This window comes from Streptococcus sp. 68 (assembly GCF_013277415.1).
In the GTDB taxonomy this organism is placed as follows: Bacteria; Bacillota; Bacilli; order Lactobacillales; family Streptococcaceae; genus Streptococcus.
Window position 1 is genome coordinate 1 of the sequence record NZ_VMMX01000020.1, and the last position, 57,671, is coordinate 57,671.

The window sequence follows — 57,671 nt, forward strand, 5'->3', positions numbered from 1 at the left end:
ACTGTTAAGTACGAAGACGAAACAGGAACAGCAATTTCAACACCAAATGAATTGAAAAAAGGTGTCGAAACAGGAACAGCTTACGATACAACCCCTGCAGAGATTAAGAAAGACCGTATCCAAACAGCCGATGGCAAAGTGTACAAGCTGAAAGGTCTCAAAGCAGATTCCGCTCCAGAAACTGGTAAAGTAAGTGATAGCCCAGCGATCATCACCTATGTGTATACCTTACAAAATGGTGATGTGACTGTTAAGTACGAAGACGAAGCAGGAACAGCAATTTCAACACCAAATGAATTGAAAAAAGGTGTCGAAACAGGAACAGCTTACGATACAACGCCAGAAGATGTTAAGAAACCAAGAATTCAAACAGCAGACGGCAAAGTATATAAACTGAAAGAGACCAAAGCAGATTCCGCTCCAGAAACCGGTAAAGTCAGTGATAGTCCAGCGGTCATCACCTATGTGTATACCTTACAAAATGGTGATGTGACTGTTAAGTACGAAAATGAAGCTGGTGAATCAATCAAATCTGATAACCACTTGAAATCTCAAGTTCCAACAGGAGATGACTATAACACTACAACTGTTAAAGACTTAACGATTACGAAAGATGGAAAACTTTATAAACTTGTAGAGAAAAATGGTGGGGTGAAAGAAGGCTCTTCAAAAGAGAATGGTAAAGTAACTGAAACTCCAACTGTTGTAACCTATGTTTACACTGAAGTAAAAGGTGAAATTATTCAAAAATTTGTTAATGAATCTGGAAAAGAAATCAAAGATCCAACAAATACTGGTAAGAAATCACTAAACGAAAAAGTAAACTTAGAACATCCAAATCGCATTACAGATAAAGATGGTAAGGTTTATGAATTTGTAAAAGTAGATAAAATTCCAACTAATTTCACTGAACAACCTCAAACAGCTACTTACACTTATAGAGCAGTTAAAGGTCAAGGAGTAACAGTATCTTATGAAACAACTACTGGAGTTACATTAAAAGAAACTCAAACAGTACAACCAAAAGATACTGTAGTGGGAACAGATTACGATACTTCAACATCAGACTTTAAACCTGAACGTATCGAAAAAGATGGTAAAGTATACATTCTTACTGCAACAACTAAACCAGGTTCAGCTGAGGAAAAAGGTAAGGTAAGTGAACAACCACAAAATGTTACTTATGTTTATGAAGAAGTACCAGAACATGAAACAAAACAAAAATATGGTAATGTAATTGTTACTTATATTGATAAAGCTGGTCGTCCATTATCAGGAACTACTGAAACTGGTGTTAAAGTTGATAAATCAGTAATCGATACTCCAGCGTCGCTAGTGAAAACACCATATGACACAACAGACAATAAACCAGAAACTATTAAAACAGCTGATGGAAAAGTTTACAAATTTATAAAAGTAACGCAATATTCAGATGCAGAAAAATCAGATGTAAAAGGTAGAACATCGGTTGTCACTTATGTATATGAATTACAAAATGCTACAGAAGAATTACCAGAAGCTCATATTGGATTTGTAGTTGTTAACTATGTAGATGAGAATGGATTATCAATTTCAGGTACATCTGAAGGTAAAGAAATTCCTACAACAGTGATGGATGTTAATGGTGATTTAGTTGGAACTCAGTACGATACAACTGATCACAAACCAACAACAATTACAACTGCTGACGGAGATGTTTATGAATTCGTGAAGAAATCTGAAACATCTGATCCTGAGTCAGGAGAATTAAAAGAAGGAGTTGCAACTGTTGAGTATGTCTACCGTAAGGTTGTTACAACTTATGTAGATGAAGAAGGCAAAGAAATCAACCCTTCAGATAAAGGAACGAAGGATAAGAAAGACATTCCAGAGTACATTTACAAAGAAAGTAAGAAAGACGAAAAAGGAAATACAAGGCATGTATACCGTCAAGTCGTAACAAGTTATGTAGATGAAGAAGGCAAAGAAATCAATCCTTCAGACAAAGGGACGAAGGATAAGAAAGACATTCCAGAGTATATTTACAAAGAAACTAAGAAAGATAAAGATGGAAATACAATTCATGTGTATACTAAGAAATCTTCTTCAACACCATATTCACCAACACCTTCAACTCCAAGTAATGAAGAAAGTAAATCAACAGTTTGGAAAGATACTGAAGGTAATATTCTAAAACCTCAAGAAGATGGTACAAAAGATAAGGGAACATTTACTGGCTATGAATATGTCAAGACTATTTTAGTTGGAAATGTAACAACCCATATCTTTAAGAAAGTGATTACTCCAAGTCATGATGGAACTCCTTCTCATCCAGAAGTGCCTAGACAATCGGATAAGCCAAATCATCCAGATGTTCCTGGACAATCAGATACCCCAGATCATTCAGATGTAACAGTGACATCAGATAAATCAACTCAAATAGCGAGTTCAAATGAATCAACATTTGTAGATGGTAAACGGGAACTTCCGAATACAGGTACTCAATCATCAACTTCATCTCTCCTTCTTGGAGCTTTAGCAGCAATGACTGGCTTAGGTTTAGTTTCAAGACGTCGTAAAGATGATAAGGAGTAAGAAATGGTATAAAGCGTAATAAGTCGCTTATCTATCATTCTGAAGTTTATGATAATCAAGAAAAAAGCCTTTCCTCTACTCCTAGAGGAAGGGCTTTTTTAAGTGTAACCGCCTAATAACGAAGTATATTGAAAAATCTCCAGACTAGAGAACTCACGGATAGTTCCTAATCTGGAGATTATTTTTTAATCTTCTTTCAACTTCGCCAATTCTTGGGCAAGGAGTTTAAGGGCGACTTGTGGGTTGGCTTGGCCTTTGGTTGCTTTCATAAGGAATCCTGTAAAGGCCTTATCTGCGTTGCGTTTGCCTGACTTGAAGTCGGCAACAGCAGCTTCGTTATCCGCAAAGACTTGGTGGATAATTGGAATCAAGACAGCTGGATCTGAGATTTGAACCATACCTGCTTTCTCAACGTATTCACGCGCTCCACCACCATTTTTAGCTAGGTGGACAAAGACTTTCTTGGCAATCTTAGATGAGATAGTCCCGTCTTCGATGATGGCAATCATTTCAACCAAGTTTTCTGGTGTCAATTCGATTTGTTCCAGTGTTTTGCCTTCAGCATTCAAGAACTGAGCAACCTCACCTTGAAGCCAGTTAGAGACTTGTTTGGCATCACCACCGAGGGCAACAGCTTTCTCAAAGAAGTCAGAAGTGACTTTATTTGCAGTCAACTGGCTAGCATCGTAGTCTGACAAGCCAAGGTCAGCCACGTAACGCGCACGACGTTCTTTTGGAAACTCTGGCAACTCTGTACGCATTTCCTCAATCCACTCATCTGAAATTTCAAAGAGAGGTAGGTCTGGCTCTGGGAAGTAGCGATAGTCTGCAGCCCCTTCCTTGACACGCATGAGGATGGTTGCTTTGTTAGCTTCATCGTAACGGCGTGTTTCTTGGCGGATTTGACCACCTGAGCGAAGGATTTCGGCTTGACGTTGGACTTCGTATTCAAGACCTTTGCGAACATTTGAGAAGGAGTTGAGGTTCTTCAACTCAGTCTTGGTACCGAATTTCTCTTGACCATAAGGACGAAGAGAGATGTTGGCATCCACACGCATAGAACCTTCTTCCATCTTAACGTCAGAAATACCAGCATACTGGATAACTTCCTTGAGGGCTATTAGATAAGCATAGGCTTCTTCAGGAGAACGCATGTCTGCTTCAGATACAATCTCAATCAATGGCACCCCTTGGCGGTTGAGGTCAACGTAAGAGTAGCCGTCTGTACTGTGGGTGTTTTTACCAGCATCTTCTTCTAGGTGAGCGCGCTCGATACCGATTTTCTTGGTCGTACCGTCTTCTAGCTCGACTTCAATCCAACCGTTATAACCGATTGGCTCATCAAACTGAGAAATTTGGTAGGCTTTGGGATTATCAGGATAGAAGTAGTTCTTGCGGTCAAAGTGCATCTTTTTATGGATGTCCATGTTGAGAGCAAGAGCAGCCTTGATACCGGCATCGACAACACCTTTATTGAGAACTGGCAGAACTCCTGGGAAAGACCAGTCAATCACGTTAGTGTTGGCATTTTGGTCATTTCCGAAGTGGGCAGAAGTAGGTGAGAAGATTTTTGAATTGGTGTTGAGCTCTACGTGGACTTCAAGTCCGATGACTGTTTCAAAGTTCATTAGTTGTCACCTCCAAAAATCACGGGTTGTTGTTTGTGGTAGTTTGTTGTTGATTCAAAAGCAGCAGCAGCTTGGTAAATAGTTTCCTCAGAGTACTTAGGACCAATCAATTGCAGTCCGACAGGTAGACCTTGAGAGAATCCAGCAGGAATAGAAATTCCTGGGAGACCAGCTAAGTTGACTGGGATGGTCAAGAGGTCAGCTAAGTACATAGCAACTGGATCGTGGTTGAGAGAATCCAAGTCATAGGCAACACTTGGAGCAGTTGGACCCAAAATCAAATCGTAATCCGCAAAGACTTTTTCGAAATCTTGGATGATGAGGGTACGGACTTGACCAGCCTTCTTGTAGTAAGCATCGTAATAGCCTGATGAAAGGCTGAAAGTTCCAAGCATGATACGGCGTTTCACCTCTTCACCGAAACCTTGGCTTCGGCTGTTTACATAGATTTCATCAAGATTAGTCGCATCCTCTGCGCGGTAGCCGTAACGGATACCGTCAAAGCGTTGCAAGTTTGATGAAGCTTCAGATGAAGCGATGATGTAGTATACGGCAACCCCGTATTTAGAGTGAGGAAGGCTGACTTCTTCAACGATAGCACCAAGTTTCTCAAAGTGCTTAGCGGCATTCAGGATGGTTTCTTTAACTTCTGGGTCAATTCCTTCACCGAGATATTCCTTAGGCAAAGCGATCTTCATGCCCTTGATGTCTTGACCGATTTTTGAAGTAAAGTCGGCAATGCGGACAGGAGCAGAAGTAGAGTCTTTTGCATCTTCGTTGGCAATAGCGTTGAGCAAGAGGGCGTTTTCCTTAACAGTTGGTGCGAAAGGTCCGATTTGATCTAATGAGCTACCGAAGGCAATGAGACCGAAACGAGAAACTGTTCCGTAGGTTGGTTTGAGACCAACAATCCCGTTGAAGGCAGCAGGTTGGCGGATAGAACCACCCGTATCAGAACCAAGTGACAAGCGGACTTGTCCTGAGGCTACAGCTGCAGCAGAACCACTTGATGATCCACCAGGAACCTTGCTGTGGTCCCAAGCATTTTTAGTGGCACCGTAGTGAGAAGTTTCACCTGACCCCCCCATGGCAAATTCGTCCATGTTGGTTTTCCCTACGACAATCATACACTTGGCTTTTGCATTGGCAACGGCTGTCGCATCAAAAATTGGCTCATAGTTGTAGAGCATTTTTGAGGCAGCAGTTGTGAGAATGCCGTCTGTAGAGATATTATCCTTAACAGCAAGTGGAATTCCTGAAAGGACATTGTCAGCGTCAATTCCAGCTTCATCAATAGCTTTGGCTTGAGCAAGAGCTTGTTCCTCAGCGATGGTGACAAAAGCGTTGATAGCTGTCTCGCGAGACTTGATATCTTCAAACGTTGCTTGGGTCAATTCTGTTGCAGAAATTTCCTTAGAGACAAGGAGATTGTGCAAGTCTTCAATGGTTTTATTGTTAAAAGTCATTAGGCATCTCCTCCATCGTCTAGGATAGCTGGTACCTTGATATAGTAGTTGTCTTTTTCAGGTACGTTTTTAAACAAGCGGTCGCGGTCTGTTCCTTCTTCGGCCACATCAGGGCGGAGTACAGTCTTGCGGTCAGCCATGGTCGTAGTAGGTGCGACACCAGTAGTGTCGACTTCGCCCAGCAATTCAACCATGTCAACAATCTTAGACAAGGTAGTCGCAAAGGCAGCAGTTTCTTCTTCAGAGAATCTTAATTTTGAAAGATTGGCAACGTGTGTTACCTCTTCTTGCGTAATTTTCATCTTGCATCCTTTCGTGAAATGATGATTTTTAGTCTGTTCTATTTTACCATATTTTCCTATAAATAAGGGAGGGAAAGATGAAAAAAGACAGGTATAGGATGGAGAACGGATTTTGATGATGATTTATTTGAAAAGCGGATTTCAAAGGGGAAAATATATGGTACAATAGTTTAACAGAGAAGTGAAGACGGTGGTTACGAAATCGAAAGGATGGTGATGCTTATGTGCAGAACCTGTAAAATCTTAGTAGAAAGGAGTAACCAGATTTGTCCCCTTTTGAGGCTTTGACACTCATGTTTGTAGCTGGTAACTTTGTTATCACACTCCTAAAGTTCATCCTTGAATTGGTAAAAGAGACAAAAAAATAGCCGTCCTAACTTTGGCGAGTTAACGAGCTATTTTTTAGTTATGTAATTACAGCCACCGTCTTAAACGGCTCTGTGGGGTGTTGTTGTCGCAACACCTTTTTCTATATTTATTGTAACATTTATTTGAAAAATTGCAAGGGGGAGTAGGATGGTTAATACCTAAGTGGGGCAATAGTTGAATAGTAGGCATTAAAATTGCTAGATAGTTTTTGTTTATTGTTGATTAGCAAACTAAGATTCTTTGATTTTAATATGCACTTTTTTGGTATTCATTCCATAAAGCCTGAAGTTCATCTGCATTTTCTAAAACATATTGCCTGATTATTTTTAGGTCTTTTGCCTTTAATTTACCATCTCTCAGTTCACCGTTCAGAAACATTGAGCCGACCTCTTCTCCGTGGATATAAATGTGAATATGTGCTTTTTGACCTTTATGGTTATGTTCGTTAGGACGAATTTCAATACCATACTTTAAGAAAGAATATTTAGGCATGTAGTAGTCCCACGTAGTCCTTCCATGTTTCAAGGTAGTTATCGCGATTTAACTCAATTTGCTTTTGAGCAAAACGAATATCATAGTCTGCCAAGTCCAAATTTTCCAATACTTCTCCAGTTAGAATACTAAAGGTTCCAATTAATTCATCGTCATCATACATGCGCAAAATAGGGTTATTTGGATTCTTGTAAATATCATCTTTTGTCACTTCTAAATTAGTTACACCAAATTCTTTGAACATGATTATATCTCCTTTTTCTTTTATTATATCATTTTTGCTAGAATTGTCACTGTTTTCTATCTATTTGACTACAAGGGAAAGCTTTTATTCAATATAAAATAGAAATTGAAAAAAATGCTAAAATCCGATATAATGGAGTGTTGAAAGGAATGGTAAAATCCAATGTAAAAATCATTCTTAGCTATTGAAACAAGAAAAATAGAAAATCAAAGAAAGAGAACTTATGAATATTCAAGAAGAAATTAAGAAACGTCGTACCTTTGCCATCATCTCCCACCCAGACGCGGGGAAAACTACTATTACTGAGCAGTTGCTCTACTTTGGAGGCGAGATTCGTGAGGCTGGTACCGTAAAAGGAAAGAAAACAGGGACTTTTGCCAAGTCTGACTGGATGGATATCGAGAAGCAACGTGGGATTTCGGTGACTTCATCTGTTATGCAATTTGACTACGACGGAAAACGCGTGAATATCCTCGATACGCCAGGGCACGAGGACTTCTCAGAAGATACCTATCGTACCTTGATGGCGGTGGATGCTGCGGTCATGGTTGTGGACTCTGCCAAGGGTATCGAGGCGCAAACCAAGAAATTGTTTGAAGTTGTCAAACACCGTGGCATTCCCGTCTTTACCTTTATGAATAAGCTGGACCGTGACGGTCGTGAGCCACTGGACCTCTTGCAAGAATTGGAAGAAGTCTTGGGTATTGCGAGCTATCCGATGAACTGGCCTATCGGGATGGGGAAAGCCTTTGAGGGCTTGTATGACCTTTATAATCAACGCTTGGAGCTCTATAAAGGGGATGAGCGTTTTGCTAGTTTAGAAGATGGGGATAAGCTTTTTGGTAGCAATCCTTTCTACGAGCAAGTCAAGGATGATATTGAACTTTTAAATGAAGCTGGGAATGAGTTTTCAGAGGAAGCTATTCTGGCTGGAGAATTGACACCTGTCTTCTTCGGTTCAGCCCTTACTAACTTTGGTGTGCAGACCTTCCTTGAAACCTTCCTCAAGTTTGCTCCAGAACCACATGGTCACAAGAAAACAGATGGCGAAATTGTGGATCCTCATGATAAGGATTTCTCAGGATTTGTCTTTAAAATCCAAGCCAACATGGATCCTCGTCACCGTGACCGCATCGCCTTTGTCCGTATCGTATCAGGTGAATTTGAGCGTGGCATGAGTGTCAACCTTCCTCGTACTGGTAAGGGCGCCAAGCTGTCTAATGTTACTCAGTTTATGGCTGAAAGTCGTGAGAATGTGACCAATGCCGTGGCAGGTGATATCATCGGGGTTTACGATACCGGTACTTATCAGGTTGGTGACACTTTGACAGTTGGAAAAAACAAGTTTGAGTTTGAACCGCTTCCAACCTTTACTCCTGAAATTTTCATGAAAGTTTCTGCTAAGAATGTCATGAAGCAAAAAACCTTCCACAAGGGGATTGAGCAATTGGTGCAAGAAGGTGCCATTCAGCTTTATAAGAATTACCAAACAGGCGAGTACATGCTGGGCGCTGTTGGTCAACTTCAGTTTGAAGTCTTTAAGCACCGTATGGAAGGCGAGTACAATGCGGAAGTGGTCATGAGCCCAATGGGTAAAAAGACTGTTCGTTGGATTAAGCCTGAGGACCTAGATGAACGGATGTCATCAAGTCGCAATATCTTGGCCAAAGACCGTTTTGACCAACCAGTCTTCCTCTTTGAAAATGACTTTGCCCTCCGCTGGTTTGCGGACAAGTATCCAGATGTAGAGTTGGAGGAGAAGATGTAAATCGTTACAAATGACTAGCAACATAAAGTTGCTGTCATTTGACGGTAAGCGCTATGGCGGCTTACCTAAACGCTTCACTAGGCAAAGTCCACGAATGGTATCGATTCGTAAAACTTTCCGTCGTAACGGGTAGTGAGTGGCCTAGCTAACTGCTTTACTAACTACGTTTGGCAATAGAATCGATTTGCCAAACTCCGTGTCGTGGTGTAAAAAATAGCCTTACCTAAACGCTTCACTAGTAAAAGTCCGCGAATGATATTGATTCGTGGATTTTTCCGTTGTAGCAGAAAGTAGGTAGCCTAGCTAACTGCCTTACTAACTACGTTTGGCAAATAAAATCGATTCGTAAAACTCAGTGTCGTAATGTGAAAATCGTAAACCGTAATGGGACTTCAACTAAAATCTCCACCGGTATGGTTTTACGAACGAATGGGCGAAAATAATGGTTACGTAGAAACATATGATGGGAATAAAAAAGAAATGAGACAAAGAATGAAAGAAGAGAAAAAAGCGATTGTCTTAGGAGCAAGTAATGCTCAGTATGAATAAAGTTGAAACAACAATAAAATCCCTGTGTGTTCATTATGATAATCGGAAGTTTTATATTTTTAATGATGATCTTCCGATTGACAGTAGTATTCTGAAAGATTATCGTTTGCCCTTTGAGGGACTTTCTTACGCTACCTTCTTTAGGTATTTTATTCCTAAGTATGTAAGTGAGGTTCGTGTACTGTATTTAGACTCGGATATTATCGTAAGAAAACCGATAGATGAGCTGTGGTACTTAGACGTTACAGGCATCTCCTTAGTAGCAGTTAGAGATGATTTTTATACACCTATTTTCAATGCTGGTTTTTTGTTAATCAACAATGACATGTGAAGAGCAGAAAATGTCACGTAAAATCTGATTTAAGACACAAATAAAAAATCTTCCAATTCTCTGTTTCCGTGTTTGAAGGCTTCTTTTCCTTTCTGTTGATAGGCTAGTAGCAGACGATTGATTTGTCTTTCAGAAAGATTAAGTTCGACACAGGCTAGTTTCTTTGTTTTTTCTTTGGTCTATAGCTTTTATCACAAAATATTTTTTCGTTTCATTCATATTCAGTTGGATCCTTTTCATATGATTATTCTACCAAATGGGACATTTTCACGTTCGATTTACTAAAGACATTATCACATTCGAATCACAAATAAATAAAAAAATCTTCCAATTCCCTTGCAAAAATGAAGAAAGTGTGATAACATAGTACGGTATGTGGTGCTAGCACATCCGCTATATTAGATCTAATAGGAGGAAAACACAAATGGCTAAAGTATGTTACTTTACAGGTCGTAAGACTGTATCAGGAAACAACCGTTCACACGCGATGAACCAAACAAAACGTGCCGTAAAACCAAACCTTCAAAAAGTTACTGTTCTTATCGATGGTAAACCTAAAAAAGTTTGGGCTTCAGCTCGTGCTTTGAAATCAGGTAAAGTTGAACGCGTTTAATAATAAAAGCAAGGAGACCTCAGGGTCTTTTTCTTTTGTCATAGCGAAAAAATCATTTTAAAAGCAGAGTAAATATCCGCTGATACAGTATTCTGCTTTTACACTTGGGCTGAAATATGATAAAATAGAGTATCAACTAGTTGAGGTAAAAAGGATGACTGTAAAAATCAATACAAAAGATGGTCAAATCGAACTAACAGATGAAGTAATTGCAACTGTCGTAGGCGGTGCAACAACTGAGATTTTTGGTGTGGTCGGTATGGCTAGTAAAAATGCCCTCAAAGATAATTTTCAAGCTCTGCTAGGTAAGGAAAATTATTCTAAAGGTGTCGTCGTAAAGGCAGCCGAAGATGGCAGCATTGCAGTTGATGTGTATACCGTGTTGAGCTACGGAACAAAGATTAGTGAAGTGTCAAAAAACATTCAAGAGCGTGTTCGTTTTAGTTTGGAAAACCAGCTTGGCATTACTGCTCAGACTGTAAATGTCTACATTCAAAATATCAAAGTTGTAGGAGAATAACCGTGTCAAAAATTACTACTAGCTTATTTCAAGAAATGGTGCAGGCTGCGTCAACTCGCTTGAATAAGCAAGCTGAATATGTCAATTCATTAAACGTCTTCCCCGTTCCAGATGGAGATACTGGAACAAACATGGGAATGACCATTGAAAATGGTGCTAAAGAAGTTGCAGATAAGCCAGCTTCTACAGTTGGCGAGGTAGCGAGCATTCTTGCAAAAGGTCTTTTGATGGGCGCGCGTGGGAACTCAGGAGTTATTACGTCTCAGCTTTTCCGTGGATTTTCACAAGCTATCAAGGATAAAGACGAGTTAACAGGTCAAGACTTGGCCCTTGCTTTCCAATCAGGTGTGGAAGTTGCTTATAAGGCAGTTATGAAACCAGTTGAAGGAACGATTTTGACAGTTTCTCGTGGGGCTGCTATCGGTGCTAAGAAAAAAGCTGAGCAAACAGATGACGCTGTTGAAGTCATGCGTGCAGCCTTGGAAGGTGCTAAAACAGCTCTAGCTAAAACGCCAGACATGCTTCCAGTCTTGAAGGAAGTTGGCGTTGTGGACTCAGGTGGTCAAGGATTGGTCTTCATCTACGAAGGTTTCCTTTCAGCTCTTACTGGCGAATATATTGCATCTGAGGACTTTGTAGCGACTCCTGCCAACATGAGTGAGATGATCAATGCAGAGCATCATAAGTCTGTGGCTGGTCATGTAGCGACTGAGGACATTACCTTTGGTTATTGTACTGAAATCATGGTAGCTCTTAAGCAAGGTCCAACCTATGCTAAAGATTTTGACTACGAAGAATTCCGTAACTACTTGAATGAGCTTGGGGATTCTCTCCTCGTTGTTAATGATGATGAAATTGTCAAAGTTCATGTCCATACAGAAGATCCAGGACTTGTTATGCAAGAAGGTCTCAAATATGGTAGCTTGGTCAAGGTAAAAGTTGACAATATGCGTAACCAACACGAAGCACAGGTTGAAAAAGAAGCTGCTCAAGTTAGCAAGCCTGCTGAAGAAAAAGAGTATGCTTTGATTGCTGTAGTGGCTGGTAAAGGTCTAGCAGATATCTTCCGTTCTCAAGGTGTTGATTATGTTATCGAAGGCGGTCAAACTATGAACCCTTCAACAGAAGACTTTATCAAGGCTGTTGAACAGGTCAATGCTCGTAACATCATCTTCCTGCCAAACAACAAAAATATCTTCATGGCAGCTCAATCTGCAGCAGAAGTTTTGGAGCAACCAGCAGTAGTGGTGGAAGCTCGTACTCTTCCTCAAGGTTTGACAAGTCTTCTTGCCTTTGATCCAAGCAAGTCCATTGAAGAAAACCAAGAGCGTATGACAGCTGCTCTTAGCGATGTCGTTAGCGGAAGCGTTACAACAGCTGTTCGTGATACAACCATTGATGGTTTAGAAATCCATGAAAACGATAATCTAGGTATGGTGGATGGGAAAATTCTTGTGTCAAACCCTGACATGCACCAAACCTTGACAGAAACCTTGAAACATATGTTGGATGAAGATAGTGAGATCGTAACCTTCTATGTCGGTGAAGACGGAAGCGAAGAACTTGCCAATGAAATTGCTCAAGAAATCGCAGAAGAATTCGAAGATGTTGAAGTCGAGATTCACCAAGGTCAACAACCTGTTTATCCATACCTATTTAGTGTGGAATAAGATTAATGAAGGACTGAGAAATCGGTTCTTTTTTCTTTTTTAGTAAATGAAATCGGTATCTTTTTTAATAAAAACAAAAATAACATTCATAAATAAACATTAAAATAGAAAATTCAGAAAATTTCTTCTTTTCTCTTGAAAAATCTTGAAAAAATGGTATGATAGTAACAAGTTATTTTTAAGAGGAAAGAAAGGGGAACAATGGAGAAAATCAGTTTAGAATCTCCTAAGACGGGGTCGGATCTAGTTTTGGAAACACTTCGTGATTTAGGAATTGATACCATCTTTGGTTATCCTGGTGGTGCAGTCTTGCCTTTTTATGATGCGATATATAATTTTAAAGGCATTCGCCACATTCTAGGACGTCATGAGCAAGGTTGTTTGCATGAAGCTGAAGGTTATGCCAAATCAACTGGAAAGTTGGGTGTTGCCGTCGTCACTAGCGGACCTGGAGCAACAAATGCCATTACAGGGATTGCGGATGCCATGAGCGATAGTGTTCCTCTTTTGGTCTTTACAGGTCAGGTGGCGCGAGCAGGGATTGGGAAGGATGCCTTTCAGGAGGCAGACATTGTGGGAATTACCATGCCAATCACTAAGTACAATTACCAAGTTCGTGAGACAGCTGATATCCCTCGAATCATTACGGAAGCTGTCCATATCGCAACGACAGGTCGACCAGGGCCAGTTGTTATTGACCTACCTAAAGACGTATCTGCTTTGGAAACAGATTTCATTTATTCACCAGAAGTAAACCTACCAAGCTATCAGCCGACTCTTGAGCCAAATGATATGCAAATCAAGAAAATCTTGAAGCAATTATCCAAGGCTAAAAAGCCAGTCTTGCTAGCTGGTGGTGGAATTAGTTATGCTGAAGCAGCTGCAGAATTAAATGAATTTGCAGAACGCTATCAAATTCCAGTCGTAACAACGCTCTTAGGTCAAGGAACGATTGCAACAAGTCATCCACTCTTCCTTGGAATGGGAGGCATGCACGGATCATTCGCAGCGAATATTGCCATGACAGAGACGGACTTTATGATTAGTATTGGCTCTCGTTTTGATGACCGTTTGACGGGAAATCCTAAGACTTTCGCTAAGAATGCTAAGGTTGCCCACATTGATATTGACCCAGCCGAGATTGGTAAGATTATCAGTGCAGATATTCCTGTGGTTGGAGATGCTAAGAAAGCCTTGCAAATGTTGCTGGCGGAACCAACCGTTCATAACAATACTGAGAAATGGATTGAGAAAGTCACGAAAGACAAGAACCGTGTTCGTTCTTATGACAAGAAAGAGCGTGTGGTTCAGCCACAAGCTGTTATTGAACGAATTGGTGAATTGACAAATGGAGATGCCATCGTGGTAACAGACGTTGGTCAACACCAAATGTGGACAGCCCAGTATTATCCCTACCAAAATGAACGTCAGTTAGTGACTTCAGGTGGTTTAGGAACCATGGGATTTGGAATTCCAGCAGCAATTGGTGCCAAAATTGCCAACCCAGATAAGGAAGTAGTCTTGTTTGTTGGGGATGGCGGTTTCCAAATGACTAACCAGGAATTGGCGATTTTGAACATTTACAAGGTGCCAATCAAGGTGGTTATGTTGAACAACCACTCGCTTGGAATGGTCCGCCAGTGGCAGGAATCCTTCTATGAAGGTAGAACATCAGAGTCAGTCTTCGATACTCTTCCTGATTTTCAACTGATGGCACAAGCTTACGGTATTAAAAACTATAAGTTTGACAATCCTGAGACCTTGGCTCAAGACCTTGAAGTCATTACTGAGAATGTTCCTATGCTAATCGAGGTAGATATTTCTCGTAAGGAACAGGTGTTGCCAATGGTGCCAGCTGGTAAGAGTAATCATGAGATGTTGGGGGTGAAGTTCCATGCGTAGAATGTTAACAGCAAAACTACAAAATCGTTCAGGAGTTCTCAATCGCTTTACCGGCGTTCTGTCTCGTCGTCAGGTTAATATCGAAAGCATCTCTGTTGGAGCAACAGAAGATTCGAATGTATCGCGTATTACCATTATTATTGATGTAGCTTCACATGATGAAGTGGAGCAAATCATCAAGCAACTCAATCGTCAGATTGATGTGATTCGCATTCGAGATATTACAGACAAGCCTCATTTGGAGCGCGAGGTGATTTTGGTTAAGATGTCAGCGCCAGCTGAGAAGCGAGCTGAGATTCTAGCCATTATTCAACCTTTCCGTGCAACAGTGGTAGACGTAGCGCCAAGCTCGATTACCATTCAAATGACAGGAAATGCCGAAAAGAGTGAAGCTCTATTGCGAGTCATTCGACCATACGGTATTCGCAATATCGCTCGTACGGGTGCAACTGGATTTACCCGCGATTAATACTCTTCGAAAATCAAATTCAAATCACGTCAGCTTTGCCTTGCCGTACTCAAGTACAGCCTGTGGCTAGCTTCCTAATTTGCTCTTTGATTTTCATTGAGTATAAAAATATTTTAAATTTGTTAAACCAGCCTAAAAGGCAATAAATAATAGAAAAGAGAGAAAAACTATGGCAGTTCAAATGGAATACGAAAAAGATGTTAAAGTAGCAGCACTTGACGGTAAAAAAATCGCCGTTATCGGTTATGGTTCACAAGGACATGCGCATGCTCAAAACTTGCGTGATTCAGGTCGCGATGTCATCATCGGTGTACGTCCAGGTAAATCTTTTGACAAAGCAAAAGAAGACGGATTTGACACTTATACAGTAGCAGAAGCTACTAAATTGGCTGATGTTATCATGATTTTGGCACCAGACGAAATCCAACAAGAACTTTACGAAGCAGAAATCGCTCCAAACTTGGAAGCTGGAAATGCAGTTGGATTTGCTCATGGTTTCAACATTCACTTCGAATTTATCAAAGTTCCTGCAGATGTAGATGTCTTTATGTGTGCACCTAAAGGACCAGGACACTTGGTACGTCGTACTTATGAAGAAGGATTTGGTGTTCCAGCTCTTTACGCAGTATACCAAGATGCAACAGGAAATGCTAAAAACATTGCTATGGACTGGTGTAAAGGTGTTGGGGCAGCTCGTGTAGGTCTTCTTGAAACAACTTATAAAGAAGAAACTGAAGAAGATTTGTTTGGTGAACAAGCTGTACTTTGTGGTGGTTTGACTGCCCTTATCGAAGCAGGTTTTGAAGTCTTGACAGAAGCAGGTTACGCTCCAGAATTGGCTTACTTTGAAGTTCTTCACGAAATGAAATTGATCGTTGACTTGATCTACGAAGGTGGATTCAAGAAAATGCGTCAATCTATTTCAAACACTGCAGAATACGGTGACTATGTATCAGGTCCACGTGTAATCACTGAACAAGTTAAAGAAAATATGAAAGCTGTCTTGGCAGACATCCAAAATGGTAAATTTGCAAATGACTTTGTCAATGACTACAAAGCTGGACGTCCAAAATTGACTGCTTACCGTGAACAAGCAGCTAACCTTGAAATTGAAAAAGTTGGTGCAGAATTGCGTAAAGCAATGCCTTTCGTTGGTAAAAACGACGATGATGCATTCAAAATCTATAACTAATTGATAGAAATTAAGGTGAAGGCGAGTTGGGGGACTAACTCGCTTTTATAATCAATTCATCTCACTTTTAAGGGGATGGATTGCGATAAGTATGAAATAGTCTAGGAGAAAAAGATGTTAAGTTCAAAAGATATTATCAAGGCTCACAAGGTCTTGAACGGTGTGGTTGTGAATACCCCACTGGATTACGACCATTATTTATCGGAGAAGTATGGTGCTAAGATTTATTTGAAAAAGGAAAATGCCCAGCGTGTTCGCTCTTTTAAAATTCGTGGTGCCTATTATGCTATTTCTCAGCTCAGCAAGGAAGAGCGTGAGCGTGGGGTAGTTTGCGCTTCTGCGGGAAATCATGCGCAGGGAGTAGCCTATACCTGTAATGAAATGAAAATTCCTGCTACTATTTTTATGCCCATTACTACTCCGCAACAAAAGATTGGTCAAGTTCGCTTTTTTGGTGGGGATTTTGTAACTATTAAACTAGTTGGAGATACCTTTGATGCCTCAGCTAAAGCAGCTCAAGAATTTACAGTTTCTGAAAACCGTACCTTTATTGATCCCTTTGATGATGCTCATGTCCAAGCAGGTCAAGGGACTGTTGCTTATGAGATTTTAGAAGAAGCTCGAAAAGAATCGATTGATTTTGATGCTGTCTTAGTTCCTGTTGGAGGTGGTGGTCTCATTGCTGGGGTTTCTACTTATATTAAGGAAACAAGTCCAGAGATTGAAGTCATTGGGGTAGAGGCTAATGGAGCGCGTTCTATGAAGGCTGCTTTTGAAGCTGGTGGTCCAGTCAAACTCAAAGAAATTGACAAATTTGCGGATGGGATTGCTGTGCAAAAGGTAGGACAGTTGACCTATGAGGCAACTCGTCAACATGTTCAAACTTTGGTAGGTGTCGATGAGGGATTGATTTCTGAAACATTGATTGACCTTTACTCTAAGCAAGGGATTGTCGCAGAACCTGCTGGAGCGGCTAGTATCGCCTCTTTAGAGGTTTTAGCTGAATATATTAAGGGGAAAACCATTTGTTGTATCATTTCTGGAGGAAATAATGATATCAACCGTATGCCAGAAATGGAAGAGCGTGCCTTGATTTATGATGGGATCAAGCATTACTTTGTGGTCAATTTTCCACAGCGTCCAGGAGCTTTGCGTGAGTTTGTAAATGATATCTTGGGGCCAAATGATGATATCACACGTTTTGAGTATATCAAACGAGCTAGCAAAGGAACAGGCCCAGTATTAATTGGGATCGCTTTAGCAGATAAGCATGATTATGCAGGATTGATTCGTCGCATGGAAGGTTTTGATCCAGCTTATATTAACTTAAATGGGAATGAAACGCTTTATAATATGCTTGTCTGAGGACTAATAAAAAAATATCATATTATTTGCACAACTGATGTATAGGTGCTATAATGAAGATGAAGAAAGGGGGCGATTCCTATGGTTTTAGGAAACTTATCGTGCAATTCTTACTTCTGTTCATTATAGCACTTATGATGTTTGGCTCAGATTTCCATCCTTCATTTTGATTTCCCATCTATTTTGAAAAGTAAACTCACACGGTCTTTAAGATGTGATTTGATTTCTTTTTATTGACAAACATACCATATTAAAAGGATATATAAGTAATTGACTGAGCTTATCCATCTTGTCATCTTTATTAAGGATGGTTTAGAGAATCGGGTGTTTGGTTTTAGGTTAGCACTTCAATATCCAAATGAGTGATGAATTTGAAGAATATAAGGAATAACTATCTCTCAGATGATTTCTTGAGGAAGAAAGATAGGAGTTTTGAGCTAGTGAATGCTTGGATTTCTAAAGGTTAGGACTGTCATCTTCAGTTCTTAAATTGAAGAAATAAGCTATCTTACGGGAATAGAGAAGCATTTTTTTAAGAGCTTGAATAATTTTGCACCTCAAGAGGGTAATAATACAATATTTTTATTAGCAAATATTTATGGTGTAGAGGCTAGTAAAACCTATATATTATCGGCTTTAAAAAGGAAGTAAGAATATTCTAGATCATTTATTTTATTGAATATATGTTTTTTTATTGACAAAAGTAGTAAAAACGTATACAATTAAATATTGTAAAGAAGAAAATAGGAGAAAAACATGGCTAAGTCAAACTTTGAAAAAGTAGAATCAGTTGTTGGCTGGGTTCGTGATAAGAAAATCACAGGCTACCGTATCTCTAAAGAAACGAATGCGCGTGAAATGTCTATCATTGCTCTGGCGCAGGGTCGTGCAAAAGTAAAAAATATTTCATTTGAAACAGCCCTAGGCCTAATTGATTTCTATGAAAAAAATCATGAAAAATTTGAAGATTAATCTTTGGATAACGGCGGATTCTTGACCCTCAAGTAGTAGAGATAGAGAATCTGCCTTTTCATTTTGGACAGCAAAAAGACTGCACGATTGATGCAGCCTTTTCTTTTTATTTGAGATAGCGTTGAAGGAATTCTTTTGTACGGTCTTCTTTAGGATTGGTGAAGAGGTCTTCTGGTTTGCCTTCTTCAGCGATTACACCCTTATCCATGAAGATAACACGGTGAGAGACATCACGGGCGAATTCCATTTCGTGAGTTACAACAATCATGGTCAAGCCTTCTTGAGCCAGGTCCTGCATGATTTTGAGGACTTCTCCAACCATTTCTGGATCGAGAGCTGATGTTGGTTCATCAAAGAGAATAGCGTCTGGATTCATTGAAAGGGCACGAGCGATGGCCACACGTTGTTTTTGACCACCTGAGAGTTGTTTTGGTTTCGCTTGCCAGTAGCGTTCTCCCATGCCGACCTTTTCTAGGTTTTCTTTGGCAATCTTTTCAGCTTCTGTACGTTCGCGTTTAAGGACAGTTGTCTGAGCGACGATTGTGTTTTCAAGCACGTTGAGATTTTCAAAGAGGTTAAAGGATTGGAAAACCATCCCCAACTTTTCACGGTATTGCGTGAGGTCATAGCCTTTTTCGAGGACGTTTTGTCCATGATAAAGGATTTGCCCATCAGTTGGCGTTTCAAGTAGGTTAATGGAGCGTAGGAAGGTCGATTTCCCGCTTCCAGAGCTTCCGATGATAGAGATGACCTCTCCCTTGTGGACGGTGAGAGAAATGTCTTTTAACACTTCGTTTTGTCCATAGGATTTTTTGAGGTGTTTAATTTCAAGGATTGCTTGGGTCATTATTTCAAATCCTCCGTTTGCATTTGGTTAGCACCGGTAGTATAGGTATCCATGTCCATGCGGCGTTCGATGAAGCGTAGGATACGTGTTACGGTGAAGGTGAGGACAAAGTAAATCACGGCGATGATTGTAAATGTCTGGAAGTATTGATAGGTTTGCGTCGCCACGGTGTTTCCTGAGAAATAAAGTTCGACAACAGAGATAACGTTCAATACAGATGTATCTTTGATATTGATGACAAATTCATTACCAGTTGCTGGTAGGATATTGCGGACAACCTGAGGGAGGACAATCTTACGCATGGTTTGGTTATGAGTCATACCAAGAGCAGTCGCAGCTTCAAATTGTCCCTTGTCAACTGCTAGGATACCACCACGGACGATTTCAGTCATGTAGGCACCGGTGTTGATTGAAACGATGAAGATAGCAGCTAGTGTACGGTCAAGGTTGATCCCGAAAGCTTGGGCAGTTCCATAGTAGATAACCATCGATTGAACGATCATTGGCGTACCACGGAAAATTTCAATGTAGACATTGAGGATCCAGCCGATTAGTTTTTGTAATCCATAAATGGCTTTATTCTCAGAGAGAGGAGCAGTACGGAAAACACCAATGGCAAGACCGATGATGAGACCGATGATGGTTCCGACGATAGAGATTAAAAGAGTGATACCAGCACCACGCAAGAGTTGTTGCCAGTTTTCAGAAAGAATTTTAGCAACTTGGCTAAAGAAACTACTGCTAGTCTCTTCAGTTGTTGTAGCTTCGGCAGGTTGTTCCTTGATCATACGATCCATCAAGGCAACTTGGTCGTCTTTTGAAATGGTTTCAATGCTGGCATTGATTTGGCTAATACGATTGTCATCTTTACGAAGTCCAATGGCGATAGCTGTATCTTCTTCCCCAGTTTTGAAACCTGGATCTACTTGGACCATCTTAAACTTAGAGTTCGCAGCTTCAGCAGTCAGAGCTTCTGGTCGTTCAGAAACATAGGCATCGATGACACCAGCCTCAAGAGCTTGGCGCATTTGAGCGAAGTCTCCCATGGCTGTTTCTTTTTTAGCACCTGGGATTTGTGCAATCAAGTCATAAAGGTAGACACCTTGTTGAGAAGTGATTTTCGCACCATTAAAGTCATCCAAAGATTTAGCATTTGCGTAGGCAGAATCTTTTTTGACTAGTAGAACTGGTTCGCTAGTATAGTAACTACTTGAAAAGGCAATTTCTTGTTTACGCTCGGCAGTAGGACTCATACCTGCGATAATCATGTCAATCTTACCGGAAGTAAGGGCAGGGACTAGACCTTCCCACTTGGTTTTAACAACTAAAGGTTCTTTGCCTAAGTCCTTAGCGATTTTCTTGGCGATTTGAACATCGTATCCGTTAGCATACTGGTTAGTCCCATCGATTTTGACAGCCCCATTGCTATCATCATCCTGAGTCCAGTTAAAGGGAGCATATGCTGCTTCCATCCCGATGCGTAAATATTCATCGGCTTGAGCAACATTGACAAGTCCCAGCATCAGCAAGAGACTTGTGAAAATAGATAAGTATATTTTTCTCATGATTTCTCCTATTCTAATCTATTAAAAAATAACTGTCTCCTATTTTATCGAAAAATGCGTAATTTTTCAACATAAGTAAGCCTTTACTTACGAAAAAATGCTATAATGATAAGAAAGATAAAAAGGGGGCTTAGTTGATGAAAAAAACTTTTTTCTTACTGATGTTTGGCTTGTTTTGCCTTCTGCCACTTTCTGTTTTTGCCATTGATTTCAAGATAAACTCTTATCAAGGTGATTTGTATATTCATGCAGATAATACGGCAGAATTTAGACAAAAGATAGTTTACCAGTTTGAGGAGGACTTTAAGGGCCAAATCGTGGGACTTGGACGTGCTGGCAAGATGCCTAGTGGATTTGACATTGATCCTCATCCAAAGGTTCAGGCTGCGAAAAATGGTGCTGAACTAGCAGACGTTACGAGTGAAGTGACAGAAGAAGCGAATGGTTATACTGTGAGAGTCTATAATCCAGGCCAGGAAGGCGACACAGTTGAAGTTGAGCTTACATGGAACTTAAAAAATTTGCTTTTCCTATATGATGACATCGCTGAATTAAATTGGCAGCCTTTAACAGATAGTTCAGGGGCTATTGGAAAGTTTGAATTTCATGTAAGGGGAGAGAAGGGGGCTGAAAAACTCTTTTTCCATACAGGCAAACTTTTTAGAGAGGGAACGATTGAAAAGAGTAGCCTTGATTATACTATTCGTTTGGACAATCTTCCGGCTAAGCGTGGAGTTGAATTGCATGCCTATTGGCCTCGAACTGATTTTGCTAGCGCTAGGGATCAGGGATTGAAAGGAAATCATTTAGAAGAGTTTAATAAGATAGAAGACTCGATTGTTAGAGAAAAAGATCAGAGTATGCAGCTCGTTACTTGGGTCTTTCCTTCCATACTTTCCATCTCCTTGTTATTGAGTATTTGCTTTTATTTTATTTATAGAAGAAAGACCACTCCTTCGGTCAAATATGCCAAAAATCATCGTCTCTATGAACCACCAATGGAATTAGAGCCTATGGTTTTATCAGAGGCTGTCTACTCTACCTCCTTGGAGGAAGTGAGTCCTCTAACAAAAGGAGCAGGTAAATTTACCTTTGACCAACTTATTCAAGCTACATTGCTAGATGTGATAGACCGTGGGAATGTCTCTATCATTTCAGAAGGAGATGCAGTTGGTTTGAGGCTAGTAAAAGAAGATGGTTTGTCAAGCTTTGAGAAAGACTGTCTAAATCTGGCTTTTTCAGGCAAAAAAGAAGAAACTCTTTCCAATTTGTTTGCGGATTACAAGGTATCTGATAGTCTTTATCGTAGAGCAAAAGTCTCTGATGAAAAACGGATTCAAGCAAAGGGGCGTCAGCTCAAATCTTCTTTTGAAGAAGTATTGAACCAGATGCAAGAAGGAGTGAGAAATCGAGTTTCCTTCTGGGGGCTTCCGGATTACTATCGTCCCTTGACTGGTGGAGAAAAGGCCTTGCAAGTGGGGATGGGACTCTCTACTATCCTACCCCTATTTATCGGATTTGGTTTGTTCTTGTACAGTTTGGATGTTTATGGCTATCTTTTCCTCCCCTTGCCTATACTTGGTTTTCTAGGTTTGGTTTTGACTGTTTTCTATTATTGGAAGCTTCGGCTAGATAATCGCGATGGTGTCCTAAATGAAGCAGGAGCAGAAGTATACTATCTCTGGACCAGTTTTGAAAATATGTTGCGTGAGATTGCACGATTGGATCAGGCTGAGTTGGAAAGTATTGTGGTCTGGAATCGCCTCTTGGTCTATGCTACCCTATTTGGCTATGCGGACAAGGTTAGTCATTTGATGAAGGTTCATCAGATTCAAGTGGAAAATCCAGATATCAATCTCTATGTAGCTTATGGCTGGCACAGTATGTTTTATCATTCAAGCGCGCAAATGAGCCATTATGCTAGTGTCGCAAATACAGCAAGTACCTACTCCGTATCTTCTGGAAGTGGAAGTTCTGGCGGAGGCTTCTCTGGAGGCGGAGGCGGTGGCAGTATCGGCGCCTTTTAAAGAGAACTGCCATAGACTGAAAAAGTATGCTATAATGGGAGATAGAAAAAAGGAGTAATCTATGTATCTTATTGAAATTTTAAAATCTATCTTCTTCGGAATTGTTGAAGGAATTACGGAATGGTTGCCGATTTCCAGTACAGGTCACTTGATTTTAGCAGAGGAATTTATCCAATACCAAAATCAAAATGAAGCCTTTATGTCCATGTTTAATGTCGTGATTCAACTTGGTGCTATTTTAGCAGTCATGGTGATTTACTTTAATAAACTAAATCCCTTTAAACCGACTAAGGACAAACAGGAAGTTCGTAAGACTTGGAGACTATGGTTGAAGGTCTTGATTGCGACCTTGCCTTTGCTTGGCGTCTTTAAATTTGATGATTGGTTTGATACCCACTTCCATAACATGGTTTCTGTTGCTCTCATGTTGATTATCTACGGGATTGCCTTTATCTATTTGGAAAAGCGCAATAAAGCGCGTGCTATCGAGCCAAGTGTAACAGAGTTGGACAAGCTTCCTTATACGACAGCCTTCTATATCGGTCTCTTCCAAGTTCTTGCCCTTTTACCAGGGACTAGCCGTTCAGGTGCAACGATTGTCGGTGGTTTGTTAAATGGAACCAGTCGTTCTGTTGTGACAGAATTTACCTTCTATCTTGGGATTCCTGTTATGTTTGGAGCTAGCGCCTTAAAGATTTTCAAATTTGTGAAAGCAGGACAGCTCTTGAGCTTTGGACAATTGTTCTTGCTCTTGGTTGCGATGGGAGTCGCCTTTGCAGTCAGCATGGTGGCTATTCGTTTCTTGACAAGCTATGTGAAAAAACACGACTTTACCCTTTTCGGTAAATACCGTATCGTGCTTGGTAGTGTCTTGCTACTTTATAGCTTTGTCCGTTTATTTGTATAAGAAAAACCTTGAAGGGTCCAGGCTCTTCAAGGTTTTATATTTTTCGAAAATCTCTTCAGCTCTATCTGCAACCTNNGCTAGCTTCCTAGTTTACTCTTTGATTTTCATTGAGTTTCAAAATCCAGTCAGGGTAATCCCCAGCAGGCGGACACCTCTTTCTTTCTCGCTTAACTCTTCATAGAGTTGCAGGGCGATTTGGCTTATCTGACTAGCATCCTGTGTTTTTTGAGCCAGACTTTTTCGTTTAGTAAGAGTTGAAAAGTCCTCGTAGCGAATTTTCAGAATGACAATTTTTCCAGCTTTTTCTTGTTGACTGAGATTGAGAGCGACTCTTTCTGATAGAAGAGTCAGCTCTTTTTTAATGTCTTCCTCGGCACGGAGAATCTTCCCGTAGGTTTTCTCCTTGCCGATTGATTTACGGATGCGATTTGATTTAACTGGAGAGTTGTGAATGCCACGAGCCTTTCGATAAAGGTCATAGCCCAGTCTGCCAAATCGGTCTATTAGGGTCACTTCAGGAACTTCAAGTAGGTCAGCGCCAGTAAAAACACCCATGTGATGAAGACGTTCGACTGTCTTTTTTCCTACTCCATGAAATTTAGAAATATCCATTTGTTTGAGAAAATCCTCAGCTTGGTCAGGTAGAATCACTGTCAAACCATGAGGTTTTTGATAATCACTGGCCATTTTAGCCAAGAATTTGTTGTAAGAAACGCCAGCAGAAGCAGTTAGATGGATTTCTTGCCAGATATCCTCTTGAATGAGGCGAGCAATTTTGACCGCTGACTTGATCCCGAGTTTATTTTCTGTCACATCCAAATAGGCTTCGTCAATGCTCATGGGTTCTATTAAATCTGTATAGCGCTTAAAGATAGCTCGAATCTGGAGTCCCACAGACTTGTATTTCTCATAATTTCCTGAGATGAAGACGGCCTGGGGACAACGCTCATAGGCTTCCTTAGAGCTCATGGCTGAATGGACACCAAAAGCTCGTGCCTCATAGCTACAGGTAGAGACGACTCCCCGCCCACCTGTTTGCCGAGGGTCGCTTCCAATAATGACAGGTTTTCCTCTGAGTTTAGGATTATCCCTGATTTCTACCGCAGCAAAAAAGGCATCCATGTCAATATGGATAATTTTTCTTGACAAATCATTTAACAAAGGAAAAATCAACATACCTAGCCCCTTTTTACCGCTTATTTTCTTTTATTATACCCTTTTTTCTGAAAAAAAGAAAAAAGGACTTTATTTTTTCAAAAATATAATACAGTTTGAAATAAAATGTAGACTGTTTTAGAAAAGAAAGTGTAAAAATAGGGAATTTTCACTTGTTGAAATCGGTTACTGTATGGTATACTTGTCTCATGAATGTAACAGATGGTTGTTACTAGAAAGAAAAAAGAGGACATTAACATGGTTGTTAAAACAGTTGTTGAAGCACAAGATATTTTTGACAAAGCTTGGGAAGGCTTCAAAGGCGTAGATTGGAAAGAAAAGGCAAGTGTATCACGCTTTGTACAAGCTAACTACACACCTTATGATGGAGACGAAAGCTTCCTCGCAGGACCAACAGAACGTTCACTTCACATCAAAAAAATTGTAGAAGAAACTAAAGCACACTACGAAGAAACTCGTTTCCCAATGGACACTCGTCCAACATCTATTGCTGACATTCCAGCAGGATTTATCGATAAAGAAAATGAAGTTATCTTCGGTATCCAAAACGATGAACTCTTCAAATTGAACTTCATGCCAAAAGGTGGTATCCGTATGGCTGAAACTACTTTGAAAGAAAATGGATACGAACCAGACCCAGCTGTTCACGAAATCTTTACTAAATACGTAACAACAGTTAACGACGGTATCTTCCGTGCCTACACTTCAAACATCCGTCGCGCTCGTCACGCACACACTGTAACTGGTCTTCCAGATGCATACTCACGCGGACGTATCATCGGTGTTTACGCACGTCTTGCTCTTTACGGTGCAGACTACTTGATGCAAGAAAAAGTAAACGACTGGAACGCAATTGAAGAAATCGATGAAGAAACAATCCGTCTTCGTGAAGAAATCAACCTTCAATACCAAGCATTGCAACAAGTTGTTCGCTTGGGTGACCTTTACGGAGTTGATGTTCGCAAACCAGCGATGAACGTTAAAGAAGCGATCCAATGGGTTAACATCGCCTTCATGTCTGTCTGCCGTGTTATCAACGGTGCTGCTACATCTCTAGGTCGTGTGCCAATCGTATTGGACATCTTTGCAGAACGTGACCTTGCTCGTGGTACATTTACTGAATCAGAAATCCAAGAATTCGTTGATGATTTCGTTATGAAACTTCGTACAGTTAAATTTGCTCGTACAAAAGCTTACGACCAATTGTACTCAGGTGACCCAACTTTCATCACAACTTCTATGGCTGGTATGGGTAACGACGGTCGTCACCGTGTTACTAAGATGGACTACCGTTTCTTGAACACTCTTGACAACATCGGTAACTCTCCAGAACCAAACTTGACAGTTCTTTGGACTGACAAATTGCCATACAACTTCCGTCGCTACTGTATGCACATGAGCCACAAACACTCTTCTATCCAATACGAAGGTGTAACAACAATGGCTAAAGACGGATATGGTGAAATGAGCTGTATCTCATGCTGTGTGTCTCCACTTGACCCAGAAAATGAAGAACAACGCCACAACATCCAGTACTTCGGTGCGCGTGTAAACGTATTGAAAGCCCTTCTTACTGGTTTGAACGGTGGTTACGACGATGTTCACAAAGACTATAAAGTATTTGACATTGAACCAATCCGTGACGAAGTTCTTGAATTTGAATCAGTTAAAGCTAACTTTGAAAAATCTCTTGACTGGTTGACTGACACTTATGTAGATGCTTTGAATATCATCCACTACATGACTGATAAGTACAACTACGAAGCTGTTCAAATGGCCTTCTTGCCAACTAAACAACGTGCCAACATGGGATTCGGTATCTGTGGATTTGCTAACACTGTTGATACATTGTCAGCTATCAAGTACGCTACAGTTAAACCAATCCGTGATGAAAATGGCTACATCTACGATTACGAAACAATCGGTGAATACCCACGTTGGGGTGAAGATGATCCACGTTCAAACGAATTGGCAGAATGGTTGATTGAAGCTTACACAACTCGTCTACGTAGCCACAAACTATACAAAGACGCAGAAGCTACTGTATCACTTTTGACAATCACATCTAACGTTGCTTACTCTAAACAAACTGGTAACTCACCAGTACACAAAGGTGTATACCTCAACGAAGATGGTTCTGTGAACTTGTCTAAACTTGAATTCTTCTCACCAGGTGCTAACCCATCTAACAAAGCTAAAGGTGGATGGTTGCAAAACTTGAACTCACTTGCTAGCCTTGACTTCGGTTATGCCGCTGACGGTATCTCATTGACAACTCAAGTATCACCTCGTGCTCTTGGTAAGACTCGTGATGAACAAGTTGATAACTTGGTAACAATCCTTGATGGATACTTCGAAAACGGTGGACAACACGTTAACTTGAATGTTATGGACTTGAACGATGTTTACGAAAAGATCATGTCAGGTGAAGACGTTATCGTACGTATCTCTGGATACTGTGTAAACACTAAATACCTCACTCCAGAACAAAAAACTGAATTGACACAACGTGTCTTCCACGAAGTTCTTTCAATGGATGATGCCTTGGATGCGTTGAGCTAATCAAGTTCTTGAATAATGAAATAAGGAACCCTCGGTCAGTCGACTGAGGGTTTTGTGCTTGGGATAGTGTGAGCAATTCCTTCGGCGCAATATGCAATGTTTTTGGGAAGGAATAGTGGACCGAATCTGAAATAGTCCACTGAAACGGCTCAAACAGTGCTAGAAATTGACTGGAATTCTCTAAGCGATTTGTTCAGATTTTATTTCATTCCATCATAAAAACAAGACGACTGGCTAATTGACAATCATCTTGTTTGATACTGTTAATAAAATTCGCGAAGTTTATCTTGATTTTCTTTAAAAAATTTTTCTAACCAATCCATACCATAAGCATAACTAAAGCCTTCTAATAGAACAGAGAGGTCAATAGTATCAAATCCCATGTCTTTTAAATATTTAAAGGTATCGAATGGTGAATGAAAGTTTTTGTATTTAATAATTGCACCAATATCTTTCAAATCCTGCTCCCTGATACTCATCATCTTCATTCCTAACACATACTCAATAGGGACTACTAAAACGGTCAGATTCTCAAATGAGTACAAGGATTCACATAAACTTAAGGGAGGTTGTTTGTTCATATTTGCAACATGATTGTTGAGCCATAACTCTTCGTGGGTGTTAAGATTAAACTGTTTTCCTACACGAGCAATAATTTCATTGATTTTCTGATTTTGGTCATAAAAAGCATCAACATCTTGTGTGGCACGTAAACCATGATATTCTAAGACATAACCACCGACACAGATAATTGTTAAAGTCAGATTTTCCTGAATTAATTCCTTATTTAGGGCTTGGAATACCGGTTTCATTTTATCCATGCTTGTATTTCTCCATCAATTTTTGAACATTGGTTAACTTAGCAGGTTTATTTAATGAAATCACATATTTATGAGTTGGAGTATGCTCTTGAAAGGCATACTTCAAGCTAATTTTTTGAAAATGGGTTAGTTCTTTGGAGTCTAGCAACTTTTCTACATCTTGGTTTGTTAAATAAGAATAGTCTTCAAAAATAACTTTTCGCAAATAACGAAACCAATGGCTTGCGTTGAATTGTGATTGTTTGGATGCCTGTATCATATAATCGTACCAATCCATTGTCTTCCTCCTATGAAATTTAGTTTATCTTATTGTAGTTTATATTTAAAAATGTAGTTTTTCTTAATTAGCTCGTATCTATAGGATGATACTGAAAATTATCTTGTTGCTTTAAATCACAATCGAAAAATTCTGTTTTTCATCTTAGAAAAGAGTGTTTAGAAATGTAAAATGAACCTTTTTTCTTATCCAAGAACCTTACTAAAGTATATAATTTAGGAAGTCAATCCTGTATGATAATGTTTGTACTATCGTTGAGTTTTTGCTTGATTGCCTAACGAGATAAATTTTAGAAGAATTTTCGGTGTGATTTGACAAGTTTCTGACTGGAAGGATAGTTACACTAGTATTGTTTATTAAAATGAGCAGATAGAGAAAATTTGGAATCCATTTGCTTATTATCAATCGTTTTTTTTAGCTTATTTGTCTTAGATTGGTATAGAACTGATTTATGGATTGATCCTCTTGTATCTTATCCCGTTCCTAAATATGTTGGTAGAAAAATGAAGAAGTTGTTACGAGTGTCTGCATTGGGAAAAATTTTGTCTATACAATTCTTTAAATGATATGAAGGCTAGGAATGCCAACACACTGACATATTTCGTTTGAATCTCATCCAATCCCTATACTTGTATTTGTAGAAATGCTATCAGTAATACATTCGCGAATACTATGATTTACAACAGTGTGGTCGTACATCTTTGTAAGTTTATTATACAACAACCATTTACAGGTGTAAAGTTGAGCAGTGTCTTTAGTAAATTTAGGGACTTGTTTTGTCACAGTTTTGATACCTGTATTCGTTGTTTCATGAGCATTTAACGTTCCTCTTCATGTAGGCATTTCAACAATTAGAATGATATTTTTCCGAGGATGAACTTATATATTGTGACTTTTTAGAGTTATGATGCCTCTTGATTTGACTACCGCTATCAATTTCATCCACTTTTACAGTTTCATGCAACATAGCGAGAAGGCGGTTTCCTATATGGAAGTCGTCTTGTTTTCATATTGTCTAAATACGAGATATTTACTACAGGTTATAGTTGATTTAAACAGGTCTATAGATTTCTAATATATTAAGGTGAAATAATATCTTGTAATACATTGCTATGTTCTATGAAAAAAGCGACGGTAGCTAATGCACAAGCTCCTATACTTCCACGATGTTTGTTGTAAGGTAAAATTTCAATTTCTATATTACGAGTAAAGGGAACGAAGTGGAGCTGATCTTGGATTTTATCCCTGACTTCATGAGTGAAAGGTTGATAATTAAGCAATTGACTGTTGATATAGATTTTATCAGCAGGATTGATGAGGAGAAGATTTGCAATAGAAGTGGCCAATAAATTGACTCCTTTATCAATTTGTTGGCGTAAAGCAGAGTCGCCTAAGTTGTAAGCTGTTAAAAGGGTATCTAAATGAATGTCTTTTTCAGTCTTTACAAGGCTTTTTAGTACAGTTAGTTGAGAATTTTTAAATAATAATTGGGCATGTTTGATTAACCAAGCATCCGAAATATATGTTTGTAAACAACCTTTTTTTCCGCATTCACAATATTGCCCATTCAATTCGACAATGGTGTGTCCAATTTCTCCGATATAAGGATTTTTAGAGGCTCCTATTTTTTCTTTTGTGAAAAAGGAAGTGTAAATACCTAATCCAGCGTGTAGGAAAATAAAGTTATCGGGGGTATTGTGTGGATTAAAAAGGTATTGCCCTATAGCCATACAATCAATATTATTTTTTACAATAAAAGGAAAATCGAATTTTTTAATTACATTTAATAAATTAAATGATTCCCATATGGGGTTGTTTGTAATGATGCTTCCGGAGTCTTTGTTATAATGTCCAGGTATTGATAAGCCAAATCCAAGTAATTTTGTCTCCAAAGGGACATACTCTATAGCTGTTTTTATCATATTGGTAATGGTGGAATTGATTTCTGAAATAGGATAATCTTCATTCAAAATTTCTGTCTCGAAAAGAGTTTTCCCTTGTAAGTCACATAGACTGAGAAAGACACCTAGGACGTTTATTTCAATACCTCCAACAACATACGGAATATTATCTGTAATAGAAATAGTTTTTCTACGTCTTCCAGATCCGGAAAACTCGCTAAATTCATCACCAGTTTCGTATATGAGGGATTGTTCGCTTAGCTCTTTTATGATGTTAGTCGTTGTTGCTGGAGTAAGTCCTGTTTCATTAACAATATCTGTACGGGATGTTGCTGGATTTCGATATAGAAACTCCAGTATAGTGGCTCTATTGTGTAAAAAGGCTGATTGTTTTGTAATCATTTGTTTCCTCCTTTGGTTTATTTTATATTAAACATAAGAAAAAATCAATTAAAATTATTATTATATACAAAGAAAAAAATATTGTAAAAACAGTAAAAAATATATTGACAACGCTTTCTGTTAGTGGTATATTTAATTTATAAAAAATAAAAAAAGGAGTTCCGGTGATGAACAATATTTTAACGTTTTTAGAAACGAAAGTCGCTCCGTTTGGTGAAAAAGTTGGCAACCAACGGCATTTGAAAGCTATTCGTGAAGGATTTATGATGGCAATGCCTTTGATTTTAGTCGGCTCTTTATTTCTTATTCTAATCAGTTGGCCTCAAGAGGCTTTTACAAATTGGCTGAATAGTGTTGGATTGCTAAGTATCTTGACAACTATGAATCAGTCAACAGTAGCGATTATCTCCTTGGTCGCTTGTTTCGGTATTGCCTACAGGTTGTCGGAAGGATATGGTACAGATGGTCCGTCGGCAGGGATCATAGCCTTATCCAGTTTTGTATTGATGGCACCTCGTTTTTCGAGTATGGTTTATGATAAAAATGGGGAGCAGGTCAAGCAGTTATTTGGCGGCGCAATACCATTTTCTAGCCTGAATGCATCTTCTTTATTTATGGCGATTACCATTGGATTGGTTACAGCAGAGATTTATCGTATGTTTATCCAGCGCGGAATTACGATAAAAATGCCAAGTGGTGTCCCAGATGTAGTAAGTAAATCATTTTCAGCTCTTTTACCTGGTTTTACTACTTTTGTTTTGTGGGCTCTGGTCTTAAAAGGTCTTGAAGCGGCAGGAGTTGCAGGAGGTCTCAACGGACTTTTAGGTGCAATTGTTGGAACACCGCTTAAGTTAATTGCAGGAACGCTTCCAGGTATGATTCTATGTGTTATTGTAAACTCATTCTTTTGGTTCTGTGGAGTTAATGGGGGGCAAGTTTTAAATGCTTTTGTAGACCCAGTTTGGTTACAATTTACTACAGAAAACCAAGAAGCTGTGGCTGCAGGACAAACCCTACAACACATTATTACATTACCGTTTAAAGATTTATTTGTATTTATTGGTGGCGGTGGAGCGACTATTGGTCTTGCGATTTGTCTCTTCCTATTTAGTAAGAGTCGTGCTAATAAAACATTAGGTAAGCTAGCTATTATACCGTCTATCTTTAATATCAATACAGCTATTCTATTTACGTTTCCAACGGTTTTAAATCCGATTATGCTGATTCCGTTTATTGCTACTCCTACAATCAATGCCTTGATTACCTATGTATCAATGGCTGTAGGATTAGTACCTTATACAACAGGTGTAATCCTTCCGTGGACAATGCCACCGATCATAGGAGGATTCCTTGCGACAGGGGCTAGTTGGCGAGGAGCTCTATTACAAGTTGTTTTAATTTTGGTTTCTGTGGCAATTTATTATCCATTCTTCAAAATTGCAGATAAACGCAATCTTGAAAAAGAAAAAGCTACTGTTGGAGGGAAATAAGATGGTTATCAGAGTATTTGATCAGCAGAAAAATGCTTATTCTAGCTTCGCCTTAGAGGAATTAAGTTACTATATGAATCGGGTCTTTAAGACTGACATAGAACTTGTCGAGGAGAAGGAAGCGGATATTTTTGTAGGATTAGTCAATAAAGAGGATAGAAAAGACCATGTTCTTATCTCATTAGACAAGGGTAAGGGGAGAATTGAGTCTAATACAATTGTAGGTTTACTTATTGGAATTTACCGAATGTTTCATGAATTTGGGGTTGTGTATACTAGACCAGGGCGCGGACATGACTTTGTTCCAGAGCTACGATTTGAAGATTTTTTAGATAAAGAGCTATCTATAGATGAAACAGCCAGTTACTATCATAGGGGAGTATGTATAGAGGGAGCGGATTCATTTGAAAATATACTAGATTTCATTGATTGGCTACCTAAGATTGGAATGAACAGTTTTTTCATCCAGTTTGAAAATCCTTACTCTTTTTTGAAACGTTGGTATGAACATGAGTTTAATCCATACCTAAATAAAGAAAAATTCTCAAATGAATTAGTACAAGAATTGAGTGATAGGTTGGATAAAGAATTGCAAAAAAGAGGTCTTATTCATCATCGTGTTGGTCATGGATGGACAGGTGAGGTTTTAGGCTACTCTTCAAAATTTGGCTGGGAATCAGGTCTTAGTATTTCAGAGGAGAAGAAACCCTATGTCGCTGAAATAAACGGGAAACGAGAATTATTTAATACGGCTCCAATTTTAACCAGTCTGGATTTTTCAAATCCAGATGTGGCGGATAAGATGGTAGAAATTATCAAGGATTATGCCAAGAAAAGACCTGATGTGAATTACTTACATGTATGGTTGTCGGATGCTCGTAATAATATTTGTGAATGCGAAAACTGTAGACAAGAATTGGTTTCGGATCAGTATATTCGTATTCTCAATCAATTGGATAGGGCTTTAACGAGTGAGGGATTAGATACAAAGATTTGTTTCCTACTTTACCATGAGTTGTTATGGGCGCCTCAGAAAGAAAAATTAGATAATCCTGAACGCTTTACCATGATGTTTGCACCGATTACAAGAACATTTGAAATGAGTTATGCAGATGTAGATTTTGACAATTCCATACCTACGCCTAAACCTTATCTGCGTAATAAAATTATACTTCCGAATTCTCTTGAGGAAAATTTATCTTATCTTTTTGAATGGCAAAAAACATTTAAAGGAGATAGTTTCGTATATGACTATCCTTTAGGGCGTGCTCATTATGGCGATTTAGGCTATATGAAAATTAGTCAAACTATTTACAAAGATGTATCTTATCTGTCAAACCTACATTTGAATGGGTACATTTCGTGTCAAGAATTACGTGCCGGATTCCCTCATAATTTTCCTAATTATGTTATGGGGCAAATGCTCTGGAAGAAGACAAGAAGTTATGAAGAATTGATTGAAGAATACTTTTCTGCCTTGTATGGATCAAATTGGCAGTCTGTTGTTGAATATTTAGAAAAATTATCTAGTTATTCCTCATGTGATTATTTTAATGCAATTGGCAGTCGTCAAAATGATGTTTTAGCGAATCATTATTATATAGCTTACAATCTAGCTGATAATTTTTTACCAATTATTGAGGAAAATATTTCTAAGTTATTAAATAGTCAAAAGGATGAATGGAAACAGCTCAGTTATCATCGTGAATATGTTGTTAAGATGGCGAAGGCTTTATATCTTCAAGCAACTGGAAAAACAAGGCAAGCTCAAGATGAGTGGAAAAATGTTTTGAATTATATCCGTGGGCACGAATTACTATTCCAATCTAATTTGGATGTTTATCGTGTAATTGAAGTAGCAAAAAATTACGCTGGTTTTCACTTATAAATCATAAGTATAGAAAATGAACCAAGGTATTCAGAGAAGATTGATCCTAAATATTATGAAATTTAAGGATTTTTAAGATATTTAGGGTCGACTTTCTATTTATATCGTAGCGAAGTCATTTTAATAATGATGTGTAAAAGATGGCTCAAGATTGAGGAGGAAGAAAGATGAAATCAAAAGAAGAAGTAAATATGCTTGGTTTTACAATTGTCGCTTACGCAGGAGATGCAAGGTCAGATTTGATGGATGCTTTGGCGTTTGCGAGAGATGGATATTTTGAACAGGCAAGAGAATTGGTTGAGTCTGCAAACGACTCAATAGTGTCTGCCCATCGAGAACAGACTAATTTATTAGCGGAGGAGGCATCTGGAGATAATTTTGAAGTGAGTTTTATCATGATTCATGGTCAAGATACCTTGATGACAACGATGCTATTGTATGATCAGGTAAAGTTTTTTATTGATGAATATGAACGAATTCGAAAGATTGAAGAACATATTGGTTTGCAATGAGGATTAGTCATGGAAAATTTACAGGTTAAAGCCTTACCGAAGGAGTTTTTATTAGGAGCTGCTACCGCTGCTTATCAAGTAGAGGGTGCAACTAGGGTAGATGGCAAAGGAATAAACATGTGGGATGTTTATTTGCAAGAAAATAGTCCGTTCTTACCAGATCCAGCTAGTGATTTTTATTATCGTTACGAAGAAGATATAGCCTTGGCGGCAGAACATGGTTTGCAGGCTTTGCGTTTATCTATTTCCTGGGTTCGTATATTTCCTGATATAGATGGGGATGCTAATATATTGGCTGTTCGTTATTACCATAGAGTCTTTCAGTCCTGCTTAAAACATAATGTGATTCCGTTTGTTTCTTTACATCATTTTGATTCGCCTCAGAAAATGTTAGAAACAGGGGATTGGTTGAATAGAGAGAATATTGATCGTTTCATACGATATGCTCGTTTTTGTTTCCAAGAATTTACAGAAGTCAAGCATTGGTTTACAATCAATGAACTGATGTCTCTTGCTGCAGGCCAATACATAGGAGGTCAGTTTCCTCCGAATCATCATTTTCAATTATCTGAAGCAATTCAAGCAAATCATAACATGTTGTTGGCGCATGCTCTTGCAGTCCTCGAATTTCATCAATTAGGGATTGAGGGAAAGGTAGGTTGTATTCATGCTTTAAAACCAGGCTATCCTATTGATGGGCAAAAAGAAAATATTTTGGCAGCTAAACGGTATGATGTTTATAATAATAAATTTCTATTAGATGGAACTTTTTTGGGCTACTACAGTGATGACACGCTTTTTCACTTGAATCAAATATTGGAAGCTAATAATTCTAGCTTTATTATTGAAGATGGTGATTTAGAAATTATGAAAAGAGCTGCACCTCTTAATACGATGTTTGGGATGAATTATTATCGTTCAGAATTTATTAGTGAATACAAAGGTGAAAATAGACAAGAATTTAATTCAACAGGAATAAAAGGACAGTCCTCTTTTAAATTAAATGCTCTAGGTGAATTTGTAAAAAAGCCTGGTATTCCGACAACAGATTGGGATTGGAATATTTATCCTCAAGGCTTATTTGATATGTTGCTTCGTATCAAAGAAGAATATCCTCAACATCCGGTCATTTATTTAACGGAAAATGGTACAGCCCTTAAAGAGGTTAAGCCAGAGGGCGAGAATGATATTATTGATGACAGTAAGAGAATCCGTTATATTGAGCAACATTTACACAAAGTTTTAGAGGCTCGAAATAGGGGAGTCAATATTCAAGGCTATTTTATATGGTCTTTGCAAGATCAATTTTCTTGGGCGAATGGCTACAATAAGCGATATGGTCTTTTCTTTGTTGATTATGAAACACAGAAGAGATATATTAAGAAAAGTGCTCTTTGGGTAAAAGGGCTAAAACGGAATTAAGGTTAGCGATTTGAATGATGTTTAATATGTTTTAAATATGAGGTTGAATTTTTTATAGGAGGAGTTTTATGGATAAGCTAGTCGCTGCCATTGAAAAGCAACAAGGGAAATTTGAAAAAATTTCTACTAATAATTATATGATGGCTATTAAAGATGGATTCATTGCTACTATGCCTTTAATTATGTTTTCAAGCTTTTTGATGATTATTATTATGATTCCTAAAAATTTCGGAGTAGAGTTACCGAGTTCAGCTATTGCCTGGATGAGGAAAGTGTATATGCTAACCATGGGAGTTTTGGGTGTTATTGTTTCAGGGACAGTTGCAAAGTCATTGGCTGGAAATGTTAATAGAAAAATGCCTCCTGGAAAGGTAATAAATGATACTTCTGCAATGTTGGCAGCCATATGTAGTTATCTGGTATTAACTGTAACGCTTGTAGTTGATGAGAAGACGGGATCTACAAGTTTGTCGACAAACTATTTAGGATCTCAAGGATTGATAACTTCGTTTGTCAGTGCCTTTATTACTGTAAATGTTTACCGATTCTGTATTAAGCGAGACATTACTATTCATTTACCTAAGGAAGTTCCTGGGGCTATATCACAAGCTTTTAGAGATATTTTTCCTTTTTCTTTTGTTTTACTTATTAGTGGTTTGTTAGATATTGTATCTCGGTTTAGTTTAGATGTTCCTTTTGCCCAAGTATTTCAACAACTATTGACCCCTATTTTTAAGGGAGCAGAATCATATCCTGCTATGATGTTGATTTGGTTTATGTGTGCTTTGCTTTGGTTTGTTGGAATTCATGGACCATCTATTGTCTTACCTGCTGTTACAGCTTTACAACTAAGCAATATGGAAGAGAATGCTCAACTCCTTGCAAATGGGCAGTTCCCTTATCATTCTTTAACACCTAATTTCGGGAATTATATCGCTGCTATTGGAGGAACGGGGGCTACCTTTGTTGTACCATTTATTTTGATTTTCTTTATGCGGTCTAAACAATTAAAATCGGTAGGTAAAGCTACAATTACTCCTGTTTTATTTGCGGTAAATGAACCTCTTCTATTTGGTATGCCTGTTATTTTGAATCCCTATCTTTTTGTCCCTTTTTTGATGACTCCACCAGTGAATGTATTTCTAGGAAAGGTCTTTATTGATTTCTTTGGAATGAATGGATTTTATATCCAGTTACCTTGGGCCTTTCCTGGTCCCTTGGGATTGTTAATTGGAACGAATTTTCAACCTATCTCCTTTGTATTTTTATTTTTGATTTTAGTTGTCGACATATTGATTTACTTGCCATTCTGTAGAGCGTATGATAGACAGTTATTGATGAAAGAAGATGTTGCAAGCTCAAATGATATTATTTTAGAGGAGGATACAAGTGAAATAATGCCTGGTGAGTTAGATAAAATAAAAAGTAAGGAGTTGAAAGTACTGGTTCTTTGTGCAGGATCTGGAACAAGTGCGCAATTAGCCAATGCAATTAACGAGGGCGCTCAATTAGCAGAAGTTAGAGTGATTGCGAATTCAGGAGCGTACGGAGCTCATTATGATATTATGGGTGTTTATGATTTAATTATTCTGGCTCCACAAGTTCGGAGTTATTATAGAGAGATGAAGGTGGATGCAGAAAGATTAGGTATTCAGATAGTTGCTACCAGAGGAATGGAATATATTCATTTAACAAAGAATCCAAGTAAAGCCTTACAATTTGTATTGGAGTATTACCAAGCTGTGTAGTAAATTTTTCCATCTTTTATTTAAGTAAGGACTTTGCTTACAGACAGGCTTGGATTTAAAATCGTTCCCCCTTTTTAATATAAAAATCCCTCTTTAACAATTGTAAAAAGAGGGATTTTGTATTTTATCTCTTAGACCAAGTTCTTTTCATAAAGAGAAGTAGGATTGGGTAAATCTCCAAGCGGCCTGCAATCATTGCAAAGGAGAGGAGAATTTTTGAGATAGGACTAAAGATTGAGAAGCTAGAAGTGGTTCCTAGGATAGGTCCGATATTATTGAAACAGCTAAAGACAGCACTGGTTACAACCAGAAAATCATTGCTATCTAGGCTGACAATAAAGATAAGGGATAGCAAAATCATAGCATAGATGACAAAGTACTTGAGAATCTTATGCTGGGTATCTTTGTCAATCACCGTTTTATTAACATGGAGGGTCAAAACACGGTGGGGCGATAGGATTGATAAAATCTGATTTTTAGCAATTTTTGAAAGGATGAGACCTCGAATAACCTTGAGTCCACCTGCGGTTGATCCAGCAGAGCCACCGATTCCCATGAGGAAGAGAAGGATAAACTGGGAGAAGAGGGGCCAGTTGGTAATATCTCCGTAACCAAAACCAGTCGTCGTAATAATATTGGAAACCTGGAAGAAGGCCATTTCAAAACTCTTTGAAAATCCTGGATAGAGATAGAGGGTATTGAGGCTAATCAAGCCTGTAGAAAGCAGTACAATGACCAAGTAAGCTCGAAGTTCTTCATCTCCAAAGAAGGCCTTGACGCGACGGAGCATGAGGTAGTAGTAGAGATTGAAATTTACCCCAAAAACCAAAACTCCGATACTAACTAGATAGGTAATCAGTGAGCTACCATAGTGAGCAATTCCGTCGTTATAGACGGTAAATCCTCCTGTACCCGCAGTACCCATAGCGATGACAAAACTATCAAATAGGGGCATACCAGCTAGATAATAGATGATGACAAAGAGGGAGAAGAGAGCTAGATAAAGGAGATAGAGAATCTGGGCAGTATTTTTGAGTTTGGATACAACCTTACCGAAGACGGGACCAGGAACCTCAGCCTTCATCACTTCTAGGTGGCTATTCTTGGTATTATCCATAATAGCCAGTGCGAAAACGAGCACTCCCATCCCTCCAATCAAGTGGGTAAAACTTCGCCAGAAGAGGAGGGAACGGCTGAGAACCGAAATGTCGTTCAAGATACTTGCTCCAGTAGTTGTAAACCCAGAACTGATTTCAAAAAAGGCATCTATAACGCTAGGGATTTGTCCAGAAAAGACAAAGGGGAGACCACCAAAGAAAGACCAAAGAATCCAACAGAGGGCAACAATCAAGACTCCCTCCTTGGCATAAATCCGTTGATTTTTGGGTTTTTGTAAAATTCCTGAACCACCTAGTAATACGAGAATCCCAATGGTCGAAAAGAGGGCTGTAAAGACTTGGCTCGATTCGTGGTAATAGACAGCTACAGCTACAGGAACCAAGAGGAGAACAGCTTCAATCAAAAGTAACTTTGAAAGGAGGTAACGAATCATGCTTTTATTCATCTCTTACCTCGCGATCAAGTCATAAATCTTGGTGATGTTTGGCAACAAGGTTGTTACTAGGAGCTTGTCTCCAACTTCCAACATATCCTCCCCAGTTGGGAAAATAGTCTTGCCCTTTCGAATGATGGCCGCAATAAGAACCCCTTTTTTCAGTTTGAGTTGAGAAAGAGGTTTGGCAGTCATTTTATTGGCTTCCTTGATATGGAATTGCAGGGTTTCGATTTGGCCATTGGCTAGATGGTGCATGGCCTGAAGGTCTGAATACTGGGCATTAACACGACCACGAATAAAGTGCATAATCGTATCTACAGCGATGCTTTTAGGTGTGATGATACTTGAAAAATCAGGCGCATTGATAATCTCGAGGAGACTGGTACGATTGACCTTGGTAATATTTTTCTGTACACCTACCCTGTCAAGGAACATAGAGGTAATCAGATTTTCCTCATCGACTCCTGTTAGAGTCGCAACGGCATCATAGTGTTGAGCACTTTCTTCCAGCAGGATATCTTTTGCGGTTCCATCTCCTTGGACTATATGAAGATTTGGAAATTTCTCGCTAAAGAAGCTAGCGATTTCAGGATTGATTTCAATAACCTTGGTTTCGATACGACTATCTTTGAGGATACCTAATAGATAATAGGCAATTCTACCAGCTCCAACAATAAGAAGACTCTTCACAGCACGAGACTTGAAATAATTATGGAAGAGCATCATGTCAACACGGTTACCGGTGACAAAGATTCTATCTTTATCCTGTACAGTCATGTCACCGCTTGGAATGATAATTTGATGATCCCTCTCTATCGCACAGACAATGACATTGCCAAATTTTTTCCGAAAATCAGAAATGGGCATTTGGCAAAGACCACTGGAGGATTTAACAGTGAATTCCATCAAGCTGACCCGTCCACCAAAGAAACGTTCGACAGACAGGGCGTTGGGAAAGTCAATGATGTTGGCGATAGCGCGGGCAGCCAAGAGCTCAGGGTTAACGATAAGAGAAAAACCGAGAATATTCTTTTCCTTGAAATAAGAGTTAGAATATTCAGGGTTCCGCACCCGAACGATGGTCTCTTTAGCTCCCATTTTTTTGGCTAAAACGGCTGCAATCATGTTGACTTCATCGTATTCAGTCAGGGCGATAAAGATATCACAATCCTGGACACTGGCTTGCTCAAGGATGGCAAAATCGGCCCCGTTACCAAGGATACCCATGATATCAAAGCGATTGACAATATGATTGAGGACAGCTTCGTCTTGCTCAATCAGCAAAACATCATGCTTTTCTGCAACCAAGGAGCGACAGAGGGCAGAACCAACTTTTCCCCCTCCGACAAGGATAATTTTCATAATAAAACCTACTTCTTCATTATGTAACTATCATACCTTTTTTCAAGAAAAAATGCACCTACTAGCTAATAACCAGAGTTTTTAGTAGGAAATTTGCTATAAGGTAAAACTATACCCTAATCAATTGAAATAGCTATTAGCACCTTTCTCTGAAATATGGTATGATAAAGGATATACAAGGAGATAAAATGAATAATAATTTACTGGTATTACAATCAGACTTTGGTCTGGTTGATGGTGCGGTATCGGCTATGATTGGAGTGGCTTTAGAAGAATCTCCAACCTTAAAAATTCATCACTTGACGCACGATATCACGCCTTATAATATTTTTGAGGGGAGTTACCGTCTCTTTCAGACGGTGGATTACTGGCCTGAGGGAACGACATTTGTATCGGTGGTCGATCCAGGTGTTGGCTCGAAACGTAAGAGTGTGGTTGCCAAGACTGCAAAAAATCAATATATTGTCACGCCAGATAATGGGACTCTTTCTTTTATCAAGAAACACGTTGGTATTGTAGCCATTCGTGAAATTTCTGAGGTAGCTAATAGGCGTCAAAACACAGAGCATTCTTATACCTTCCACGGTCGTGATGTTTATGCTTATACTGGTGCTAAACTAGCCAGCGGTCACATTACTTTTGAGGAAGTGGGGCCAGAGCTCAGTGTGGATCAGATTGTGGAACTTCCAGTCGTAGAGACCATCATTGAAGATCATCTGGTGAAGGGAGCCATTGATATTCTGGATGTGCGTTTTGGTTCGCTCTGGACCTCTATCACACGGGAAGAATTTTACAAGCTGGAACCAGCATTCGGTGATCGTTTTGAAGTGACCATCTATCACGCAGATATGCTGGTCTATCAAAATCAGGTTGTTTATGGCAAATCATTTGCAGATGTGAGAATTGGGCAACCCATCCTTTACATCAACTCTCTCTATCGTTTAGGTCTGGCTATCAACCAAGGTTCTTTTGCCAAGGCCTATAATGTGGGTGTCGGTTCATCTTGGACCATTGAAATAAAGAAAATAGAAGGATAAAATAGGAGAATAAATAGTATGGAAATCAAATTTACAATTAAACAAGTTGTTGCTGTCGGAATTGGCGCTGCCCTCTTTGTCGTCATCGGGATGATCAACATTCCGACACCTGTTCCAAATACAAGCATCCAGCTTCAGTATGCGGTACAGAGCCTCTTGTCTATCATTTTTGGTCCTATAGTGGGACTACTTGTTGGCTTAATTGGGCATGCGGTGAAGGACGCTATTGCTGGCTACGGTCTGTGGTGGACTTGGATTATCGCTAGTGGACTCTTTGGTCTAGTTGTGGGGCTATTTAGAAAATACGTTCGCGTGATCAATGGTGTCTTTGACTGGAAAGATATTCTTATTTTTAACCTCATTCAACTACTTGCAAATGCCCTTGTTTGGGGTGTCTTGGCACCACTTGGAGATGTTGTGATTTATCAAGAAGTGGCAGAAAAAGTATTTGCCCAAGGAATTGTTGCGGGAATTGCTAATGCTGTAACTGTAGCTATCGCAGGTACCCTTCTCTTGCTAGCTTATTCACGTACGCAGACTCGTTCAGGAAGTTTGAAAAAGGACTAAAATGATGGAGAAGGCTGGGCAACCAGTCTTTTTCGATGTTTATAGATTAGTTAGGCAAGTAAGCTAGGATAGGAATCTTTTTGGCGCTAAGATTTTAAGAGAAGAGACTGCAAGAAGGGGTAAATTTATGATAAAATAGAAGTCTAATACTCTGCGAAAATCTAATTTAAACTGCGTCAGCTCTATCTGCAACCTCAAAACAGTGTTTTGAGTAACCTACGGCTAACTTCCTGGTTTGCTCTTTGATTTTCATTGAGTAGAAGAAGCGAATGAAGAGAGTAAGATGAAAGAAGCTATAATTGAGTGGAAGGATTTCTCTTTCCGGTATGAAACACAACAAGAACCGACCTTGCAAGGGGTAGACTTGACCATTTACAAGGGAGAGAAGGTCTTAATTGTTGGGCCATCTGGGTCAGGTAAATCTACCTTGGGTCAGTGTTTGAATGGAATTATTCCCAATATTTACAAGGGCCAGATGTCTGGAGAATTTTTGATCAAGGTGCAAGCAGCCTTTGATATGAGCATCTACGATAAATCTCATCTGATCAGTACAGTTTTGCAGGATACAGATGGGCAGTTTATCGGATTGTCCGTGGCAGAAGATTTGGCTTTTGCTCTGGAAAATGATGTAACAGCCCTAGATGAGATGAAAGATCGTGTTCATAAATGGGCTGAAAAGCTGGGCCTTCTTCCTTTACTGTCTCAGCGTCCTCAAGATTTGTCAGGTGGACAAAAGCAGCGAGTCAGTCTGGCTGGTGTCCTGATTGATGAGAGTCCGATTCTCTTGTTTGATGAGCCACTCGCCAATCTGGATCCCAAGTCAGGTCAGGATATTATTGAATTGATTGATCAGATTCATAAGGAAGAGGGAACGACGACTCTGATTATCGAGCACCGTTTGGAAGATGTTCTGCATCGCCCTGTGGATCGGATTGTCTTGATAAACGATGGTCGTATCCTTTTTAATGGGAGCACTGACCAGCTACTGGCGACTGATTTATTGACACAAAATGGAATTCGAGAACCCCTTTATCTCACTACTCTCCGTCAATTGGGTGTGGATTTAGCTAAGGAAGAACAATTAGCAAATTTGGATAACTTGTCTATCTCAAAAGGTCAGGTTCAGTTGCAGACTGAACTGGTAAAAGAAACCCCAGAATTGCAGTCACTCTTTAGATTAGAGGACCTGTCTTTTTCTTATGATGATAGACCGATTTTAAAATCCCTACATTTGGATATTAAAAAGGGTGAAAAAATTGCTATTGTCGGGAAAAATGGGGCTGGGAAATCAACCCTTGCCAAGGCCTTAAGTAGCTTTATTCAGACGGAGGGCCGCTATCTTTGGGAAGGACAGGATATAAAAGGCGATTCTGTTGCAGAGCGAGCGGAACGACTAGGCTATGTGCTGCAAAATCCCAATCAAATGATTTCAACCAATATGATTTTTGATGAGGTGGCTCTGGGACTACGTTTGCGAGGTGTGGACGAGCAGGAAATTGAAACGAGAGTCTATGAAACTTTGAAAATCTGTGGTCTCTATGAATTCCGTAATTGGCCTATTTCTGCCCTGTCATTTGGTCAGAAAAAACGTGTCACCATTGCATCGATTTTGGTCTTGGGGGCTGAAATTATCCTCTTAGATGAACCGACAGCAGGTCAAGACCAGAAGAACTATACTGAGATTATGGAATTTCTCGAAGAACTGCATCAAAAAGGACATACCATTGTCATGATTACCCATGATATGCAATTGATGCTGGATTATTCAGACCGAGCCCTTGTCATGGTGGATGGGGAATTGATTGCCGATACTGATCCAGCTAGTCTGTTGAGCAATCCTGAGCTGTTAGTAAAAGCCAATCTAAAAGAAACTTCTATCTTCAACTTGGCAAAGAAACTCGACGTGGATCCACTTGCTTTAACGGCATTTTATAAAGAAAGGAGAGAAGGATGCAAGCTAAACTAATTGGTTACCAGCATAGAGATACTGTGATTCATCGCCTGTCAGGAGCTGGTAAACTCCTCTTTTTCATCCTTGTATCATTGGCGGCCATGATTAGCTATGATACTAGACTACTTGTTCTGATTGCCATCTTTTCGGTTTTTCTCCTCTATTTGTCAGAAATCCGCTTTAAAGATGTTTCCTTTGTAGCTGTTTTTGCGATGGTATTTGCCGTTTTAAACGTTTTGATGGTCTATCTCTTTTCTCCCGAGTATGGGGTTGGACTTTACGGAGAGAGAAGTGTGATTTGGCAGGGAATCGGTGCCTACACTCTGACCAGTCAGGAGCTCTTTTATCTGCTAAATCTGGCCATTAAATACCTTTGCACCATTCCTCTGGCTATTATCTTTTTGATGACAACCCACCCTAGTCAGTTTGCTTCCAGTTTAAATCAAATTGGTGTGTCTTACAAGATTGCCTATTCTGTCAGCCTGACCTTGCGCTATATTCCAGATTTGCAGGAAGAATTCTTTACTATCAAGATGTCTCAGGAGGCGCGTGGGATGGAATTATCCAAGAAAGCTTCTCTTATGCAACGAATCAAAGGCAATCTGCTCATTATTACTCCCTTGATTTTTAGCTCGCTAGAACGCATTGATACTATCGCGACCGCCATGGAGCTTCGACGCTTTGGGAAAGAGAAAAAACGCACTTGGTATAGTTATCAGGCCTTGAAAAAAGGAGACTATCTTACCTTGCTCTTGGCAGCCTTGTTTTTAGTAGCTAGTTTACTACTTATCTTGCAGAATCAGGGACGATTTTACAACCCTTGGAAATAGCTTGAAAAAATTGAAAAAATCAAGTCGTTTCTATTGACAATGATTCTGAAAGTGTTATACTAAGAAAGTAGTTTCGCTGATTTACTTCAAACCTGTTGTGAGGTAAGTTAACGATGCCTTAACCACGCTGTTTGCTGAGCTTGACTCCGGGCAGTGTGGCTATTTTTTTGCAATGGTAAAAGGAAGCAAGTCATGACAAATCACATTGTATTATTTGAACCACAAATTCCACAAAATACAGGCAATATCGCGCGTACTTGCGCTGCGACCAATTCTCCCCTCCACATCATCAAGCCTATGGGCTTTCCTATCGATGACCGCAAGATGAAGCGAGCTGGATTGGATTATTGGGATAAGCTAGAGATTTATTTTTACGAGAGCTTGGAAGATTTTATGTCTCAGATGAAGGGTAAACTCTATCTGATTTCGAAATTCGCGGAAAAAGTCTATTCTGAGGTGGATTTATCGACTGATGAGGACCATTATTTTCTCTTTGGACGTGAAGACAAGGGCTTGCCTGAGGACTTTATGCGCGAACATCCTGAGAAGGCTTTCCGTATTCCTATGAATGATGAACATGTCCGCAGTCTCAATGTGTCTAATACCGTCTGCATGATTGTCTATGAGGCTCTTCGCCAGCAGAACTTTGCAGGTCTTGAGCTCGTTCATACCTATGAAGTGGATAAATTGAAATAAAAAATGAAAATGAAAATGAACAAAATGCTTGCGCTTGCAAGCGTTTTTTGTTATGATAAAAGAGTCTTCAGGGCAGGGTGTGATTCCCGACCGGCGGTGACTTTAACTAGGAAATGATCTTTTCCTTTTATACTTTGTTGACAAGCTTTGCCTAACCAGAAGTTATGCCTACAGCTTGTCGCCTAGTCTAAAAGAAAAATCTCTATTTCCTTCTCTTTAAAGAAGTCCGCGAGCGTAAGCTGATGTGGTGAGATTCCACAACCGACAGTATAGTCTGGATGGGAGAAGACGAAAGAATGGCTTTGTCTGTTCTGATAGATTTATAGCTAAACTGTAACCGCTTGCTTGAATTTTCTTAATAGAGTGAGAGGGAAGATTTGGGATATAAAAAGTGAGAATAGATAGAGGAATCCTTTCTAACTTCTTCTGATTTTATAGAAAATTGGAGGAACCTGTTATGACAAACACACGTCGACTTTCGACCATTGCAATTCTATCAGCCATCTCATTTGTGCTGATGTACTTTGACTTTCCGCTCTTGCCAGCGGCATCCTTCCTCAAGATCGAATTTAGTATCTTGCCAGTCCTTGTGGGTCTGGTGGTCATGGATTTGCCTGCTGCTCTAGGAGTTCTCTTGCTTCGCTCACTCTTGAAACTGCTTCTTAACAGCCAGGGAGTGAATACTTACATTGGTTTGCCAATGAATATCGTAGCTTTGGGAGTTTTTGTCATCGTATTTGCTTTGATTTGGAAAAAGGAACGGACAACTCTTCGTTTCCTGCTAGGCTCTCTAGCTGGGACTATTGGTTTAACCGTGGCAATGTTGGTTCTCAACTATGTTTATGCTGTTCCTTTGTACGCTAAGTTTGCTAACTTTGATATTGGAAAAATTTTGGGACTTTCCAACTACCTAATGACCATGGTATTACCTTTTAACTTGATTGAGGGTGTAATCTTTGCCGTTTCATTCTGGTTGTTGTATGTTCTCTTGAAACCAACCTTAAAACATTATGAGAGATAAACAAACATTTTTAATGAAGGGCAGTTTTGCCCTTTTACTTTTCGTTATTCTTGGCTACATGGTCAAATTTTACCCTGACACGCTGGTCGGTTTTGACCAACCGATACAGACTGTTGTTCGAGGAGACTTGCCAGATTACTTGACTATTCTTTTCAGGACCATCACACGCTTGATTGATATTCCAGTGATTATCACTTGGGTTGTCATTACAGCTTTTATCTTTTATCGTAAGCGATGGAAGATAGAAAGTTTCTTCATGCTGGGAAATTTGGCTTTGGCAGGTTTTTTAATCGTGACCTTTAAAAATATTTATCAGCGCCCACGACCAGCTATTTTACACTTGGTTGAGGAGAAGGGATTTTCCTTCCCAAGTGGTCATTCTCTGGCTGTAACCTTGATGGTCGGCTCTCTGATTGTCATTCTCAGTCAACGGATGAAAAATCCAGTCTGGAGAAAAATCGTACAAATCGTCCTTGCTCTCTATCTAGTCAGTGTGCTGGTATCAAGGGTCTATCTGGGAGTTCACTATCCATCAGATGTTCTTGCCAGTTTCTGTGTGGGTTTGGGAGTCTTGTTTATCGAATTTCCCTTTTATGATAAGCTCCGCTTCCAATGGCGATTTAAAGGTAAGCAGAAGTGAATATCAAATTCTCTTGAGGAGAAAGAAATGAAAGTCAACATAAAAGCTCTCCATCCGACTCAACTATACTTATCAGAAAAGAAACTAGCAGGCATCCAGACACTTTATCAGTCGGCAGAAACAATCCAAGTCGATCCAATCAGTATTCTTGCATTTGGAAATTGCTTGTTGATTACAGATGGGCATCACAGGGCTTATCAGGCTTTATTGGCAGGTCGGGATACGATTTCTGCTGAGTGGGATAGAGATGGTGGTGATGAACTATATCATCTCTATGCGCAAGCTTGTGAGGAAAGAAAGATTTACTCTGTTCTGGATTTAAAAAATCATATCTTAGCTCAAGATGAGTATGAAGCAAAATGGTATAACTGGTGTGAGGGTTTTAATCAAGCAGCAACTCTCTTATTGAAAAGGAAAGCAGATGAAACGGATTTTACAAATAGATAATTCACTACGTCTTGTTCCTTATTGTAAGGTCAATCATTGTGAGGAAGCTTTTGCTTGGTATCAGAACGTGGACTTAGTTTACCTCGTAGATGGTGTGAAGAGACCTTATAGTCAAGAAACTTTGGAAGCCATGTATTCCCATTTGGATCAGCATGGTGAACTTTTTTGGATTGAAGTCAAGGAGAAGGGAGAATGGTTTCCAATTGGGGATGTTACACTATCTCAGGATAATCTCCCCATTGTGATTGGGAATCCCGCTTACCAACATCGAGGGCTTGGGAAAAAGGTTCTAAGTACTTTGATTGAATTGGCTCGAGTAAAAGGATGGAAAGAATTGAAAGTCAAGGAAATCTACACCTACAATCATGCTTCTAGGAGGTGTTTCAAGTCGCTTGGATTTGTGGGAAATGGAGCAACAGAAAAAGGAATGAGTTTTATATTGAAATTAGTTTAATCCTGTCACTTTCTCCCCCTTAACCTTTGACTATTCCGTAAAATTATCGTAAAATAAAGAGTAAATGATAAAATGAGGTCAGAGTCTGTTCGCTCTGGCGATAGTAGTATAAATGAGGAGAAACGCTTTGGAATTAGAAGTATTTGCTGGGCAAGAAAAAAGTGAACTATCTATGATTGAGGTAGCGCGTGCTATCTTGGAACTTCGTGGTCGCGATCATGAGATGCATTTTAGCGATCTTGTAAACGAAATTCAAAACTACCTTGGAACATCAAACAGCGATATCCGTGAAGCTTTGCCTTTGTTCTACACAGAGTTGAACTTTGACGGTAGCTTCATCTCACTTGGAGACAACAAATGGGGTCTTCGTTCATGGTATGGTGTGGATGAAATCGATGAAGAAATTATCGCTCTTGAGGAAAATGATGACGATGAAGTAGCACCAAAAGCTAAGAAAAAACGTGTCAATGCCTTCATGGACGGCGATTCAGATGCTATTGACTACAATACAGATGACCCAGAAGACGAAGATGCATACGAAGCAGATCCAGCTCTTTCATACGATGATGAAAATCCAGATGATGAGAAAAATGAAGTGGAAGCTTACGATGCAGAAATTAACGAAATCGCCCCTGATGACTTAGGTGAAGACGTGGATCTCAACGAAGAAGACGACGATTTTTCAGATGACGACGCTGAAACCAGCGAGGAATAAAAGTTAGGTATTGACAATTATCCTATTTTTAGGTATCATATTGTTCGGGCACCTCTTTTAGAGGTCGGGGCTCCCTAGTTCTTAGGGAGCTATTTTTGTTTTTTCAAGAAGTTATCTTCTTGTATTTTAGTTGTGAATCTGGTGCAGTAGTCCCAGATTATTCTTATTAGTAGGCTCTTGTTTTCTATGTCCCCTCGTAGTCAGCAAGACCTTGAGCATTTTAGAAAGAGGAATCTATGTCTACGAAATATATTTTTGTAACTGGTGGTGTGGTGTCGTCTATTGGGAAAGGGATTGTGGCAGCAAGTCTGGGTCGTCTCTTGAAAAATCGTGGTCTGAAAGTAACCATTCAAAAGTTTGACCCTTATATCAATATTGATCCGGGAACTATGAGCCCTTACCAGCACGGGGAAGTTTTTGTGACAGATGACGGAGCTGAGACAGATTTGGACTTGGGTCACTATGAACGTTTCATCGATATCAATCTCAACAAATATTCCAACGTGACAACTGGGAAAATTTACAGTGAAGTTCTTCGTAAGGAACGCCGTGGAGAATACCTTGGGGCAACTGTTCAGGTCATTCCTCATATCACAGATGCTTTGAAAGAAAAAATTAAGCGTGCCGCTCTAACGACCGACTCTGATGTCATTATCACAGAGGTTGGTGGAACAGTAGGAGATATCGAGTCCTTGCCATTCTTAGAGGCCCTTCGTCAGATGAAGGCAGATGTGGGTGCGGATAATGTCATGTACATCCATACAACCTTGCTTCCTTACCTCAAGGCTGCTGGTGAAATGAAGACCAAACCAACTCAACACTCTGTAAAAGAATTGCGTGGATTGGGAATCCAACCAAATATGTTGGTTATTCGTACAGAAGAGCCGGCTGGTCAAGGAATTAAAAACAAACTGGCCCAGTTCTGTGATGTGGCACCAGAAGCCGTTATCGAGTCTTTGGATGTTGAACACCTTTACCAAATTCCATTGAACTTGCAGGCTCAAGGTATGGACCAAATTGTCTGTGATCATTTGAAATTAGACGCACCAGCAGCAGATATGACAGAATGGTCAGCCATGGTGGACAAGGTCATGAACCTCAAGAAACAAGTTAAAATTTCCCTTGTCGGTAAGTATGTTGAATTGCAAGATGCCTACATTTCTGTGGTTGAAGCCTTGAAACACTCTGGTTATGCCAACGACGCAGAAGTTAAAATCAATTGGATCAATGCCAATGATGTGACAGCAGAGAATGTGGCAGAGCTTTTGTCTGATGCGGACGGAATCATTGTACCAGGTGGTTTTGGTCAACGTGGTACAGAAGGGAAAATCCAAGCCATCCGCTATGCGCGTGAAAATGATGTTCCAATGTTAGGTGTCTGCTTGGGAATGCAGTTAACTTGTATCGAATTTGCTCGTCACGTTTTAGGTCTTGAAGGTGCCAATTCTGCAGAGCTTGCACCAGAAACAAAATACCCTATCATTGATATCATGCGTGATCAGATTGATGTTGAGGATATGGGTGGAACCCTTCGTTTGGGACTTTATCCATCTAAGTTGAAACGTGGATCTAAGGCTGCGGCTGCTTATCACAATCAAGAAGTGGTGCAACGCCGTCACCGTCACCGTTATGAGTTTAACAATGCCTTCCGTGAGCAGTTTGAGGCAGCAGGCTTTGTCTTTTCAGGAGTTTCTCCAGACAATCGCTTGGTCGAAATTGTGGAAATTCCTGAAAATAAATTCTTTGTAGCGTGTCAGTATCACCCTGAACTGTCAAGCCGTCCAAATCGTCCAGAAGAACTCTACACTGCCTTTATTACTGCAGCGGTTGAGAACAGTAATTAGCAAAACCAGAACCTTTGAGAACAATCTCAGAGGTTTTTTTGCATACGATGGATATTGCAGTATATCTGAGGTAGGAGTCCTCTGTGTGTACCTGCTACCCTTGAAATCAATAGCGACTCCCTCTTGCCCTGTGCTAGTGAATGGATTTATCAGTATATTGAAATAAAATCTGAACAAATTAATTCGGAGAGCCAAATCAATTTATAGAAATATTTTAGCAGTTAAGGTGTACTGTTATAGATTCAATACACTATACTTTTTTAATTTATACTCTTCGAAAATCAAATTCAAACCACGTCAGCTTCACCTTGCCGTACTCAAGTACAGCCTGCGGCTAGCTTCCTAGTTTGCTCTTTGATTTTCATTGAGTATTAATCCACCATATCTGCAGAATACTCTTTCAGTTTCATTCAGCCTAGTCTTGCTTAGGAAAAAAGCAAAAAGCCATCCCATTCAGGATAGCTTCTTGGTTCTTAGATTTGTTCTGCAAAAACCTTTTCAGCAAGGTTCATAGCGTGGTCTGATACACGAGTGTAGTGTGAGATGATGTCGATAAAGTTGACCCCAGCTTGTGTTGAACATTCGCCTTTATTGAGGCGTTTGATGTGAGTTTTTCTGAGAACACGTTCTATCTTATTGATTGCTTCATGACGTTCTACAAGACTGCGTGCTTTTTCAATGTCATTGTTTTCCACACTATACAGAGCATCTTTGATAAAGTCACTAGTTTGACGGTAAACTTCCTCTAATTCTTTCAAGGCGGCATCAGAAAATTCAACATTTTTCCGTTGAAGATAGTCAGTCAGATTGAGTAGAGCCTCCGCGTGGTCTCCAATCCGTTCCAAATCACGGGAGGAATCAAGGATATTGGTGAGCACTTCGCTTTCTTTTTGACTGAGAGCTTCGCTTGAAAGGGCAATGAGATAACGTGTTAATTGCTCATCGATGGTGTTAATGGCTTCTTCGGTTTTATGCCCTTTTTCAGCAACTTTTTCATCCAAGTCAATGATATACTGATAGGAAAGGTCAAAGGCTTTGGCAGCGTAGTTTCCTAAGTGCAAGAGCTCTTTCTTAGCATTTCCGAGAGCGATAGATGGGGCTTGTTTGATGAAGTGTTCATCAAGATATAAGGGTTCGTATTTGACAACCTCGTCCTCTCCAGGAATAATCTTGGTTACAAAGTAAGCCAGAGCTCCGATAAATGGAAATTGGACAATGGTATTGGTAATATTAAAGGTTCCGTGAGCAAAGGCGATGGTCATTTCCGGTGCTAGATTTAGCGTGGTTTCAAACCAATGAATCAGGGCTGTAAAAGGAACTAGAAAAATAACGCAGACGACTGTTCCGATAACGTTGAAGGCAACATGAGCTCCTGCTACCCGTTTAGCTGCAATATTAGCACCTAAAGAGGCAATGATGGCTGTAATGGTTGTCCCGATATTGTCACCAAATAGAACTGGCAAAGCTCCTTGCAGGTCAATGAGGTTGCTGGCGTAGAGGTTTTGTAAAATCCCGATGGTAGCCGAGGAAGCTTGAATCAGTAAGGTCAAGCCGGTACCGACAAAGACACCCAAAACAGGATTCTTACTTAGCTCAATCATATAGTCTTTAAAGACCTGTAAATCTTTGAGTGGAGCCATTGCGCCACTCATGAGATTGAGGGCAAAAAAGATACCACCGACACCAAAGAGGATGCGTCCGATATTATTGACTGTCCGATTTTTTGTAAAGAAGAGGCAGACAGCACCGATAAAGAGCATAGGCAGGGCATAGTCACCTAGTTTAAACCCAATAAGAAAGGATGTGACTGTTGTCCCAATATTAGCCCCCATGACAATCCCGATAGCCTGACGTAAGGTTAGGAGACCGGCACTGACCAGACCGACTGTGATAACTGTTACACCAGAACTAGACTGAATTAGAGCAGTCATCCCAATACCAACCAGAACTCCAAAGAAAGGATTACTAGTATACTTGTCAATGTAAAAACGAAGGCGATCTCCAGCAGCTTGCTGCAAACCGTCTCCCATGGTCTTGATACTATATAAGAATAGCCCTAGACCACCTAAAAAGTGAAATAAAATTTCCTGCCAATTAATGGACATTTCTTTTTCCTCCGAAAAATAATAACGGAATTTCTCCTATTCTATTTTAAAGGATAAAAGTAAATCTAACAAGTGTTAAGCTAAGATTTTAGAAAGAAAATTCGTGAGAAAAGGCCTTAATTATATTAATTTTACCAATTTCTAACCTAGATATAGATATTTCCTTTTATATATTGACATTTAAAAGAAATATTTTAAAATTAGGGAGAAATTATCTTAATCCCTGTGATTGGGATAAAAATTTTACGAAGAAAGTTAAGCGCTTTCTTTAAAATAATAAAATCAATCTTTTAGGAGGAGAAAATGAAGAATTCATTTTTTGAAAGACGTTGTCGGTACAGTATTCGTAAGTTATCAGTAGGAGCCTGCTCGCTGATGATTGGGGCTGTTTTATTTGCTGGTCCAGCCTTGGCAGAAGAAACTGCAGTTCCTGAAAATAGCGGAGTCAATACAGAGCTTGTTTCAGGGGAGAGTGAGCATTCGGCCAATGAAGTTGATCAGCAGAATGAAGGAGAACATGCTAGAGAAAATAAGCCAGAAAAGGCAGAAGGAGTAGCGACAGCATCTGACACTGCTTCGCCAGCAAGCAATGAAGCTGCAACTACTGAAACTGCAGAGGCAGTAAGCGTAGCTAAATCAGAGGAAAAACCAAGTGAGGTGGCTGCAGAAACACCATCTGCAGAAGCAAAACCAAAGTCTGACAAGGAAACGGAAGCAAAGCCTGAAGCAACTAGCCAAGGAGATGAGTCTAAGCCAGCAGCAGAAGCTAATAAGACTGAAAAAGAAGTCCAGCCAGATGTCCCTAAAAATACGGACAAAACATTAAAACCAAAGGAAATCAAATTTAATTCTTGGGAAGAATTGTTAAAATGGGAACCAGGTGCTCGTGAAGATGATGCTATTAACCGCGGGTCTGTCGCCCTCGCTTCACGTCGGACAGGTCATTTGGTTAATGAAAAAGCTAGCAAGGAAGCAAAAGTTCAAGCCCTATCAAACACCAATTCTAAAGCAAAAGACCATGCTTCTGTTGGTGGAGAAGAGTTCAAGGCCTATGCTTTTGACTATTGGCAATATCTAGATTCAATGGTCTTCTGGGAAGGTCTCGTACCAACGCCTGACGTTATTGATGCAGGTCACCGTAACGGGGTTCCTGTATATGGTACACTCTTCTTCAACTGGTCTAATAGTATTGCAGATCAAGAAAAATTCGCTGAAGCTTTGAAGCAAGACTCAGATGGTAGCTTCCCAATTGCCCGTAAATTGGTGGATATGGCCAAGTATTATGGCTATGATGGCTATTTCATCAACCAAGAAACAACTGGGGATTTGGTTGAACCTCTTGGAGAAAAGATGCGCCAGTTTATGCTCTATACCAAGGAGTATGCTGCTAAGGTAAACCATCCAATCAAGTATTCTTGGTACGATGCTATGACCTATAACTATGGACGTTACCACCAAGATGGTTTGGGAGAATACAACTACCAATTCATGCAACCTGAGGGAGATAAGGTTCCAGCAGATAACTTCTTTGCTAACTTTAACTGGGATAAGGCTAAAAATGATTACACTATTGCAACTGCCAACTGGATTGGTCGTAATCCTTATGATGTATTTGCAGGTTTGGAATTGCAACAGGGTGGTTCCTACAAGACCAAGGTTAAGTGGAATGACATTTTAGATGAAAATGGGAAATTACGCCTTTCTCTTGGTTTGTTCGCCCCAGATACCATTACAAGTTTAGGAAAAACTGGTGAAGATTATCATAAGAATGAAGATATCTTCTTTACAGGTTACCAAGGTGATCCTACTGGCCAAAAACCAGGTGATAAAGATTGGTATGGGATTGCTAACCTAGTTGCGGACCGTACGCCAGCAGTAGGTAATACTTTTACTACTTCTTTTAATACAGGTCATGGTAGAAAATGGTTCGTAGATGGTAAGGTTTCTAAGGATTCTGAGTGGAATTACCGTTCAGTTTCAGGTGTTCTTCCAACATGGCGCTGGTGGCAAAAATCAACTGGCGATAAGTTGAAAGCAAGCTATGATTTTGAAGATGCTTATAATGGTGGAACTTCTCTCAAATTTGCAGGGGATCTTTCAGGTGCGACCAAGCAAGATGTGAATTTGTACTCTACTCGCTTGAAGGTGACAGATACCACCAAATTGCATGTTGCCCACAAAGGAGGCAAAGGGACCAAGGTTTATGTAGAATTTGCAACCAAGAAAGATTATACCTACGGTGATGAAGCTGCCCGTAAAGAATTGACAGTTTCAGATAACTGGACTACCGATGATTTTGATTTGAGTGCCTTGGCAGGTAAAACAATTTACGGTATTAAACTCTATTTTGAAAATGATAAAGACTTAAAAGGTTATCAATTTAACTTGGGGCAATTGACCATCAGCAATAATCAAGATGCTCCTCAGGCACCAACCACAGTAGCTGTAGCCAAACAAGTCCTAAAAAATGCCCAAGAAGCAGAAGCAGTCGTGCAATTTAAAGGCAACAAGGATGCAGATTTCTATGAAGTTTACGAAAAAGATGGAGACAGCTGGAAATTACTAACTGGCTCATCTTCTACAACTATTTATCTACCAAAAGTTAGCCGTTCAGCAAGTGCTCAAGGTACAACTCAAGAACTGAAAGTTGTAGCAGTCGGTAAAAATGGAGTTCGTTCAGAAGCTGCAACCACAACCTTTGATTGGGGCATGACTGTAAAAGATACCAGCCTACCAAAACCATTAGCTGAAAATATCGTACCAGGTGCAACAGTTATTGATAGTACCTTCCCTAAAACAGAAGGTGGGGAAGGCATAGAAGGCATGTTGAATGGTACCATTACCAGTCTGTCAGACAAGTGGTCTTCTGGACAATTAAGTGGTAGTGTGGATATTCGTTTGACCCAGCCACGTACAGTTGTTAGATGGGTGATGGACCATGCTGGAGCTGGTGGAGAATCTGTAAACGACGGTTTGATGAACACCAAAGATTTTGACCTCTATTATAAAGATGCGGATGGTCAATGGAAGTTGGCTAAGGAAGTCCGTGGCAATAAAGCCCATGTTACAGATATTACCCTTGATAAACCAATCACAGCTCAAGATTGGCGCTTGAATGTTGTCACTTCTGACAATGGAACTCCATGGAAGGCTATTCGTATCTATAACTGGAAAATGTATGAAAAGCTTGATACAGAAAGTGTCAATATTCCGATGGCCAAGACTGCAGCTCGTACTTTAGGCAATAACAAGGTACAAGTTGGCTTTGCAGATGTACCAGCTGGAGCTACCATTACCGTTTATGATAATCCAAATTCTCAAACTCCGCTTGCAACCTTGAAGAGCGAAGTTGGAGGAGACCTAGCAAGTGCACCATTGGATTTGACAAATCAATCTGGTCTTCTTTACTATCGTACCCAGTTGCCAGGCAAGGAAATTAGTAATGTCCTAGCAGTTTCTGTTCCAAAAGATGACAGAAGAATCAAGTCAGTCAGCCTAGAAACAGAACCTAAGAAAACAAGCTACGCCGAAGGGGAGGATTTGGACCTTAGAGGTGGTGTTCTTCGAGTTCAGTATGAAGGAGGAGCTGAGGACGAGCTCATTCGCCTAACTCACGCAGGTGTATCAGTATCAGGCTTTGATACGCATCATAAGGGAGAACAAAATCTTACTTTACAATATTTGGGACAACCAGTAAATGCGAAGTTGTCAGTGACTGTCACTAGCCAAGATGAAGCAAGTCCGAAAACTATTTTGGGAATTGAAGTGAGTCAGGAACCGAAAAAAGATTACCTAGTTGGTGATAGCTTAGACTTGTCTGAAGGACGCTTTGCAGTGGCTTATAGCAATGACACCATGGAAGAACATTCCTTTACTGATGAGGGAGTTGAAATTACTGGTTACCATGCTCAAAAGACTGGTCGTCAAACCTTGACGCTTCGTTACCAAGGTCATAAAGTCAACTTTGATGTTTTGGTATCTCCAAAAGCAGCATTGAACGATGAGTACCTTAAACAAAAATTAGCAGAAGTTGAAGCGGCTAAGAACAAGGTGGTCTATAACTTTGCTTCACCAGAAGTAAAAGAAGTCTTCTTGAAAGCAATTGAAGCGGCTGAACAAGTGTTGAAAGACCATGAAACTAGCACCCAAGATCAGGTTAATGACCGACTTAATAAATTGACAGAAGCTCATAAAGCTCTGAATGGTCAAGAGAAATTTACGGAAGAAAAGACTGAACTCGATCGCTTAACAGGTGAGGCTCAAGAACTCTTGGCTGCCAAACCAAACCATCCTTCAGGTTCTGCCCTAGCCCCACTTCTTGAAAAGAACAAGGTCTTGGTTGAAAAAGTAGATTTGAGTCCAGAAGAGCTTGCGACAGCGAAACAGAGTCTAAAAGATCTGGTTGCCCTATTGAAAGAAGACAAGCCAGCAGTCTTTTCTGATAGTAAAACAGGTGTTGAAGTACACTTCTCAAAT

47 protein-coding genes, 2 pseudogenes and 1 riboswitch (1 of these 50 running past the window's edge) are annotated in these 57,671 nt (G+C 39.7%); of the genes and pseudogenes, 34 read left to right on the forward strand and 15 right to left on the reverse strand.

Annotated features, from left to right (window positions below; genetic code table 11):
• Positions 1 to 2,574 (forward strand): MucBP domain-containing protein (locus HT720_RS09805; RefSeq protein ID WP_173276032.1); only part of this gene is annotated, 2,574 nt, incomplete at its 5' end.
• A gap of 185 nt (positions 2,575 to 2,759) precedes the next feature.
• Here HT720_RS09805 and gatB read toward each other — a convergent pair.
• The 3 genes from gatB to gatC are packed head-to-tail and all read right to left on the reverse strand — an operon-like array spanning position 2,760 to position 5,970.
• Entirely contained in the window at positions 2,760 to 4,202 is a 1,443-nt protein-coding gene (gatB, locus tag HT720_RS09810) for an Asp-tRNA(Asn)/Glu-tRNA(Gln) amidotransferase subunit GatB (RefSeq protein WP_173276034.1), read from the reverse strand.
• Positions 4,202 to 5,668, reverse strand: a complete 1,467-nt coding sequence (gatA, locus tag HT720_RS09815; RefSeq protein WP_173276036.1) for an Asp-tRNA(Asn)/Glu-tRNA(Gln) amidotransferase subunit GatA — start codon at positions 5,666 to 5,668, stop codon at positions 4,202 to 4,204. The genes gatB and gatA overlap by 1 nt, the downstream gene beginning before the upstream one ends.
• Entirely contained in the window at positions 5,668 to 5,970 is a 303-nt protein-coding gene (gatC, locus tag HT720_RS09820) for an Asp-tRNA(Asn)/Glu-tRNA(Gln) amidotransferase subunit GatC (protein ID WP_000705419.1), read from the reverse strand. Before gatC ends, gatA begins: the two co-directional genes overlap by 1 nt.
• A gap of 293 nt (positions 5,971 to 6,263) precedes the next feature.
• On the opposite strand from gatC, the gene HT720_RS10300 reads away from it, so the two are divergent.
• The gene (locus HT720_RS10300; protein ID WP_232610068.1) at positions 6,264 to 6,338 is read left to right on the forward strand and encodes a hypothetical protein; all 75 of its coding nucleotides are present in this window, start codon (positions 6,264 to 6,266) and stop codon (positions 6,336 to 6,338) included.
• A 247-nt stretch (positions 6,339 to 6,585) separates the two neighbouring features.
• Here the strand turns inward: HT720_RS10300 and HT720_RS09825 are convergent, their stop codons facing one another.
• Positions 6,586 to 6,831, reverse strand: coding sequence for a DUF4160 domain-containing protein (locus HT720_RS09825; RefSeq protein WP_001127467.1), 246 nt, complete (start codon positions 6,829 to 6,831; stop codon positions 6,586 to 6,588).
• A complete protein-coding gene (locus tag HT720_RS09830) occupies positions 6,824 to 7,075 on the reverse strand; it encodes a hypothetical protein (protein ID WP_000471832.1) in 252 nt (83 codons plus the stop codon). The genes HT720_RS09825 and HT720_RS09830 overlap by 8 nt, the downstream gene beginning before the upstream one ends.
• Positions 7,076 to 7,298: 223 nt before the next feature.
• Between HT720_RS09830 and HT720_RS09835 the strand changes: the two genes are divergently transcribed.
• From HT720_RS09835 to HT720_RS09840, 3 genes are all read left to right on the forward strand, one after another.
• On the forward strand, positions 7,299 to 8,843 hold the full coding sequence (locus HT720_RS09835; protein WP_057487534.1) for a peptide chain release factor 3: 1,545 nt from the start codon (positions 7,299 to 7,301) through the stop codon (positions 8,841 to 8,843).
• A 384-nt stretch (positions 8,844 to 9,227) separates the two neighbouring features.
• Positions 9,228 to 9,392 (forward strand): hypothetical protein, encoded by a 165-nt coding sequence (locus tag HT720_RS10305; RefSeq protein ID WP_225354836.1) that lies wholly within the window; start codon positions 9,228 to 9,230, stop codon positions 9,390 to 9,392.
• Positions 9,376 to 9,723, forward strand: a complete 348-nt coding sequence (locus tag HT720_RS09840; RefSeq protein ID WP_240156337.1) for a glycosyltransferase — start codon at positions 9,376 to 9,378, stop codon at positions 9,721 to 9,723. The genes HT720_RS10305 and HT720_RS09840 overlap by 17 nt, the downstream gene beginning before the upstream one ends.
• A gap of 59 nt (positions 9,724 to 9,782) precedes the next feature.
• On the opposite strand, the pseudogene HT720_RS09845 reads toward HT720_RS09840, so the two are convergent.
• Positions 9,783 to 9,942 (reverse strand): annotated as a pseudogene (locus tag HT720_RS09845) (helix-turn-helix domain-containing protein); the annotation flags it as partial.
• Between the two features lie 205 nt (positions 9,943 to 10,147).
• Between HT720_RS09845 and rpmB the strand changes: the two are divergent.
• The 9 genes and pseudogenes from rpmB (at position 10,148) to HT720_RS09885 (ending at position 18,426) form a co-directional block, all read left to right on the forward strand.
• The gene (rpmB, locus tag HT720_RS09850) at positions 10,148 to 10,336 is read left to right on the forward strand and encodes a 50S ribosomal protein L28 (RefSeq protein WP_001140948.1); all 189 of its coding nucleotides are present in this window, start codon (positions 10,148 to 10,150) and stop codon (positions 10,334 to 10,336) included.
• 154 nt (positions 10,337 to 10,490) lie between these two features.
• The gene (locus HT720_RS09855; RefSeq protein ID WP_000216442.1) at positions 10,491 to 10,856 is read left to right on the forward strand and encodes an Asp23/Gls24 family envelope stress response protein; all 366 of its coding nucleotides are present in this window, start codon (positions 10,491 to 10,493) and stop codon (positions 10,854 to 10,856) included.
• A 2-nt stretch (positions 10,857 to 10,858) separates the two neighbouring features.
• On the forward strand, positions 10,859 to 12,526 hold the full coding sequence (locus HT720_RS09860; RefSeq protein WP_045605049.1) for a DAK2 domain-containing protein: 1,668 nt from the start codon (positions 10,859 to 10,861) through the stop codon (positions 12,524 to 12,526).
• Positions 12,527 to 12,727: 201 nt separating this feature from the next.
• Complete coding sequence (locus HT720_RS09865; protein WP_173233491.1) at positions 12,728 to 14,428, forward strand: acetolactate synthase large subunit; 1,701 nt, start codon at positions 12,728 to 12,730, stop codon at positions 14,426 to 14,428.
• Positions 14,421 to 14,897 (forward strand): acetolactate synthase small subunit, encoded by a 477-nt coding sequence (gene ilvN, locus HT720_RS09870; RefSeq protein WP_173276038.1) that lies wholly within the window; start codon positions 14,421 to 14,423, stop codon positions 14,895 to 14,897. Before HT720_RS09865 ends, ilvN begins: the two co-directional genes overlap by 8 nt.
• Before the next feature lie 169 nt (positions 14,898 to 15,066).
• A complete protein-coding gene (ilvC, locus tag HT720_RS09875) occupies positions 15,067 to 16,089 on the forward strand; it encodes a ketol-acid reductoisomerase (protein WP_000290683.1) in 1,023 nt (340 codons plus the stop codon).
• Between the two features lie 114 nt (positions 16,090 to 16,203).
• Positions 16,204 to 17,454: a threonine ammonia-lyase IlvA gene (gene ilvA, locus HT720_RS09880; RefSeq protein ID WP_000952975.1), complete on the forward strand. Its 1,251-nt coding sequence runs from the start codon at positions 16,204 to 16,206 to the stop codon at positions 17,452 to 17,454.
• Positions 17,455 to 17,991: 537 nt separating this feature from the next.
• Positions 17,992 to 18,105 (forward strand): annotated as a pseudogene (locus HT720_RS10310) (SPFH domain-containing protein); the annotation flags it as partial.
• A gap of 105 nt (positions 18,106 to 18,210) precedes the next feature.
• Positions 18,211 to 18,426: a hypothetical protein gene (locus tag HT720_RS09885; protein WP_001130036.1), complete on the forward strand. Its 216-nt coding sequence runs from the start codon at positions 18,211 to 18,213 to the stop codon at positions 18,424 to 18,426.
• Between the two features lie 106 nt (positions 18,427 to 18,532).
• On the opposite strand, the gene HT720_RS09890 is transcribed toward HT720_RS09885, so the two are convergent.
• Together HT720_RS09890 and HT720_RS09895 are read right to left on the reverse strand one after the other, a co-directional pair.
• Positions 18,533 to 19,273 (reverse strand): amino acid ABC transporter ATP-binding protein, encoded by a 741-nt coding sequence (locus HT720_RS09890; protein WP_000189477.1) that lies wholly within the window; start codon positions 19,271 to 19,273, stop codon positions 18,533 to 18,535.
• Positions 19,273 to 20,838, reverse strand: coding sequence for an ABC transporter substrate-binding protein/permease (locus HT720_RS09895; RefSeq protein ID WP_173233494.1), 1,566 nt, complete (start codon positions 20,836 to 20,838; stop codon positions 19,273 to 19,275). Before HT720_RS09895 ends, HT720_RS09890 begins: the two co-directional genes overlap by 1 nt.
• Positions 20,839 to 20,975: 137 nt before the next feature.
• Between HT720_RS09895 and HT720_RS09900 the strand changes: the two genes are divergently transcribed.
• Together HT720_RS09900 and HT720_RS09905 are read left to right on the forward strand one after the other, a co-directional pair.
• Positions 20,976 to 22,865: a DUF2207 domain-containing protein gene (locus tag HT720_RS09900; protein ID WP_173276041.1), complete on the forward strand. Its 1,890-nt coding sequence runs from the start codon at positions 20,976 to 20,978 to the stop codon at positions 22,863 to 22,865.
• 61 nt (positions 22,866 to 22,926) lie between these two features.
• Positions 22,927 to 23,772 (forward strand): undecaprenyl-diphosphate phosphatase, encoded by an 846-nt coding sequence (locus HT720_RS09905; RefSeq protein WP_023945368.1) that lies wholly within the window; start codon positions 22,927 to 22,929, stop codon positions 23,770 to 23,772.
• Positions 23,773 to 23,886: 114 nt separating this feature from the next.
• On the opposite strand, the gene dinB is transcribed toward HT720_RS09905, so the two are convergent.
• Positions 23,887 to 24,948 (reverse strand): DNA polymerase IV, encoded by a 1,062-nt coding sequence (dinB, locus tag HT720_RS09910; RefSeq protein WP_173233500.1) that lies wholly within the window; start codon positions 24,946 to 24,948, stop codon positions 23,887 to 23,889.
• A 237-nt stretch (positions 24,949 to 25,185) separates the two neighbouring features.
• Between dinB and pflB the strand changes: the two genes are divergently transcribed.
• Positions 25,186 to 27,510, forward strand: coding sequence for a formate C-acetyltransferase (gene pflB / locus HT720_RS09915; protein WP_084927909.1), 2,325 nt, complete (start codon positions 25,186 to 25,188; stop codon positions 27,508 to 27,510).
• 263 nt (positions 27,511 to 27,773) lie between these two features.
• Here pflB and HT720_RS09920 read toward each other — a convergent pair whose 3' ends face one another.
• From HT720_RS09920 to HT720_RS09930, 3 genes are all read right to left on the reverse strand, one after another.
• Complete coding sequence (locus tag HT720_RS09920) at positions 27,774 to 28,331, reverse strand: DUF6036 family nucleotidyltransferase (protein ID WP_000359824.1); 558 nt, start codon at positions 28,329 to 28,331, stop codon at positions 27,774 to 27,776.
• Entirely contained in the window at positions 28,324 to 28,608 is a 285-nt protein-coding gene (locus HT720_RS09925; protein ID WP_050259685.1) for a hypothetical protein, read from the reverse strand. The genes HT720_RS09920 and HT720_RS09925 overlap by 8 nt, the downstream gene beginning before the upstream one ends.
• Positions 28,609 to 29,687: 1,079 nt before the next feature.
• Positions 29,688 to 30,911, reverse strand: coding sequence for an ROK family transcriptional regulator (locus HT720_RS09930; RefSeq protein WP_173253084.1), 1,224 nt, complete (start codon positions 30,909 to 30,911; stop codon positions 29,688 to 29,690).
• Positions 30,912 to 31,078: 167 nt separating this feature from the next.
• Here HT720_RS09930 and HT720_RS09935 point away from each other — a divergent pair, with 167 nt between their 5' ends.
• The 5 genes from HT720_RS09935 (at position 31,079) to HT720_RS09955 (ending at position 37,971) form a co-directional block, all read left to right on the forward strand.
• Positions 31,079 to 32,401: a PTS sugar transporter subunit IIC gene (locus tag HT720_RS09935; RefSeq protein WP_050090535.1), complete on the forward strand. Its 1,323-nt coding sequence runs from the start codon at positions 31,079 to 31,081 to the stop codon at positions 32,399 to 32,401.
• 1 nt (position 32,402) lies between these two features.
• The gene (locus HT720_RS09940; protein ID WP_173253085.1) at positions 32,403 to 34,289 is read left to right on the forward strand and encodes a DUF4838 domain-containing protein; all 1,887 of its coding nucleotides are present in this window, start codon (positions 32,403 to 32,405) and stop codon (positions 34,287 to 34,289) included.
• Positions 34,290 to 34,456: 167 nt separating this feature from the next.
• Entirely contained in the window at positions 34,457 to 34,801 is a 345-nt protein-coding gene (locus tag HT720_RS09945; RefSeq protein ID WP_050269811.1) for a PTS lactose/cellobiose transporter subunit IIA, read from the forward strand.
• Between the two features lie 9 nt (positions 34,802 to 34,810).
• On the forward strand, positions 34,811 to 36,223 hold the full coding sequence (gene lacG, locus HT720_RS09950; protein ID WP_173253086.1) for a 6-phospho-beta-galactosidase: 1,413 nt from the start codon (positions 34,811 to 34,813) through the stop codon (positions 36,221 to 36,223).
• A 68-nt stretch (positions 36,224 to 36,291) separates the two neighbouring features.
• On the forward strand, positions 36,292 to 37,971 hold the full coding sequence (locus HT720_RS09955; protein WP_173276043.1) for a PTS transporter subunit EIIC: 1,680 nt from the start codon (positions 36,292 to 36,294) through the stop codon (positions 37,969 to 37,971).
• Between the two features lie 124 nt (positions 37,972 to 38,095).
• Here HT720_RS09955 and HT720_RS09960 read toward each other — a convergent pair whose 3' ends face one another.
• Together HT720_RS09960 and trkA are read right to left on the reverse strand one after the other, a co-directional pair.
• Positions 38,096 to 39,535 carry a TrkH family potassium uptake protein gene (locus HT720_RS09960; RefSeq protein ID WP_173276044.1) on the reverse strand — a complete coding sequence of 480 codons (1,440 nt, stop codon included), beginning with the start codon at positions 39,533 to 39,535 and terminating at the stop codon, positions 38,096 to 38,098.
• A 3-nt stretch (positions 39,536 to 39,538) separates the two neighbouring features.
• Positions 39,539 to 40,888, reverse strand: a complete 1,350-nt coding sequence (gene trkA, locus HT720_RS09965) for a Trk system potassium transporter TrkA (RefSeq protein ID WP_173276046.1) — start codon at positions 40,886 to 40,888, stop codon at positions 39,539 to 39,541.
• 188 nt (positions 40,889 to 41,076) lie between these two features.
• On the opposite strand from trkA, the gene HT720_RS09970 reads away from it, so the two are divergent.
• From HT720_RS09970 to HT720_RS10020, 11 genes are all read left to right on the forward strand, one after another.
• Complete coding sequence (locus HT720_RS09970; RefSeq protein WP_049497222.1) at positions 41,077 to 41,925, forward strand: S-adenosyl-l-methionine hydroxide adenosyltransferase family protein; 849 nt, start codon at positions 41,077 to 41,079, stop codon at positions 41,923 to 41,925.
• Positions 41,926 to 41,943: 18 nt separating this feature from the next.
• Complete coding sequence (locus tag HT720_RS09975; protein ID WP_173276048.1) at positions 41,944 to 42,492, forward strand: ECF-type riboflavin transporter substrate-binding protein; 549 nt, start codon at positions 41,944 to 41,946, stop codon at positions 42,490 to 42,492.
• A gap of 283 nt (positions 42,493 to 42,775) precedes the next feature.
• The gene (locus HT720_RS09980; protein ID WP_173276050.1) at positions 42,776 to 44,458 is read left to right on the forward strand and encodes an ABC transporter ATP-binding protein; all 1,683 of its coding nucleotides are present in this window, start codon (positions 42,776 to 42,778) and stop codon (positions 44,456 to 44,458) included.
• Positions 44,443 to 45,273, forward strand: coding sequence for an energy-coupling factor transporter transmembrane component T (locus HT720_RS09985; RefSeq protein WP_173276052.1), 831 nt, complete (start codon positions 44,443 to 44,445; stop codon positions 45,271 to 45,273). The genes HT720_RS09980 and HT720_RS09985 overlap by 16 nt, the downstream gene beginning before the upstream one ends.
• 192 nt (positions 45,274 to 45,465) lie before the next feature.
• On the forward strand, positions 45,466 to 45,969 hold the full coding sequence (locus HT720_RS09990; protein WP_173276054.1) for a tRNA (cytidine(34)-2'-O)-methyltransferase: 504 nt from the start codon (positions 45,466 to 45,468) through the stop codon (positions 45,967 to 45,969).
• A 59-nt stretch (positions 45,970 to 46,028) separates the two neighbouring features.
• Positions 46,029 to 46,263, forward strand: a riboswitch (FMN riboswitch).
• A 163-nt stretch (positions 46,264 to 46,426) separates the two neighbouring features.
• Positions 46,427 to 46,990: an ECF transporter S component gene (locus HT720_RS09995; RefSeq protein ID WP_084861966.1), complete on the forward strand. Its 564-nt coding sequence runs from the start codon at positions 46,427 to 46,429 to the stop codon at positions 46,988 to 46,990.
• A complete protein-coding gene (locus HT720_RS10000; RefSeq protein ID WP_173276056.1) occupies positions 46,980 to 47,630 on the forward strand; it encodes a phosphatase PAP2 family protein in 651 nt (216 codons plus the stop codon). The genes HT720_RS09995 and HT720_RS10000 overlap by 11 nt, the downstream gene beginning before the upstream one ends.
• A 27-nt stretch (positions 47,631 to 47,657) precedes the next feature.
• Entirely contained in the window at positions 47,658 to 48,077 is a 420-nt protein-coding gene (locus tag HT720_RS10005) for a chromosome partitioning protein ParB (RefSeq protein ID WP_173253090.1), read from the forward strand.
• Entirely contained in the window at positions 48,052 to 48,531 is a 480-nt protein-coding gene (locus HT720_RS10010; protein WP_173253091.1) for a GNAT family N-acetyltransferase, read from the forward strand. The genes HT720_RS10005 and HT720_RS10010 overlap by 26 nt, the downstream gene beginning before the upstream one ends.
• Before the next feature lie 127 nt (positions 48,532 to 48,658).
• On the forward strand, positions 48,659 to 49,246 hold the full coding sequence (rpoE, locus tag HT720_RS10015; protein WP_173253092.1) for a DNA-directed RNA polymerase subunit delta: 588 nt from the start codon (positions 48,659 to 48,661) through the stop codon (positions 49,244 to 49,246).
• Positions 49,247 to 49,482: 236 nt separating this feature from the next.
• The gene (locus HT720_RS10020) at positions 49,483 to 51,090 is read left to right on the forward strand and encodes a CTP synthase (protein ID WP_173276058.1); all 1,608 of its coding nucleotides are present in this window, start codon (positions 49,483 to 49,485) and stop codon (positions 51,088 to 51,090) included.
• A 473-nt stretch (positions 51,091 to 51,563) separates the two neighbouring features.
• On the opposite strand, the gene HT720_RS10025 is transcribed toward HT720_RS10020, so the two are convergent.
• Complete coding sequence (locus HT720_RS10025; RefSeq protein ID WP_173276060.1) at positions 51,564 to 53,195, reverse strand: Na/Pi cotransporter family protein; 1,632 nt, start codon at positions 53,193 to 53,195, stop codon at positions 51,564 to 51,566.
• 303 nt (positions 53,196 to 53,498) lie between these two features.
• Between HT720_RS10025 and HT720_RS10030 the strand changes: the two genes are divergently transcribed.
• Positions 53,499 to 57,671, forward strand: partial view of a bacterial Ig-like domain-containing protein gene (locus tag HT720_RS10030; protein WP_173276062.1) — the 5' portion only. The gene runs 837 nt beyond the window's last position; the window shows 4,173 of its 5,010 coding nt (coding positions 1–4,173); it begins with the start codon at positions 53,499 to 53,501; its stop codon lies off the right edge, out of view.

What these genes read in the sequence shown, in the direction of transcription:
- gatB (WP_173276034.1), bottom strand. Translation starts at nt 4,202, where the DNA reads ATGAACTTTGAAACAGTCATCGGACTTGAAGTCCACGTAGAGCTCAAC.
- gatA (WP_173276036.1), bottom strand. Translation starts at nt 5,668, where the DNA reads ATGACTTTTAACAATAAAACCATTGAAGACTTGCACAATCTCCTTGTC.
- gatC (WP_000705419.1), bottom strand. Translation starts at nt 5,970, where the DNA reads ATGAAAATTACGCAAGAAGAGGTAACACACGTTGCCAATCTTTCAAAA.
- HT720_RS09825 (WP_001127467.1), bottom strand. Translation starts at nt 6,831, where the DNA reads ATGCCTAAATATTCTTTCTTAAAGTATGGTATTGAAATTCGTCCTAAC.
- HT720_RS09830 (WP_000471832.1), bottom strand. Translation starts at nt 7,075, where the DNA reads ATGTTCAAAGAATTTGGTGTAACTAATTTAGAAGTGACAAAAGATGAT.
- HT720_RS09835 (WP_057487534.1), top strand. Translation starts at nt 7,299, where the DNA reads ATGAATATTCAAGAAGAAATTAAGAAACGTCGTACCTTTGCCATCATC.
- HT720_RS10305 (WP_225354836.1), top strand. Translation starts at nt 9,228, where the DNA reads ATGGGACTTCAACTAAAATCTCCACCGGTATGGTTTTACGAACGAATG.
- HT720_RS09840 (WP_240156337.1), top strand. Translation starts at nt 9,376, where the DNA reads ATGCTCAGTATGAATAAAGTTGAAACAACAATAAAATCCCTGTGTGTT.
- rpmB (WP_001140948.1), top strand. Translation starts at nt 10,148, where the DNA reads ATGGCTAAAGTATGTTACTTTACAGGTCGTAAGACTGTATCAGGAAAC.
- HT720_RS09855 (WP_000216442.1), top strand. Translation starts at nt 10,491, where the DNA reads ATGACTGTAAAAATCAATACAAAAGATGGTCAAATCGAACTAACAGAT.
- HT720_RS09865 (WP_173233491.1), top strand. Translation starts at nt 12,728, where the DNA reads ATGGAGAAAATCAGTTTAGAATCTCCTAAGACGGGGTCGGATCTAGTT.
- ilvN (WP_173276038.1), top strand. Translation starts at nt 14,421, where the DNA reads ATGCGTAGAATGTTAACAGCAAAACTACAAAATCGTTCAGGAGTTCTC.
- ilvC (WP_000290683.1), top strand. Translation starts at nt 15,067, where the DNA reads ATGGCAGTTCAAATGGAATACGAAAAAGATGTTAAAGTAGCAGCACTT.
- ilvA (WP_000952975.1), top strand. Translation starts at nt 16,204, where the DNA reads ATGTTAAGTTCAAAAGATATTATCAAGGCTCACAAGGTCTTGAACGGT.
- HT720_RS09885 (WP_001130036.1), top strand. Translation starts at nt 18,211, where the DNA reads ATGGCTAAGTCAAACTTTGAAAAAGTAGAATCAGTTGTTGGCTGGGTT.
- HT720_RS09890 (WP_000189477.1), bottom strand. Translation starts at nt 19,273, where the DNA reads ATGACCCAAGCAATCCTTGAAATTAAACACCTCAAAAAATCCTATGGA.
- HT720_RS09895 (WP_173233494.1), bottom strand. Translation starts at nt 20,838, where the DNA reads ATGAGAAAAATATACTTATCTATTTTCACAAGTCTCTTGCTGATGCTG.
- HT720_RS09900 (WP_173276041.1), top strand. Translation starts at nt 20,976, where the DNA reads ATGAAAAAAACTTTTTTCTTACTGATGTTTGGCTTGTTTTGCCTTCTG.
- HT720_RS09905 (WP_023945368.1), top strand. Translation starts at nt 22,927, where the DNA reads ATGTATCTTATTGAAATTTTAAAATCTATCTTCTTCGGAATTGTTGAA.
- dinB (WP_173233500.1), bottom strand. Translation starts at nt 24,948, where the DNA reads ATGTTGATTTTTCCTTTGTTAAATGATTTGTCAAGAAAAATTATCCAT.
- pflB (WP_084927909.1), top strand. Translation starts at nt 25,186, where the DNA reads ATGGTTGTTAAAACAGTTGTTGAAGCACAAGATATTTTTGACAAAGCT.
- HT720_RS09920 (WP_000359824.1), bottom strand. Translation starts at nt 28,331, where the DNA reads ATGGATAAAATGAAACCGGTATTCCAAGCCCTAAATAAGGAATTAATT.
- HT720_RS09925 (WP_050259685.1), bottom strand. Translation starts at nt 28,608, where the DNA reads ATGGATTGGTACGATTATATGATACAGGCATCCAAACAATCACAATTC.
- HT720_RS09930 (WP_173253084.1), bottom strand. Translation starts at nt 30,911, where the DNA reads ATGATTACAAAACAATCAGCCTTTTTACACAATAGAGCCACTATACTG.
- HT720_RS09935 (WP_050090535.1), top strand. Translation starts at nt 31,079, where the DNA reads ATGAACAATATTTTAACGTTTTTAGAAACGAAAGTCGCTCCGTTTGGT.
- HT720_RS09940 (WP_173253085.1), top strand. Translation starts at nt 32,403, where the DNA reads ATGGTTATCAGAGTATTTGATCAGCAGAAAAATGCTTATTCTAGCTTC.
- HT720_RS09945 (WP_050269811.1), top strand. Translation starts at nt 34,457, where the DNA reads ATGAAATCAAAAGAAGAAGTAAATATGCTTGGTTTTACAATTGTCGCT.
- lacG (WP_173253086.1), top strand. Translation starts at nt 34,811, where the DNA reads ATGGAAAATTTACAGGTTAAAGCCTTACCGAAGGAGTTTTTATTAGGA.
- HT720_RS09955 (WP_173276043.1), top strand. Translation starts at nt 36,292, where the DNA reads ATGGATAAGCTAGTCGCTGCCATTGAAAAGCAACAAGGGAAATTTGAA.
- HT720_RS09960 (WP_173276044.1), bottom strand. Translation starts at nt 39,535, where the DNA reads ATGAATAAAAGCATGATTCGTTACCTCCTTTCAAAGTTACTTTTGATT.
- trkA (WP_173276046.1), bottom strand. Translation starts at nt 40,888, where the DNA reads ATGAAAATTATCCTTGTCGGAGGGGGAAAAGTTGGTTCTGCCCTCTGT.
- HT720_RS09970 (WP_049497222.1), top strand. Translation starts at nt 41,077, where the DNA reads ATGAATAATAATTTACTGGTATTACAATCAGACTTTGGTCTGGTTGAT.
- HT720_RS09975 (WP_173276048.1), top strand. Translation starts at nt 41,944, where the DNA reads ATGGAAATCAAATTTACAATTAAACAAGTTGTTGCTGTCGGAATTGGC.
- HT720_RS09980 (WP_173276050.1), top strand. Translation starts at nt 42,776, where the DNA reads ATGAAAGAAGCTATAATTGAGTGGAAGGATTTCTCTTTCCGGTATGAA.
- HT720_RS09985 (WP_173276052.1), top strand. Translation starts at nt 44,443, where the DNA reads ATGCAAGCTAAACTAATTGGTTACCAGCATAGAGATACTGTGATTCAT.
- HT720_RS09990 (WP_173276054.1), top strand. Translation starts at nt 45,466, where the DNA reads ATGACAAATCACATTGTATTATTTGAACCACAAATTCCACAAAATACA.
- HT720_RS09995 (WP_084861966.1), top strand. Translation starts at nt 46,427, where the DNA reads ATGACAAACACACGTCGACTTTCGACCATTGCAATTCTATCAGCCATC.
- HT720_RS10000 (WP_173276056.1), top strand. Translation starts at nt 46,980, where the DNA reads ATGAGAGATAAACAAACATTTTTAATGAAGGGCAGTTTTGCCCTTTTA.
- HT720_RS10005 (WP_173253090.1), top strand. Translation starts at nt 47,658, where the DNA reads ATGAAAGTCAACATAAAAGCTCTCCATCCGACTCAACTATACTTATCA.
- HT720_RS10010 (WP_173253091.1), top strand. Translation starts at nt 48,052, where the DNA reads ATGAAACGGATTTTACAAATAGATAATTCACTACGTCTTGTTCCTTAT.
- HT720_RS10020 (WP_173276058.1), top strand. Translation starts at nt 49,483, where the DNA reads ATGTCTACGAAATATATTTTTGTAACTGGTGGTGTGGTGTCGTCTATT.
- HT720_RS10025 (WP_173276060.1), bottom strand. Translation starts at nt 53,195, where the DNA reads ATGTCCATTAATTGGCAGGAAATTTTATTTCACTTTTTAGGTGGTCTA.